This is a genomic window from Streptomyces sp. NPDC044719, assembly GCF_056433405.1.
Genome location: NZ_JBWKHE010000002.1, coordinates 731701 through 789371 on the forward strand (window position 1 = coordinate 731701; position 57671 = coordinate 789371).

50 protein-coding genes and 1 pseudogene (1 of these 51 running past the window's edge) are annotated in these 57671 nt (G+C 71.1%); 24 read left to right on the forward strand and 27 right to left on the reverse strand.

Annotation, left to right across the window (positions count from 1 at the left end; all coding sequences use genetic code 11):
* Both AC07DF_RS10070 and AC07DF_RS10075 read left to right on the forward strand, forming a co-directional pair.
* A partial coding sequence (locus AC07DF_RS10070) for a hybrid sensor histidine kinase/response regulator (RefSeq protein WP_478968915.1) occupies positions 1–3500 on the forward strand: 3500 nt, incomplete at its 5' end.
* A gap of 67 nt (positions 3501–3567) precedes the next feature.
* The gene (locus AC07DF_RS10075) at positions 3568–6036 is read left to right on the forward strand and encodes a SpoIIE family protein phosphatase (protein WP_478968918.1); all 2469 of its coding nucleotides are present in this window, start codon (positions 3568–3570) and stop codon (positions 6034–6036) included.
* A 7-nt stretch (positions 6037–6043) separates the two neighbouring features.
* On the opposite strand, the gene AC07DF_RS10080 is transcribed toward AC07DF_RS10075, so the two are convergent.
* From AC07DF_RS10080 to AC07DF_RS10090, 3 genes are all read right to left on the reverse strand, one after another.
* Positions 6044–6418, reverse strand: a complete 375-nt coding sequence (locus AC07DF_RS10080) for a hypothetical protein (protein ID WP_478968920.1) — start codon at positions 6416–6418, stop codon at positions 6044–6046.
* Between the two features lie 30 nt (positions 6419–6448).
* Complete coding sequence (locus AC07DF_RS10085; RefSeq protein ID WP_478968922.1) at positions 6449–8212, reverse strand: hydroxysqualene dehydroxylase; 1764 nt, start codon at positions 8210–8212, stop codon at positions 6449–6451.
* A gap of 209 nt (positions 8213–8421) precedes the next feature.
* Positions 8422–9318, reverse strand: coding sequence for a phosphotransferase (locus tag AC07DF_RS10090; protein ID WP_478968924.1), 897 nt, complete (start codon positions 9316–9318; stop codon positions 8422–8424).
* A gap of 238 nt (positions 9319–9556) precedes the next feature.
* Here AC07DF_RS10090 and AC07DF_RS10095 point away from each other — a divergent pair, with 238 nt between their 5' ends.
* A complete protein-coding gene (locus tag AC07DF_RS10095) occupies positions 9557–10462 on the forward strand; it encodes an SDR family oxidoreductase (RefSeq protein WP_478969488.1) in 906 nt (301 codons plus the stop codon).
* Between the two features lie 58 nt (positions 10463–10520).
* Here AC07DF_RS10095 and AC07DF_RS10100 read toward each other — a convergent pair whose 3' ends face one another.
* On the reverse strand, positions 10521–10853 hold the full coding sequence (locus AC07DF_RS10100; protein ID WP_478968926.1) for a MarR family transcriptional regulator: 333 nt from the start codon (positions 10851–10853) through the stop codon (positions 10521–10523).
* 105 nt (positions 10854–10958) lie between these two features.
* On the opposite strand from AC07DF_RS10100, the gene AC07DF_RS10105 reads away from it, so the two are divergent.
* Positions 10959–11363 (forward strand): STAS domain-containing protein, encoded by a 405-nt coding sequence (locus tag AC07DF_RS10105; RefSeq protein WP_478968929.1) that lies wholly within the window; start codon positions 10959–10961, stop codon positions 11361–11363.
* Positions 11364–11504: 141 nt separating this feature from the next.
* Here AC07DF_RS10105 and AC07DF_RS10110 read toward each other — a convergent pair whose 3' ends face one another.
* Together AC07DF_RS10110 and AC07DF_RS10115 are read right to left on the reverse strand one after the other, a co-directional pair.
* Complete coding sequence (locus AC07DF_RS10110) at positions 11505–13136, reverse strand: phytoene desaturase family protein (protein ID WP_478968931.1); 1632 nt, start codon at positions 13134–13136, stop codon at positions 11505–11507.
* Positions 13129–13638, reverse strand: a complete 510-nt coding sequence (locus AC07DF_RS10115; RefSeq protein ID WP_478968933.1) for an SRPBCC family protein — start codon at positions 13636–13638, stop codon at positions 13129–13131. The genes AC07DF_RS10110 and AC07DF_RS10115 overlap by 8 nt, the downstream gene beginning before the upstream one ends.
* A gap of 429 nt (positions 13639–14067) precedes the next feature.
* Between AC07DF_RS10115 and AC07DF_RS10120 the strand changes: the two genes are divergently transcribed.
* Positions 14068–15822, forward strand: coding sequence for a lysyl oxidase family protein (locus tag AC07DF_RS10120; RefSeq protein WP_478968935.1), 1755 nt, complete (start codon positions 14068–14070; stop codon positions 15820–15822).
* Positions 15823–15977: 155 nt separating this feature from the next.
* Here the strand turns inward: AC07DF_RS10120 and AC07DF_RS10125 are convergent, their stop codons facing one another.
* The 6 genes from AC07DF_RS10125 to AC07DF_RS10150 all read right to left on the reverse strand — a co-directional run bounded on the left by AC07DF_RS10125 (position 15978) and on the right by AC07DF_RS10150 (position 24586).
* Complete coding sequence (locus tag AC07DF_RS10125) at positions 15978–16838, reverse strand: 3-hydroxybutyryl-CoA dehydrogenase (protein ID WP_478968937.1); 861 nt, start codon at positions 16836–16838, stop codon at positions 15978–15980.
* 21 nt (positions 16839–16859) lie between these two features.
* Entirely contained in the window at positions 16860–20090 is a 3231-nt protein-coding gene (gene icmF, locus AC07DF_RS10130) for a fused isobutyryl-CoA mutase/GTPase IcmF (RefSeq protein WP_478968939.1), read from the reverse strand.
* Between the two features lie 94 nt (positions 20091–20184).
* The gene (locus tag AC07DF_RS10135; protein WP_478968941.1) at positions 20185–21162 is read right to left on the reverse strand and encodes a PDR/VanB family oxidoreductase; all 978 of its coding nucleotides are present in this window, start codon (positions 21160–21162) and stop codon (positions 20185–20187) included.
* A gap of 18 nt (positions 21163–21180) precedes the next feature.
* Entirely contained in the window at positions 21181–22371 is a 1191-nt protein-coding gene (locus AC07DF_RS10140; RefSeq protein ID WP_478968943.1) for an acetyl-CoA C-acyltransferase, read from the reverse strand.
* 30 nt (positions 22372–22401) lie between these two features.
* A complete protein-coding gene (locus AC07DF_RS10145) occupies positions 22402–23007 on the reverse strand; it encodes a histidine phosphatase family protein (RefSeq protein ID WP_478968945.1) in 606 nt (201 codons plus the stop codon).
* A 40-nt stretch (positions 23008–23047) separates the two neighbouring features.
* Entirely contained in the window at positions 23048–24586 is a 1539-nt protein-coding gene (locus tag AC07DF_RS10150; protein ID WP_478968947.1) for an AMP-binding protein, read from the reverse strand.
* 195 nt (positions 24587–24781) lie between these two features.
* Between AC07DF_RS10150 and AC07DF_RS10155 the strand changes: the two genes are divergently transcribed.
* Genes AC07DF_RS10155 through AC07DF_RS10165 form a run of 3 tightly spaced genes read left to right on the forward strand, consistent with a single transcriptional unit; the run spans position 24782 to position 27608 of the window.
* Positions 24782–26011, forward strand: coding sequence for an acyl-CoA dehydrogenase family protein (locus AC07DF_RS10155; protein WP_478968949.1), 1230 nt, complete (start codon positions 24782–24784; stop codon positions 26009–26011).
* Between the two features lie 31 nt (positions 26012–26042).
* Positions 26043–26807, forward strand: coding sequence for an SDR family NAD(P)-dependent oxidoreductase (locus AC07DF_RS10160; RefSeq protein WP_478968951.1), 765 nt, complete (start codon positions 26043–26045; stop codon positions 26805–26807).
* 3 nt (positions 26808–26810) lie between these two features.
* Entirely contained in the window at positions 26811–27608 is a 798-nt protein-coding gene (locus AC07DF_RS10165) for a ThuA domain-containing protein (protein WP_478968953.1), read from the forward strand.
* A 38-nt stretch (positions 27609–27646) separates the two neighbouring features.
* Here the strand turns inward: AC07DF_RS10165 and AC07DF_RS10170 are convergent, their stop codons facing one another.
* From AC07DF_RS10170 to AC07DF_RS10185, 4 genes are read right to left on the reverse strand one after another with little or no spacing between them, the layout of a single operon-like run.
* Positions 27647–28690 (reverse strand): NAD(P)-dependent alcohol dehydrogenase, encoded by a 1044-nt coding sequence (locus AC07DF_RS10170; RefSeq protein ID WP_478969490.1) that lies wholly within the window; start codon positions 28688–28690, stop codon positions 27647–27649.
* Positions 28690–29787, reverse strand: coding sequence for an ABC transporter permease (locus AC07DF_RS10175; protein ID WP_478968956.1), 1098 nt, complete (start codon positions 29785–29787; stop codon positions 28690–28692). Before AC07DF_RS10175 ends, AC07DF_RS10170 begins: the two co-directional genes overlap by 1 nt.
* Positions 29788–29814: 27 nt before the next feature.
* Positions 29815–31335, reverse strand: coding sequence for a sugar ABC transporter ATP-binding protein (locus AC07DF_RS10180; protein ID WP_478968958.1), 1521 nt, complete (start codon positions 31333–31335; stop codon positions 29815–29817).
* Positions 31332–32474, reverse strand: a complete 1143-nt coding sequence (locus tag AC07DF_RS10185) for a sugar ABC transporter substrate-binding protein (protein WP_478968961.1) — start codon at positions 32472–32474, stop codon at positions 31332–31334. The genes AC07DF_RS10180 and AC07DF_RS10185 overlap by 4 nt, the downstream gene beginning before the upstream one ends.
* A 233-nt stretch (positions 32475–32707) precedes the next feature.
* Between AC07DF_RS10185 and AC07DF_RS10190 the strand changes: the two genes are divergently transcribed.
* Genes AC07DF_RS10190 through AC07DF_RS10205 form a run of 4 tightly spaced genes read left to right on the forward strand, consistent with a single transcriptional unit; the run spans position 32708 to position 35686 of the window.
* A complete protein-coding gene (locus AC07DF_RS10190) occupies positions 32708–34117 on the forward strand; it encodes an aromatic ring-hydroxylating oxygenase subunit alpha (RefSeq protein WP_478968963.1) in 1410 nt (469 codons plus the stop codon).
* Positions 34102–34428 carry a 2Fe-2S iron-sulfur cluster-binding protein gene (locus AC07DF_RS10195; RefSeq protein WP_478968965.1) on the forward strand — a complete coding sequence of 109 codons (327 nt, stop codon included), beginning with the start codon at positions 34102–34104 and terminating at the stop codon, positions 34426–34428. The genes AC07DF_RS10190 and AC07DF_RS10195 overlap by 16 nt, the downstream gene beginning before the upstream one ends.
* A gap of 6 nt (positions 34429–34434) precedes the next feature.
* Positions 34435–34650, forward strand: a complete 216-nt coding sequence (locus AC07DF_RS10200; RefSeq protein ID WP_359635008.1) for a transposase — start codon at positions 34435–34437, stop codon at positions 34648–34650.
* Between the two features lie 4 nt (positions 34651–34654).
* Entirely contained in the window at positions 34655–35686 is a 1032-nt protein-coding gene (locus tag AC07DF_RS10205; protein ID WP_478968968.1) for an NADP-dependent oxidoreductase, read from the forward strand.
* Between the two features lie 37 nt (positions 35687–35723).
* Here AC07DF_RS10205 and AC07DF_RS10210 read toward each other — a convergent pair whose 3' ends face one another.
* From AC07DF_RS10210 to AC07DF_RS10225, 4 genes are all read right to left on the reverse strand, one after another.
* Complete coding sequence (locus AC07DF_RS10210) at positions 35724–36038, reverse strand: putative quinol monooxygenase (protein ID WP_478968970.1); 315 nt, start codon at positions 36036–36038, stop codon at positions 35724–35726.
* Between the two features lie 99 nt (positions 36039–36137).
* Complete coding sequence (locus AC07DF_RS10215) at positions 36138–37874, reverse strand: PEP-utilizing enzyme (protein WP_478968972.1); 1737 nt, start codon at positions 37872–37874, stop codon at positions 36138–36140.
* Positions 37875–37926: 52 nt separating this feature from the next.
* The gene (locus AC07DF_RS10220) at positions 37927–38718 is read right to left on the reverse strand and encodes an SDR family NAD(P)-dependent oxidoreductase (RefSeq protein WP_478968975.1); all 792 of its coding nucleotides are present in this window, start codon (positions 38716–38718) and stop codon (positions 37927–37929) included.
* A gap of 29 nt (positions 38719–38747) precedes the next feature.
* Complete coding sequence (locus AC07DF_RS10225; RefSeq protein WP_478968977.1) at positions 38748–40055, reverse strand: aromatic ring-hydroxylating oxygenase subunit alpha; 1308 nt, start codon at positions 40053–40055, stop codon at positions 38748–38750.
* A 155-nt stretch (positions 40056–40210) separates the two neighbouring features.
* On the opposite strand from AC07DF_RS10225, the gene AC07DF_RS10230 reads away from it, so the two are divergent.
* The 4 genes from AC07DF_RS10230 (at position 40211) to AC07DF_RS10245 (ending at position 44149) form a co-directional block, all read left to right on the forward strand.
* Complete coding sequence (locus AC07DF_RS10230; protein WP_478968980.1) at positions 40211–40666, forward strand: VOC family protein; 456 nt, start codon at positions 40211–40213, stop codon at positions 40664–40666.
* 95 nt (positions 40667–40761) lie between these two features.
* Positions 40762–41754, forward strand: a complete 993-nt coding sequence (locus AC07DF_RS10235; protein WP_478968982.1) for a thiamine pyrophosphate-dependent dehydrogenase E1 component subunit alpha — start codon at positions 40762–40764, stop codon at positions 41752–41754.
* 5 nt (positions 41755–41759) lie between these two features.
* Complete coding sequence (locus AC07DF_RS10240; protein ID WP_478968984.1) at positions 41760–42770, forward strand: alpha-ketoacid dehydrogenase subunit beta; 1011 nt, start codon at positions 41760–41762, stop codon at positions 42768–42770.
* A gap of 5 nt (positions 42771–42775) precedes the next feature.
* Positions 42776–44149, forward strand: coding sequence for a 2-oxo acid dehydrogenase subunit E2 (locus AC07DF_RS10245; protein ID WP_478968986.1), 1374 nt, complete (start codon positions 42776–42778; stop codon positions 44147–44149).
* An 8-nt stretch (positions 44150–44157) separates the two neighbouring features.
* Here the strand turns inward: AC07DF_RS10245 and AC07DF_RS10250 are convergent, their stop codons facing one another.
* Positions 44158–44763 carry a TetR/AcrR family transcriptional regulator gene (locus AC07DF_RS10250; RefSeq protein WP_478968988.1) on the reverse strand — a complete coding sequence of 202 codons (606 nt, stop codon included), beginning with the start codon at positions 44761–44763 and terminating at the stop codon, positions 44158–44160.
* A 145-nt stretch (positions 44764–44908) separates the two neighbouring features.
* On the opposite strand from AC07DF_RS10250, the gene AC07DF_RS10255 reads away from it, so the two are divergent.
* The gene (locus tag AC07DF_RS10255; RefSeq protein ID WP_478968990.1) at positions 44909–45571 is read left to right on the forward strand and encodes a TetR/AcrR family transcriptional regulator; all 663 of its coding nucleotides are present in this window, start codon (positions 44909–44911) and stop codon (positions 45569–45571) included.
* A gap of 51 nt (positions 45572–45622) precedes the next feature.
* Here AC07DF_RS10255 and AC07DF_RS10260 read toward each other — a convergent pair whose 3' ends face one another.
* The 6 genes from AC07DF_RS10260 to AC07DF_RS10285 all read right to left on the reverse strand — a co-directional run bounded on the left by AC07DF_RS10260 (position 45623) and on the right by AC07DF_RS10285 (position 52521).
* Positions 45623–46777, reverse strand: coding sequence for a thiolase family protein (locus AC07DF_RS10260; RefSeq protein WP_478968992.1), 1155 nt, complete (start codon positions 46775–46777; stop codon positions 45623–45625).
* Positions 46774–47196, reverse strand: a complete 423-nt coding sequence (locus AC07DF_RS10265; protein WP_478968994.1) for a Zn-ribbon domain-containing OB-fold protein — start codon at positions 47194–47196, stop codon at positions 46774–46776. Before AC07DF_RS10265 ends, AC07DF_RS10260 begins: the two co-directional genes overlap by 4 nt.
* Positions 47197–47212: 16 nt before the next feature.
* Positions 47213–48343 carry an acyl-CoA dehydrogenase family protein gene (locus AC07DF_RS10270; RefSeq protein ID WP_478968996.1) on the reverse strand — a complete coding sequence of 377 codons (1131 nt, stop codon included), beginning with the start codon at positions 48341–48343 and terminating at the stop codon, positions 47213–47215.
* A complete protein-coding gene (locus AC07DF_RS10275) occupies positions 48340–50958 on the reverse strand; it encodes a putative PEP-binding protein (RefSeq protein ID WP_478968998.1) in 2619 nt (872 codons plus the stop codon). The genes AC07DF_RS10270 and AC07DF_RS10275 overlap by 4 nt, the downstream gene beginning before the upstream one ends.
* Entirely contained in the window at positions 50955–51587 is a 633-nt protein-coding gene (locus tag AC07DF_RS10280; RefSeq protein WP_478969000.1) for a hypothetical protein, read from the reverse strand. The genes AC07DF_RS10275 and AC07DF_RS10280 overlap by 4 nt, the downstream gene beginning before the upstream one ends.
* Positions 51588–51681: 94 nt before the next feature.
* The gene (locus AC07DF_RS10285) at positions 51682–52521 is read right to left on the reverse strand and encodes an enoyl-CoA hydratase/isomerase family protein (RefSeq protein WP_478969004.1); all 840 of its coding nucleotides are present in this window, start codon (positions 52519–52521) and stop codon (positions 51682–51684) included.
* 119 nt (positions 52522–52640) lie between these two features.
* On the opposite strand from AC07DF_RS10285, the gene AC07DF_RS10290 reads away from it, so the two are divergent.
* From AC07DF_RS10290 to AC07DF_RS10320, 7 genes and pseudogenes are all read left to right on the forward strand, one after another.
* Complete coding sequence (locus tag AC07DF_RS10290; RefSeq protein ID WP_478969006.1) at positions 52641–53858, forward strand: acyl-CoA dehydrogenase family protein; 1218 nt, start codon at positions 52641–52643, stop codon at positions 53856–53858.
* Positions 53859–54223: 365 nt separating this feature from the next.
* The gene (locus AC07DF_RS10295; protein WP_478969009.1) at positions 54224–54610 is read left to right on the forward strand and encodes a hypothetical protein; all 387 of its coding nucleotides are present in this window, start codon (positions 54224–54226) and stop codon (positions 54608–54610) included.
* An 84-nt stretch (positions 54611–54694) separates the two neighbouring features.
* Entirely contained in the window at positions 54695–55414 is a 720-nt protein-coding gene (locus tag AC07DF_RS10300; protein WP_478969011.1) for a DUF6766 family protein, read from the forward strand.
* Positions 55415–55458: 44 nt separating this feature from the next.
* Positions 55459–55539, forward strand: a pseudogene (locus AC07DF_RS10305) (hypothetical protein); the annotation flags it as partial.
* Positions 55540–55687: 148 nt separating this feature from the next.
* Positions 55688–56062, forward strand: coding sequence for a hypothetical protein (locus AC07DF_RS10310; RefSeq protein ID WP_478969014.1), 375 nt, complete (start codon positions 55688–55690; stop codon positions 56060–56062).
* 438 nt (positions 56063–56500) lie between these two features.
* A complete protein-coding gene (locus AC07DF_RS10315; RefSeq protein ID WP_478969016.1) occupies positions 56501–56905 on the forward strand; it encodes a hypothetical protein in 405 nt (134 codons plus the stop codon).
* On the forward strand, positions 56902–57671 hold the 5' portion of the coding sequence (locus AC07DF_RS10320; RefSeq protein WP_478969020.1) for a hypothetical protein. It continues 52 nt past the right edge of the window; 770 of the gene's 822 nt are visible here — the first part of the coding sequence; it begins with the start codon at positions 56902–56904; its stop codon lies off the right edge, out of view. Before AC07DF_RS10315 ends, AC07DF_RS10320 begins: the two co-directional genes overlap by 4 nt.

Consider the following 57671-nt stretch of genomic DNA (forward strand, 5'->3'; position numbering starts at 1 on the left):
GTACGGAGGGCCGGCTCGGCGGGCAGGCGGACGTCAAGGGTGTGCGGGGCACCTGGCGGGATCTGACCGACTCCGTGAACTTCATGGCGGACAACCTGACCGCCCAGGTCCGCTCCATCGCCGAGGTGACCACCGCCGTGGCGCAGGGCGATCTGTCGCAGAAGATCCGCGTGGACGCGCGGGGCGAGATCCTGAAGCTGAAGGAGACCATCAACACGATGGTCGACCAGCTGTCGTCCTTCGCCGACGAGGTCACCAGGGTCTCCCGTGAGGTGGGTACCGAGGGCAACCTCGGCGGCCAGGCCACCGTGCGCGGGGTCTCGGGCACCTGGAAGGACCTCACCGACAACGTCAACGTGATGGCTTCCAACCTGACCGGGCAGGTCCGCTCCATCGCCCAGGTGGCCACGGCCGTGGCCCGCGGCGACCTGTCCCAGAAGATCACGGTGGAGGCCAAGGGCGAGGTCGCCGCGCTGGCCGGGACGATCAACACCATGGTCGACACCCTGTCCGCCTTCGCCGACGAGGTGACCCGCGTGGCCCGGGAGGTCGGTACCGAGGGACGTCTCGGCGGCCAGGCCCATGTGCCCAACGTCGCCGGCACGTGGAAGGACCTCACCGACAACGTCAACTCGATGGCGAACAACCTGACCGGCCAGGTCCGCAACATCGCGCTGGTGACGACGGCCGTCGCCAACGGCGACCTGTCCAAGAAGATCGACGTCGACGCGCGCGGCGAGATCCTGGAACTCAAGACCACGATCAACACGATGGTCGACCAGCTCTCGTCGTTCGCAGCAGAGGTCACCCGCGTGGCCCGGGAGGTGGGCAGCGAGGGCCGGCTCGGCGGTCAGGCCGAGGTCGAGGGCGTCTCCGGCACCTGGAAGCGGCTCACCGAGAACGTGAACGAGCTGGCCGGCAACCTGACCCGCCAGGTACGGGCGATCGCCGAGGTGGCCAGTGCCGTCGCCGAGGGCGACCTCACCCGGTCGATCACCGTGGACGCCTCCGGCGAGGTGGCCGAACTCAAGGACAACATCAACGCGATGGTGGAGTCCCTGCGGGACACCACACAGGCGAATCAGGAACAGGACTGGCTCAAGTCCAACCTGGCCCGGGTGTCCTCCCTCATGCAGGGCCACCGTGACCTGGACGTCGTCGCCGAACTCATCATGGACGAGCTGACCCCGCTGGTCTCCGCGCAGTACGGGGCGTTCTACCTGGCCGAGGAGACCGGTACCGGCGTCGAGCTGCGGCTCATCGGCTCCTACGGCTACCCCGCCGACGGCGACCGCCTCGAGCGCGTTCCCCTCGGGCACACCCTGATCGGCCAGGCGGCACGCAGCCGGCGCACCATCACCGTGGACGAGCTGCCGGCCGACTACGTGACGATCTCCTCCGGGCTCGGCAGGACGACGCCGACCTCGCTGACGGTGCTGCCCATCACCGTCGAGGAACAGGTGCTCGGCGTCATCGAGCTCGCCTCGGTCACCCGGTTCACCCAGATCCACCAGGACTTCCTGGGGCAGCTGAGGGAGACCATCGGCGTCAACGTCAACACCATCCTCGCCAACGCCCGCACCGACGAACTGCTCGGCGAGTCCCAGCGGCTGGCCGAGGAACTGCGCGTACGGTCCGACGAGTTGCAGGTCCGCCAGGGCGAGCTGCAGCGGTCCAACGCGGAGCTGGAGGAGAAGGCCACCCTGCTGGCCACGCAGAACCGGGACATCGAGGCGAAGAACCTGCAGATCGAACAGGCCCGCCAGGAGCTGGAGGACCGCGCCAAGCAACTGTCGCTGGCCTCCAAGTACAAGTCGGAGTTCCTGGCCAACATGAGCCACGAACTGCGCACCCCGCTCAACAGCCTGCTCATTCTCGCCCAGCTGCTCGCCCAGAACCCCTCCCGGAACCTGACGCCGAAGCAGGTGGAGTACGCGGGCATCATCCACTCCGCCGGCTCCGACCTGCTGCAGCTCATCAACGACATCCTCGACCTGTCGAAGGTCGAGGCGGGGAAGATGGACATCGCCCCCGAACGCGTCCCGCTGCGCCAACTCCTGGACTACGTCGAGGCCACCTTCCGGCCGATGACCACCCAGAAGGGCCTGACCTTCGCCATCACCAGGGCCCCGGGCGCGCCGGCCGACCTGGTCACGGACGACGCGCGGTTGCGCCAGGTGCTGCGCAATCTGCTCTCCAACGCGGTGAAGTTCACCGAGCGCGGCGGCGTCGAGCTGCACATCGAACCGGCGGCCGACGACGACGTACCCGGGAACGTGCACCGTGGCGGGCCCGTGGTGGCCTTCCGTGTCGAGGACACGGGCATCGGCATTCCCGAGCAGCAGCTGGAGACCATCTTCGGCGCCTTCCAGCAGGCGGACGGCACCATGAGCCGTAAGTACGGCGGTACCGGCTTGGGCCTGTCCATCACCCGGGAGATCGCCCACCTGCTGGGCGGCGCGGTGACCGTGGACAGCAACCCGGGACAGGGGAGCACCTTCACGCTCTATCTTCCGGTGGCGCGCGCCGACTTCGAGGAACTCCCCGCCGCAGCGCGGCTGGACGGCACGCAGGACGACGACAGCGCCGACGCACCGGCCGAGACGCAGCGTCCGGGCACGGCCCCCGCACTCCCGGTACCGCACACACGGCGGCTGCTGATCGTCGAGGAGCGCGTGCGCGGGCTGCTCTCCGTGGTCGCCGAGAGCGCCGTCGCCGACCTGGACCACAGCCGCGCCGCACGGGACCAGCATGACGCCGTGGAGATCGTCACGGCCATGGACGCCCAGGAGGCGGCCTCCGCCCTGGCCGCCGGTCCCTGCCACTGCGTCGTGCTCAGCATGGATCTGCCCGACGGCGAGGGCCCGCGGCTGCTCGAGGCCGTGGACGGCGACGCCGCGCTGGCCACCGTTCCGGTCCTCGTCCACAACAACCACCGTCCGAGCGCGGCTCAGGAGGCCGCCCTGCAGGCCCGGGCGGACAACCGCCCCCTGGAGGTGCTGTCGAGCCTGGACGAGCTGAAGGAACGGATCACCCTGCACCTGTCGGCCGAGCAACCCGGCGACGTGGTCCCCCTCGTGCGGATGGAGGAGAGCCTGGGCACGGCGCCGGAGGTCGACGTCACCCTGGCGGGACACACGGTGCTCGTCGTCGACGACGACGCCCGCAACCTGTTCGCCCTCAGCGGCATCCTCGAACTGCACGGGCTGCGTGTGCTGCACGCCGAGAACGGCCGCAAGAGCATCGACATCCTCACCGCCCACCCTGAGATCCGGCTCGTGCTGATGGACGTGATGATGCCGGAGATGGACGGGTACACCGCGACCGCCGAGATCAGGAAGATGCCCGAATACCGGGGCCTGCCGATCGTCGCCGTCACCGCCAAGGCCATGCCGGGCGACCGGGAGAAGAGCCTGGCGGCCGGCGCCAGCGACTACGTGACGAAGCCCGTCGACGCGAACGACCTCATCGCCCGCGTGCGGCACTGGCTGTCCTCGTGACGCCGAAACCCACCGACAGCACGAAGCCTCCCACGCGGTGCGCGGGTCAGAAGGAGCAAGCGTCCACGTGAGCAACACCGATCTGTCCGGCGACCCCTCCCGGGACGATGAGCCGCGACGCCAGGGCACTGCGACGGGCCCGCCGACCGCCGAGCCCGCCGACGATGACGTCATACCGGTCGCCGGGCCGCCCGGCGGACCGCTGACCTCTCCGGTCGGCCGGCTGGCCGTGACGGTGGAACGCCTGCGCCACGAGGTGCAGGCGGCACACGCCGCGGCCGATGGACGCGCCCTCATGGATCTCGCCAAGGGCGTCCTCGTCGAGCGCCTGCACTGCGGCCCCGCCGAAGCCGCCCGGCAACTGGCAGAACTCGCCGAACAGTCGGCGATGACCCCTCTCGAGCTGGCCGTCGACATCATCAACCAGGCGGCACGCGACCGCCTGACCGAGGTCGCGGTCGACTTCGCGACCGCGGTCGGCACCCCGCCCGCCATGCCGTCCGCCCTGTCCGCCGCCGTACGGCTGCGCACGGCGGAGAGCAGTGCCCTGGCCGCCGAGGACACCCAGGCCGTCGCCGACTCCCTGCTGCAGCACGCACTGGAACCGCTCGGGGCGACCGGCGTGGCGATCTGGGCGGCCGGCGCCGACGGCTCCCTGACACTCGCGGGCAGTTCCGGCTTTCCCGAGGGCGAGGCGGAGCGCTGGCGCTATGTGCCGCCGGGCGTGGCGACCGTCGCCCGCACCGCGCTGACCGAGCGCAGGCCCGAATGGATCCGGTCCCTGGCAGCCGGGCCTCCGTCCATCGGCCGTACCCACCACCCCGACGGCGGACGGGTCGCCGTCCCCACCGGCGTGGGCGGGCGGATCCACGGCGTGCTCGAGATCTGCTGGCCCACCCCGCTGGTCGAGCAACCGCCCGCCGTCGTCCGCCAGTTTGAAGCACTCGCGGAACTGTGCGCCCACACCCTGGAGATCCACTCTCCCTCCTCTTCCCCGCCGCCCGACGGCCCGACGCCGAGGACCGGCCTGTCGGAACTGGCGGACCTTGCCGACTCGCTGTACGACCCCGCGCTGGTGCTCATTCCCCAGGTGGACGACACCGGACATCTCACCGACTTCCGCATCCACCACGCCAACCACCGCTTCCGCGACCCCGCGGGGCGCCCCCGCAGCACCGTCGACGGCGCACTGCTGCTGGAGGCGTATCCCCTGGCGGCGGACGAGAGCGGCCTCTTCAGCCACCTGGAACGGGTCTACGCCACGGGCGAGCCGTTCCGGGCCGGGCACATGACACTCACCGCGCTCGTCGACCAGGTGCCGCTGTCCTCCGTCGCCGAGGTCAGCATGACCCGGAACGGCGACAGCGTGCTGCTGATCTGGCGCATCGAGGACGAGGTGGCACGCCTGGCCAACCTGCTCGAGCACGCGCAACGCCTGGGGCGGATCGGCGGTTTCGAGGAGAACTTCGTCACGGGCGAGATCACCTGGAACAGTCAGCTGTTCGCCCTCTACGGCAGAGCGGAGTCCGACGGGCCCGCCCCCGTCGAGGAACTGCGTGCCCACGCCCACCCGGACGACGCCGTAGCCATCGGCCGCTTCCTGCGGACCGTGCTGCACCACCGCAAGCCGGCGTCGGAGGCCTTCCGCCTGCTGCGCCCGGACGGGGTGACCCGCCACATCCGGGTGGTCGCCGAACCCGTCGTGGACATCGACGACAGCCTGCTCGCCGTGCGCGGCGCCTACCAGGACGTCTCGGCCCAGCACTGGACGGAGGTCGCCCTCGCCGCCACCCGCGACCAACTCGCCCACTCCGAACAGCAGTCCGCGGAGCGGAACCGTCTGGCCCTGCAACTGCAACAGGCCATCATGCCCTCCACGGCGGCGCCCCTGGACGCGCCGGGACTGCGCACGGCCGTGCGCTACCGGCCCGCCGAGACCGACCACCTCGTGGGCGGCGACTGGTACGACGCCGTGGTCCTGCCCTCGAAGCACATCCTGCTGAGCGTCGGGGACGTCGCCGGGCACGGCATCGAGGCGGCCACCAGCATGGTCGTGCTCCGCAACGCCCTGCGCGGCCTGGCCGTCACCGGAGCGGGCCCGGCCCAACTGCTGGCCTGGCTGAACAGCGTCGCCCACCACCTCTCCGACTCGGTGACGGCGACCGCGGTCTGCGCGCTGTACGACCCCTCGAGCCGTGTCCTGCGCTGGGCCCGAGCCGGACATCTGCCACCGGTTCTCGTACGGGACGGACAGGCGACGACCCTGCCCCTGCTCAAGGGGCTGCTGCTCGGCGCGGCGTCGGACATCACCTACCAGGAAGCCGAGATGCGGCTGGAGATCGGCGACACGCTGCTGATGTACACCGACGGACTGGTGGAACGCAGGGACCGCTCCATGGAGGAGTCCCTGAAGCACCTCCTGGTGACCGCCAGCGCCAAGAAGACCACCCTCGACCAGCGCCTCGACCACCTGCTCACCTACAGCAGATCCGACACGGACGACGACACCTGCATCATCAGCATCGAAGTCATGTAGACCGAAGTCATGTCCGCTCGTAGGGGTCCGTGATCCGGTCGAGGAACCGGGAGGACAGGCACAGGTCGACGGTCCGGTCGGCGCGGGCCCCGGTGTGCAGGGTGGTGAGGATGCCCCCCTGGAAGGAGAGCGGGTCGAAGGCGAGGGCGGCGTCTCCGGCGGCGATCCATCCGTGTCCCGCCGCCGGGCACAGCCGCAGCCCGTGGGCCGCGGTCCAGCGCGGCGCAGGGGCATGGGCCGGGTCGTAGCCGTCGAGGCGGGTGCGGACGTGGCGGGTGCCCCCGATCGCAGTGAGGAAGCCCTCGGCGGTGTGCAGGGCGGAGTGGGTCAGGTCGGTGTCGGCGCGCCTGGAGGGGAGCCGCCGTCCGAACAACGGGTACACGGCGACAAGAAGCGCTGGCTCTGAGGGCTTTCAGCCGACGTCGAAGAGATTCGGCAGCCGGAGCAGGTGGCGGGTGCGGTCGTGCCGCTTGAGTGCCTCCAACTCCGGGGCCCGGTACAAGGGGGTCACGGTGCACCGCTCGGCGGTCGAGCCGATTTGTTCCAGCAGGGCGTTGACGGCCTGCCGGGCCGAGGAGTTGGCGCCCTCCATCGTGGCGAGATCGATGGGCACGGCCACGTAGTCGCCGGCCAGGAAGAGGTTGGGGATCTTCGTGGCCGACCGCGGGCGGTGGTGGAAGGTCCCCACGGGATGGATGAGCAACTGCTCCTCGTTGACCGGGTTCGGGGTGCCCAGTCCGTCCACGGCCGGATCGAGGAACCAGGAGTGCAGCACGGAGTCCTTCAGGACCGTACGTCCGCTGTCGTTGAGCGCCGCCTTCAACTGTGCCCACACCTCGCGGGCGACTTCGGCACGGGTGCACTGCTTGGCCGTCTTGCCGTACAGGATGCCCGGACGGTCCCACTCCGAGACGTCGACGGACAGACAGTCCGCGACCGTGCCGTCGCCGAAGTCGGCGGGGAAGTCGTGGCCGGGCCAGTGCTGGGCCTGGGCGATCGCGGTCAGCGACCATGGAGAGTCGATGAGGTTGAGGTGGCCGTGCAGGATCGGCGTACGTTCGGTCAGATAGAACTGGATGCCGGTCATCCAGTCCGTCTCCAGCCGGTCGCACTCGGCCAGTTGGGGGTCGGCGGCGCGTACGGCGGAGTTCCAGGTGCGGCGGGCGTGCTCGACCGGCATCGCCGAGATGTAGTGGTCGGCGGTAACGGTCCGGCGGGCGCCTCCGGGGTCCTCCACGACAGCCCCAGTGATCTCACCCCCGCCCAGGGGCAGGTCCCGTACGGTCCAGCCGACGCGGAACTCGACCCCGAGTGACCTCAGGTAAGTCACCCATGGGTCGATCCAGGCCTCGTTGGTGGGCGCGTTGAGGATCCGGTCCAGTGGTCCGTCCGCGCCCCGCCCGAGGAGGTTGAAGACGAAGGCTTCCATCAGGGTGGCGACCGTACGGGTGCTGGCCTCCTCCGCCTTGGTGGCCACGATGTTTCGGGTGATGCCGACGGCGAGGATCCGCTGGTAGTCGTCGGACATCTGTCCGGCCCGTACGAACTCCCACCACGGCGTCCGCTCCCATACGTCGTCGCGGCGCTCGTCGCAGCTGGTGAGGAAGACCAGGAAGCGGTTGGCGAAGTAGAGGGCCTCGTGGAGGGGGAGGTTGAATGCCGTGTCCAGGACCGCGGTGAGGGCGCGGCGGATCTCGTCGGGGGTGAGTTCGGCCGGGGCGTCGCCGTATTTGGGCAGCGGGAGCCGGATGTCCTCGCGGCCGCCCGACCGGGCGAACAGCATCTCCTTGGGGGCGACGAGGTTGTCGTGGACACCGTTGGGGTTGCCGGGGAACGGGATGCGGCGCATGGTGTCGGGCAGGTTGTGGTAAATGCCGGGGATGAAGCGGAAGCCGTGCTCGCCGGGCAGGGGACGGCGGCCGCCCGTGCCGCTGCCCGGTACGTCCATGCTGCGGGCCTTGCCGCCCAGCGCCTTGCGCTCGTAGACCGTGACCCGGAAGCCGCGCTCGGCGAGTTCGTGAGCGGCCGTGAGCCCGGCGACACCCCCGCCCAACACGGCCACGGTCCGCACTGCCGCACCGCTCTCGGCCGAAGCCCGCTGCGGGGTTCCGACGGCGACCCCGCCGCCGGCGGCCGCAGCGGTGCCGAGAAAGGTTCTGCGCGTGGTGCCGCTCATCGCCACCCCTTACCGTCGGTAACATCGGCGCCCGAGGATATGAGCGGCATGCCAATCCCGGAAGACACCGGAAGACACCGGAAGACAGCCGACGCAACTTTGGCTTGATGCCGCATCACAACGGTGCGGCTACGGCCAACGAGGGTGAGCTTCGCGTTCGAAATGAGAATCCCAGCCGATCCGAGCACTCCGACCTGCGCGTCGGCACATCAAAGGCGCTTCAGAACACGATCCAGTGCCGCCCGGCCTACAGGCCCCCAGTTCGGCTTACCGCCGGGAAGGCCCCGGTCTCCGTTCTGCCCCATGAGCATCAGGAAGAGACTCTTCATGGCGGCCAGCCCGCGGGCGCGCCGGATCGCCGCCTGGTCTGCGTGCGCGTACATGTCGAAGAACCGTGAGGCCAACCCCGCGGGCAGCAGCACCCATGCGGCGGCCAGGTCCCAGGCCGGGTCGCCGGCGAACATGGCACCGAAGTCGACGATGCCCGAGAGCGTTCCGTCCGAGACGACGACGTTCGCTGGATGGAGGTCGCCGTGCACCCACACCGGCGGGCCCTGCCACGCCTGGGCCGCAACCGCGTCGTCCCAGACGGCCCGGACGTCGGCAGCGATGTCGTCGGGGGCAACGGCCTGGAAGAAGTTCTCGAAGCCGTCCGTGCAGTCCTTGGGGTGCGCACCGCGGTCCGTAGCGATCGGCGCCTCGGCGGGCGCCTCCACATGGAGCGCCCGGAGGAAGCCCGCCAGCGTGTCGGCCGCGTGGGCGCCACGGCTGATCGAGCCGTGGTCCAGCGGCTCGCCGGGAACCCACGTCATCACGGTCCAGTGCTTGGGGAACCGCCCGGACGGTTCGCCGAACCGCACCGGAGTCGGCACCGGGAGCGGAAGGAGCGGAGCCAGCACGGGCAGCCACCGCCGCTCCTTGAGCTGGAGCTCCGGGGTCGGGTCCATACGCTGCATGCGCACGGCCAACTCGTCCCCGAGACGCCACATTTGATTGCCCCAGCCACCCGCCACCTCGCTGATGGCCAGCCCCGCAAGGTCTGGATGTTGCTCCTGCAGCAGCTCGCGAACCAGGTCTGCGGTGATCTCGATCTCGGTGCCGGTCATGCGAAGTCACAGTACTGAGGCGGCAGGCGGAACGGCTCTCGCTCACCGAACATCACGCTGTGACGCCTCTGGCATCACCGCTCCGGTGACCGGACCAAAGCTGATCCCGGCGGGCGCGTTGAGTCGTTCCCGGTAACGGGAACATGGCTGCCGCTGATATGGGCACGCGGTGCGGGAAAGAACGGCGTGGCCCAGGAAGCACGGCTTCGTCGTGGACGACACCGGCGAAAGGGAAGCCTTGCAGCCCGAGCAGGAGCAGTCCGCACCACAGATCGTGTCCGAGCCCGCCCCGCCCTACGACTCGGACAAACAGCAGCATCCGGGGCTGGAGGCCGACATGCGTCTCTCGCCGCGCTATCGGGCGAGCCGCTATCGGGCCAGCGGGAAGCTGGAGGGCAAGGCCGCGCTGATCACCGGCGGCGACTCCGGAATCGGCCGGGCCGTGGCACTGCTGTACGCGCGCGAGGGCGCCGACGTGGCCATCGTCCATCTGCCCGAGGAACAGGTCGACGCGGAACAGGTCCAACGCGAGGTGGAAGAGCACGGCCGGCGCTGTCTGCTGCTCCCCGGCGACCTCACCGATCCGGCGTTCTGCCGCGAGGCCGTCGAGCGGACCGCGGCGGAGCTCGGCGGGCTCAACATCCTGGTGAGCAACGCCGCGTACCTCAACAGCAAGTTGGAACTGGAGCAGTTGACGGCGGAGGATTTCGACCGGACGTTCAAGACGAACGTCTACGCGTACTTCCATCTGCTCATGGCGGCTCTGCCCCACCTGGAGCCCGGCGACGCGGTCATCGCCACCGCGACCGAGGAGGCCCTCAAGGGCAGTACGACGATGATCGACTACGCGGCGTCGAAGGCCGCCCTGATCACCCTGACGAAGTCCGTCGCCGTACACCTCGCCAAGCGAGGCGTCCGCGCCAACGTGGTCGCGCCGGGCCCGACCTGGACACCGCTCAACGAGGCGGACCCGCACATGCCGCCGGACGGGCTTGCCCACATCGGCAGCGAGGCTCCACTGGAACGCGCAGCCCAGCCGGAGGAGATCGCCCCGACGTACGTCTACCTCGCCTCCGACGCCGACTCCAGCTACACGGTCGGTGAGGTCATCGCGGTGACGGGCGGCATCGTCGACACGCGGTGATCCCGGCACAGGGAGCCGTCCCCGTGGGCAGCGGCAGAGCTGCCGGGCGCACGATCGACTACTGCTGAGCGACCGGCTTGCCGACGCGTTCGCTCTCGTCCTGCACGAGCAGGGAAAGCAGGGAAGCCACGGGAAGACCGGCTTCGGCCGGGTGGCGCAGTACCTTGCCGGGCTCGATGCGGTAGGTGTTCGTGCGCCCGTCGCGGGTGTGGGAGAGATAGCCGTCCTGCTCGAGGTCGGCGATGATCCGCGCGACGGCCCGTTCCGTGAGCCGGCAGTGGGCGGCGATGTCACGGACTCGGACGCTGGGGTTGTCGGCGATGGCCGCCAGCACGCGTGCGTGGCTGGTGATGAACGTCCATCCGGTGTGTGATTCGGGCACTCCAACCATGCTCGGCATCTTAGGGGAGCGTTGCGGGAACGCGAATGCATGACATACTTTTCAGGTAATGAGTGACATGCTCCCGCACGGGAGAGCCACGGAAGGAGCCCCGAGGTGCCCACGGACGAGGCCGTCATGCCGCCGCTCATGAGCAACACCGGCGGGAAGCCGTTGCCGGAACAGGCCGCCGAGCCTGCCTCGCGAGAGGCTGCGGTGCACCAATACGAACGGCACGGGGCCTGGGTCGTCACCGCCCGCGGCGCCTACGACATGCACTCGATCACGCCTTTGGCAGACGCGTTGAAGACCGCGGCCAGGAGGCATCCGAAGGTGATCCTGGACGCCTCCGGCCTCACCTTCGCGGACTCGACGCTCCTGAACCTTCTGATCCTCACCCACCGGACGGGCACCCTGCGCGTGGTCGCGCCGTCACCACAGCTCCAGCGGCTCTGTGAGGTCACCGGAGTCGACGGCATCCTGGAGGTTCGTGCATCGATCGACGACGCTGCCGCCTCCTGACCCGCCGCGCACCGGCCGGCCGGAGGCACGCCTGCGGAGCGCACCTTTGCGGGCGAATGCGTGCGTCAGTGCTGGGCGATTGCGTGCGTCAGTGCTGGTCCGTGGTGATGAGTGGCCATGGTCTCTTCCTTTCACAGGCCGTCAGCGCGGCGACGGTGCTTTTCGCCCGGTGCGATCCCGGTGGGTGAGGAGGCGTTGGGCGCGGGTGAGGCCGGCAAGCCGGTGCCGGTGCAAGGCCGCCTGGGCGGCATTGGCTCCCGGGGCTCCATGGACCCCGCCACCCGGATGGGCGGAGGCGGAGGCGAGATAGAGATGGCCCACGGGTGTCTCCGGACGGCCCGTGCCGGGGACGGGGCGGAACACGAGCTGCTGGTGTACGGCCGCGGTGCCGCCGTTGATGGCGCCTCCGTGCAGATTGCTGTCGAGCGACTGGAGGGTGGGCGGCGCCAGGACGCGCCGCGCGCGGATACGGGAGCGGAAACCGGGAGCGAACCGCTCGACCTGACGCTCGATCCGGTCGGCCATCACTTCCTGCTCCGCGCTGGTCCAAGCCCCGGTCAGCCCCTCATCGCCGGCGTCGGACTTGATGGATTGCGGCACATGGGTATAAGCCCAGGCGGCTTCGGTGCCGCGGGGTGAACGCGAGGCGTCGGCCGTCGTCATCTGTCCGAAGAGGGCGAACGGTCGGTCCGGTACTTGCCCCATGGCGATTTGGGCCGCGAAGCGAGTGAGTTCGTCCATCCCGTCGGCCAGATGGACCGTTCCGGCCTGCGCCGCCGCTTCGGCCTGCCAGGGCGCGGGACCGTCGCACGCCCAGTCGACCTTGAACGTGGCGAAGTCCCACTGGAACCGCTTCAGGTCGGCCGCCAGCTGGGATGGGAGGTGCTCCGCTTCGACGAGCTCGCCGTACAGGGCCGACGCCGACACATCGGCCAGGACGGCGCGACGTGCGGACACCGTTTCACCGCCGTCGGTGATGACACCTACGGCTCGCCTGTCGCGCACGATGACCCGGCGGACGCGCTGTCCGCAGCGCAGGGTGCCGCCACGCGCCCGCAGCCGGCGTACGAGAGCCCCGGTCAGGGCGCCGGATCCGCCGGCCGGCACGGGAAAGCCGTAGGTCTGGCCGAGCATGGACATCAGCCAGCCGAAACCTCCGCTGCCTGCGGCTTCCGGTGCGAGGTCGGCGTGCAGCGCGTTCCCGGCGAGCAGCAGCTTGCCGCCTTCGCCGCGGAACTCCTCGTCGCCCATACGGCGCACCGGCAGGACCAGGGTGCGGGCCATCCGCAGGCCTCCGGCCGCCTTGAGCCGCAGGGCGAGTCGGGCGGAGGCACGCAGGGGCGGGAAGGGGGTGAACAAGGCGTCCAGGATGTCGGGGCCAAGACGCTCCCACATGCCGTGCAGGCGCCTCCAGGCGTCCCCGTCAGCCGGGTGGAACGCGTCGAGGGAGTCGGCGGTGGCATCGACTTCGCGGGCCAGCACGGCGCACTTCCCGTCGCTGAGGGGGTGGGCCAGCACGCGGGGTGCATGGCTCCAGCGCAGCCCGTACTCCTCCAGGCGCAGACGGTCCAGTACGGGCGAGGCGGCGGCCAGGGGATAGAAGGAGCTGAAGAGATCGCTGACGAATTCGGGGTCGACACCGCGGTCGTGGCGCACCGCGCCACCTGCGTCGGGCTGCTCCTCGAGCACCTCCACGCTCCATCCGGCATCAGCCAGCAGATTGGCTGCCACCAGCCCGTTGGGCCCGGCCCCGATCACCACGGCATCAGGCATGACGGCCGCCGGAACCCTGGGCTGCCGCGCCGCGCGGCCGCTGGAGGCCCCGGGGCGGGCCGCCCCCGGCTTCCTGCGTCTGGCACACCCGGGCGAGCCGGGCCAGCATCGCGCGGTGCCGCAGCTGGATCAGCGCTTCCACTCCCACATTGTGGAGCCGCCCGCTGGCTCCCTGCAGGGGATGCTCGTCCACGATCACCAGGCAGTGCTCGCCCCAGGGGAGGAGCTCGATGGCGATCCGTGCCGTCCCCAGGGCTCCTGCCCGGGCCTCCAGGCCCAGCTTGGAGCCTTCCTCGCAGTGCCGGACCACCGTCTCGTTGGTCAGCCGCATCGGTCCGAGCCGAACCTCGTAGCCGATCGCCGAGCCCGTCTGCGGCCACTGCCCGCGCACCGGCTCGGAGGCCGAGGTCCCCACCACCCACTCCGCATATCGTCCGCCGTCGGCGAGGACCTCCCAAACGGTCTGCGGACTCACCTTGATCAGTCGATGCCGTACCGCCACACCACACCTCCAGGACCCCGTCTCGGTCCACAGCCAAGTGCCCAGCCCACACCAGACAAACCAGACACCACAGCCTCGACCACCCCGACCGCCCACCCGCAGCCGGATCCGGGACCACCGGGCTGCGGAAACCGCCGGCCGCCGGTCCCACCCTCTCGGACAGCAACAAGCGGAGTCAGGAGCGCGCGCTCCGAAGGGAGATGCGCCAGCGGGTGAGGTGTGCCCGCACCGACGGCCGGATTTCGTCATTACGAGGGCATTCGGCCAACACTCCACCCACTTTCCGTCTTCCGGACAACCGAGCAACCGGTTCGCTCCTCTCGCAGCGCGGGGAAACAAAACGCCTCTCACATGACGGCCCCGGCCCGGACCTCGTGGACGCGCCGTGCCGCCTGCTTCCTTCTCACAGCACCGGAGGACGAGGGAACCATGACCAGAAGACGCACCGCTCGGCTGCGGCGTACGCTGCTCGCCGGCACCACGGCCATCGCCGTGACGGCCGTCACGGCCGGCATCGTGGCCGCAGCGCAGGAGCCTGCGAAGGCGGGGACGGGCCCCGAGCTGAGCCTCGTCGCCGCGACCCCTTCGGTGACGCTCACCACCTGGAAGGAGGAGCCGGGTGTGTACTTGGACCTCGGCACCTACCTCATCGCGGAGGGCAGGCCGCTGGAGCTCAAGGTGACCCGGAAGTCCTACAAGGACCCGGTGGCCGTCACCCAGACCGTGTACGAGGGCGGCAAGGCCAAGGCGAAGAAGCTGCCCACGGGCACCGTGAAGGACTTCTCCGGGCTGCCCGGCTTCTCAGAGATCACCCTCACCGACAAGGCCGGCAAGAAGGTCCTCACCCGCAGCGAGAGCTTCTGCCCGAACAACGCCAGCGGTCGAGTGCGGCCCGACGCACCCTCCACCTCCAAGTATCCGGAGAGCTGCCCCACCAACCCCTTCACCCTCGGCTCCGTGTGGGGCGTCCAGAAGGGCTGGGCGGCCAACACCTACGCGGGCTCCTACACCGAGCCGGTCCAGCTGCCGGCCGGTACGTACACGGCCAAGGTCGGTGTCGCCAAGAAGTACCGCGACCTGTTCGGCATTGCCGACAAGGCCGCCACGGTCAAGGTGACCGTGGTGGAGCGAAGCGACGAGGACGAAGAGGGCTCCACCGGGGTGGCGCCCCGCTCCGCGAAGGCCGGCGAGCACGCCGGGCACGGTGCGGGTCATCAGGCGCCGACCGCGCACGCCGGTCACGGGCCGGGGCATGCCCCGACGCCCGCCGAGGCCGCCGCGCCGGTGACGAGCGGTGCGCGTCCCTCCTACAACGTGGGCCACGGTCCGCTGAAGGCCGCGCCGCCGGCCCTGCCGTGGGCGCTGAAGAAGAAGCAGTCCGCGATGTCTCCGCAAGCCGGGGACACCGGCGGCCAGACCGACGGCTCGCGTCAGGCACCCGCTGTCGAACCGCTGTCGAAGCGGCCCACCGGCAAGCCCTCCGTCCCTGACGTCCCCAAGCCGGACCTGCGCTCGCTGCCGGCCTACGGCATCACCATCGGCGACGGCGACAAGGACATCCCGGGCAAGGACTACCTGGCGTTCAGCGCCAACGTCTGGAACGCCGGCCCGGCGCAGCTCGTGGTGGACGGATTCCGCTCGCCCGGCAAGGCCAAGATGGACGCCTTCCAGTACTTCTACGACGCCAAGGGCAAGCAGGTCGGCTACACCCCGACCGGCACGATGGAGTGGGACCCGCGCCCGGGACACGTGCACTGGCACTTCACCGACTTCGCCAGTTACCGGCTGCTGAAGGCCGACAAGAAGGAGGCCGTGCGCAGCGGCAAGGAAGCGTTCTGCCTCGCCAACACCGACGCCATCGACTACACGGTGAAGAACGCCAACTGGCACCCCTACAACACCGACCTGGCCACCGCCTGCGGTGAGGAGAACTCGATTTCCGTCCGCGAGGTGCTGGACGTCGGCTCCGGTGACACCTACACCCAGGACCTGCCGGGCCAGTCCTTCGACATCACCGGCGTGCCCAACGGCACCTACTACATCCAGGTGCTGGCCAACCCCGAGAAGCGGCTGAAGGAAACCAACCTGAACAACAACAGTGCCCTGCGGAAGATCGTGCTCGGCGGCAAGCCGGGCAAGCGGACGGTCACCGTGCCGGCGCACGACCTGGTGAACGCCAACTGACCCCGTCGCGCGACTGGAGAGTGTCCCCGCCCGGGATCAGGGCGGGGACACGGCCATCAGCGGCATTCTCGGCGCGGTCGGCGAGGACCTGCTCGGGCGCGACACACCCGTCTACGCCGGCGCCTACGCCCGTGCAGGAGCGCCCCAACCTCTGTTCAGGCGTCGTAGGTGTGGAAACCCCGGCCGCTCTTGCGGCCGAGATGGCCGGCGGCGACCATGCGGCGCAGCAGTGCGGGGGGCGCGTACAGCGGCTCCTTGAATTCCTCGTACATCGACTCCGCCACGGCCTGTGCGGTGTCGAGGCCGATGAGGTCGAGCAGGCGCAACGGCCCCATGGGATGGGCACAGCCGAGCTCCATGCCCCGATCGATGTCTTCGGGCTGCGCGGAGCCCGACTCCACCATCCGTACTGCGCTGAGCAGGTACGGCACCAGGAGGGCGTTGACGACGAAACCGGAGCGGTCGGGTGCCTGGATGGCCTGTTTGCCCAGCTGCTCGGCCAGGTCGCGGGTGCGCTGCACGGTGTCCGCGCTGGTGAGGAGAGCGGGAATGAGCTCGACCAACTGCTGCACCGGCACCGGGTTGAAGAAGTGCATGCCGATGACCTGCGCGGGGCGTTCCGTGACCACGGCGAGATCGACGACCGGGATCGAGGAGGTGTTGGTCGCCAGGACTGCCGCCGGGTCCTCGACTGCCTTGTCCAGAGTGCGCAGGACCTCGGCTTTGATGTCGCGGTTCTCGGCGACGGCCTCGATGACGAACTGACGGTCGGCCAGGTCGCTGAGGTCATGGGTGAAGGAGAGCCCGGCCAGGGCCCGGTCCCGCTGCTCCTCGCTGAGCTTGCCGCGTCGTACGCCTCGGTCCAGGGAGCTGACGAGCCGGCGGCGGCCCGCCTCGAGTGCGTCCGGCGTGGCCTCGGCGACACGGACGTCGAGACCTCTGCGGGCGGCGACTTCGGCGATGCCGGAGCCCATGAGGCCGCATCCGACGACGCCGAGACGGGTGACGGGATCCATCTGAGGTCCTCTTTCGTTGAGTCAGACGTTGCGGCGGTACTGGCCGCCGACCTCGAAGAAGGCCTCGGTGATCTGCTGAAGTGAGCAGACGCGGGCGGCGTCCATGAGGACGGCGAAGACGTTGTGGCCGTTCATCGCCGCGTCCTTGAGCGCGGCCAGGGCGGTGTGGGCGTCGTCGCGGTAGCGGGACTGACAGGTGCGCACACGCTCCAGCTGGGACTGCTTCTCCTCCTCGGTGGCGCGAGCCAGCTCGATGGCGCCCGGCTCGGCGCTGTCCGCGTGGGGGTTGCGGAAGGTGTTGACGCCGATGACGGGCAGGGTGCCGTCGTGCTTGCGCTGCTCGTAGAGCATCGACTCGTCCTGGATACGGCCGCGCTGGTAGCCGGTCTCCATCGCCCCGAGCACGCCACCGCGTTCGCTGATCCGCTCGAACTCCTGGAGCACCGCCTCCTCCACCAGGTCGGTGAGCTCGTCGATGATGAACGATCCCTGCAGTGGGTTCTCGTTCATGGCCAGGCCCCACTCCCGGTTGATGATCAACTGGATGGCCAGCGCCCGGCGGACCGAGTCCTCGGTGGGGGTGGTGACGGCCTCGTCATAGGCGTTGGTGTGCAGGCTGTTGCAGTTGTCGTAGATCGCTATGAGCGCCTGGAGGGTGGTGCGGATGTCGTTGAAGTCCATCTCCTGGGCGTGCAGGGAGCGGCCGGAGGTCTGGACGTGGTACTTCAGCTTCTGGGAGCGCTCGTTGGCCCCGTACTTCTCCTTCATCGCGACGGCCCAGATCCGGCGTGCGACCCGGCCGAGGACGGAGTACTCGGGGTCCATGCCGTTGGAGAAGAAGAACGACAGGTTCGGGGCGAAGTCGTCGATGTGCATGCCCCGGGCCAGGTAGGCCTCGACGTAGGTGAAGCCGTTGGCGAGGGTGAAGGCGAGCTGGCTGATGGGGTTCGCGCCGGCTTCGGCGATGTGATAGCCGGAGATGGACACGGAGTAGAAGTTGCGGACCTTGTGGGCGATGAACCACTCCTGGATGTCGGCCATCATCCGCAGGGAGAACTCGGTGGAGAACAGGCAGGTGTTCTGGCCCTGGTCCTCCTTGAGGATGTCGGCCTGCACCGTGCCGCGCACGTTCGCCAGCGCGTGCGCACGCAGCTCGGCAGCCTCGTCCGGCGACGGATCGCGGCCCTCGGCGGCGCGGAACCTGTCGGTCTGCTGGTCGATGACGGTGTTGAGGAAGAACGCCAGGATGGTCGGGGCGGGGCCGTTGATGGTCATGGAGACCGAAGTGGTCGGCGCGACGAGGTCGAAGCCGTCGTAGAGCGCCTTCATGTCGTCCAGCGTCGCCACCGACACACCGGAGGTGCCGACCTTGCCGTAGATGTCGGGGCGTTCGTCCGGGTCGCGGCCGTAGAGCGTCACCGAGTCGAAGGCGGTGGACAGGCGGGTGGCCGGCTGTCCCTCGGAGAGCAGCTTGAAGCGCCGGTTGGTGCGGAACGGGTCACCCTCGCCCGCGAACATCCGGGCGGGGTCCTCGCCGTCGCGTTTGAAGGGGAACACCCCGGCCGTGAACGGGAAGTGGCCCGGCAGGTTCTCCCGGCGCCAGAACCGCACCAGCTCGCCGTGGTCGGTGAACCTGGGCAGAGAGACGCGCGGGATGCTGCTTCCCGACAGGGACTCGCGGGTCAGCCTGGTGCGGATCTCCCTGTCCCGGACCTTCACCACCTGCTCGTCGCCGGAGTACGAGGCGACGACAGCGGGCCAGTTGGCGATCTGCTCCCCGACCTCGTGCGGCAGCCGCTTACGGGCGTCGTCGAGCAGCGCCCGGACGTTCCCGGCGTCGGAGCCCGCCTCGGTGAGCTCGCCCTCGACCGCCTCCAGACGCTGCACCCGCCTGGCCGCCTCGGCCAGCCGCCCGGTCTCCGCGTGGTACGTACGGACGGTGTCGGTGACGTCGGCGAGGTAGCGCACCCGGTCGGCGGGGACGACCTGGCGGATGCCCGAGGAGTGGCGCACGTCGACCGGTGCCAGCGCGCCCTCGGACAGCGGCAGCCCCTTCCCGGCCAGGTCGGTCCGCAGGTGCTGGTAGAGCGCGGTGACACCGTCGTCGTTGAAGGTCGCCGCCGAGGTGCCGTACACCGGCATGTCCTCGGGCCGCATGCCGAACGCCTCGCGGTTGCGCACCAGTTGGCGGCCCACGTCGCGCAGCGCGTCCTTGGCGCCGCGCCGCTCGAACTTGTTGATCGCCACGACGTCGGCGAAGTCGAGCATGTCGATCTTCTCCAGCTGCGAGGCGGCACCGAACTCCGGCGTCATCACGTACAGCGAGGTGCCGACGAACGGCACGATCGCCGCGTCGCCCTGGCCGATGCCAGGCGTCTCGACGATCACCAGGTCGAACCCGGCGGCCTTCACTACGTCGATCACATCGGACAGGTGCTCGGGCAGCTCCCGGCTGCCGCGGGTGGCCAGACTCCGGAAGAACACCCGGTCCCCGTCCAGGGAGTTCATCCGGATCCGGTCGCCGAGCAGCGCGCCTCCGCCGCGCCGGCGGGTCGGGTCGACCGCGATCACCGCGATCCGCAGCTTGTCGTCCTGGTCGACACGGAACCGGCGCACCAGTTCGTCGGTCAGCGAGGACTTGCCCGAGCCGCCCGTGCCGGTGATGCCGAGCACCGGTACGACCCGGGCCGCGGCGGCGGCACGCAACTGCTCCAGGAAGCCCCCGGGGAGCCTGCCGAGTTCGGCGCCCGTGACGGCGCGGGCGATCGCGAACCGGTCACCGGCGAGCACGGCGGCCGCGTCGGCCGGCCGGTCGTCCCAGAGGTCGAAGTCGCAGTCCCGCACGACCGAGTTGACCATCCCGGCGAGGCCCATCCGCTGCCCGTCCTCCGGGGAGAAGATGGTCACCCCGCTCCCGCGCAGCCGGGCGATCTCGCCGGGCACGATGACGCCGCCTCCGCCGCCCACCACCCGGACGTGCTCGGCCCCCTGGGAGCGCAAAGACTCGACGAGGTACTCGAAGTATTCGACGTGCCCGCCCTGGTAGGAGGAGACCGCCACGCCGTGTGCGTCCTCCTCCAGCACGGCGTCCACGACCTCCCGCACCGACCGGTTGTGTCCGAGGTGGATCACCTCGGCGCCTTGAGACTGGAGGATGCGCCGCATGATGTTGATCGACGCGTCGTGCCCGTCGAACAGAGCCGAAGCGGTGACCAGGCGGACGGGGTGCACGGGGCGATGCAGATCGCTCATGAGGCCTTCCCGGGCAGGGCGGGATGCTGCTGGACGAAACGAATACTAGGACGTCCTAGTAAATTGCAGGGAGTGATCACCGGAGTGATCGCCGTCACAGATCGAGAACCAGGCGGGGCCCGCACGAGCGGGAGACACAGATGAGCATGGTGTCGCCGGCGGCCCGCTCGTCCTCGGTCAGCAGCGCATCGCGGTGGTCGGGCGTGCCGTCGAGTACGTCGGTCTCGCAGGTACCGCACGTGCCTTCCCGGCAGGAGAAGTCGACCGCGACGCCGGCCTCCTCGACGGCTTCGAGGACCGAACGGCCCGGGGGCACGGTGAGGGTGAGCCCGGAACGGGCGAGCTCCAGCTCGAAGGCCTCGGTCGGGCCGGTGTCGGCCGTCCGCGCCGGGGCGAACCGTTCGACGCCCAGGGTGCCCGGCGGCCAGCTCGCGCACTGCTCCTGTACCGCTCGCAGCAGGGGCTCGGGTCCGCAGGCGTGCACCAGGGTGTTCTGTTCGGGCTCGCCGAGGTGGGCGGCGAGGTCCAGCAGGCCGTACTCGTCCTGCGGGCGCACGAGCACCCGGTCCCCGTACGGGGCGAGGCGGTCCAGGAATGCCATGGAGGCGCGGGTGCGGCCGCCGTACAGCAGACGCCAGTCCGCGCCCGCGGCCTCGGCGGCCTCGGCCATGGGAAGGATGGGCGTGATACCGACACCGCCGGCGATGAACAGATGGCGCGCGGCGGGCCGCAGCGGGAAGGTGTTCCGCGGTCCGCGGACGCGCACGGTGGAGCCTTCGCGCAGGTGGTCGTGGATGTAGGCGGAGCCGCCGCGGCCCCCCGGCTCGCGCAGCACGGCGATCTGCCAGGCCCGGCGTTCGGCCGGGTGCCCGCACAGGGAGTACTGACGGATCAGGTCGCCCCGTTCACCGCCTTCGCCGTCCAGGAGTACGTCGATGTGGGCGCCCGGCGTCCAGGAGGGGAGCGGCCCGCCGTCAGGGCGGCGAAGGGTGAGGGAGACCACGCCGTCGGCGGCGAGGGTGCGGGCGGCCACCGTGAGGGCTGTCAGGGCCGGGGGCAGTCGATCGTTCATGATGGTTCGGCTCCGGGTTCAGGCCTGTGCAGGTACATGCAGCAACAACGCGTCGCCCTGGCCGCCGCCCCCGCACAGGGCCGCCGCTCCACTGCCGCCGCCGCGCCGCCGCAGCTCCGCGGCGAGGGTCAGCACCAGCCGGGCGCCGGTCATGCCGACCGGGTGCCCGAGTGCGATCGCTCCGCCGTTGACGTTCACCTTGTCCGGGGAGACGCCCAGCTCACGTACGGAGGCCAGGGCCACTCCGGCGAACGCCTCGTTGATCTCGAACAGGTCCAGGTCGGCGGCCTTCATCCGGCCGTCCCGGGACAGGGCGTCGCGGACCGCGCCGGCCGGCTGGACGAGCAGCGAGGGGTCGGGACCCGCGACCGTGCCGTAGGCGCCGATCTCCGCGATCGGCGTCAGCCCCTCCCACCTGGCGCGCTCCGCGCTCATCACGACGACGGCCGCGGCGCCGTCGGAGAGCTGTGACGCGTTGCCCGCGGTGATGGTGCCCATGTCGGAGAAGGCCGGCTTCAGGCGCCCCAGGCTCTGGGCGGTGGCCCCCGGCCGTACGCCCTCGTCGGTGTCGACCACCGTCTCGCCCCGGCGCCCGGCCACGGTGACGGGGGCGATCTCCTGGGACAACACACCCGACTCCTGCGCGCGGGCGGCCCTTTGGTGGGAGAGCGCGCTGTACTCGTCCTGTTCCTCGCGGGTCAGGGCGAACGGCCGCTGGTAGCGCTCGGTTGCCGCGCCCATGGAAACGCCGTCGAAGGCGCAGACGAGGGCGTCGCGGTCGAGGGCGTCCTCCGCCGCGGCCGCACCGTACTTCCAGCCGCTGCGAGCTCCGCGCAACAGGTGCGGGGCGCCCGACATGGACTCCATGCCACCGGCGACGACCACCTCGTGACGGCCGGAGGCGACCATGAGGTCGGCCAGGGCGATGGCGTGCAGACCGGACAGACAGAGCTTGTTGACGGTGCTCGCGGGGACGGAGAAGGGAACGCCGGCGCGGACCGCGGCCTGCCGGGCCGGGTTGGGGCCGGCCCCGGCCTGGACGACATGGCCCATGACGACGGCTTCCACGGCCGTCGGCTCCAGAGCGACGCCGGCCAGTGCCGCGTCGATGGCGTGGGCGCCGAGGTCGACCGCGGACACGGTGCTCAGGGCACCCATCAGCTTGCCGATGGGCGTCCTCGCTCCGGCGACGATGACGGATCCGGGCATGACCGGAACCTCCTGGGGTGAGGGACGGGGTCAGGCGACCGCGTCGACGGCGCGTTCGGCGATCAGGTGGGCCGTCTCGTTCACCGAGTGCAGAACGATCCGGCCACCGGGCATGCGCCGCACCCGGCTGACGGACGTGTAGTCGGGGTGGAACCAGAACATCGTGGGCAGGCCGAGCACCGTCGCCAGATAGGTGTTGGTGATCCCGCCGTGGCACACGACCGCGACCCGCCCACCGGGACAGGCCTGGAGAACGGTGTCCATGGCCCGCACGGCTCGCGCGCGGAAGGCGTCCCAGTCAAGATCGGGCACGAAGTCCTCGTAACGCCCCTCGGCGAGCGCCGCCGCCCGGGGATCGTCCGCGCCGATCTGCTCCGGTGGCGTGTAGGGCTGGGACACGTCGGTGTCCCACTCGCGCAGGTCGTCGAGGACGGTGGCGGTCATGCCGGTGAGCCGTTCCAGGGGTGCCGCCGTCTCGCGGGCGCGCCGGAACGGGCTGGCGTACAGGGCGTCGACGTCCTCGTGCACGAGCCAGGCGGCGAGGCGCTCGGCCTGTGCGGTGCCCTCCGGCGACAGTCCCGGGTCGAACACGCCCGCCAGGGGGAGGCCGTGCCGGATGAGGAGGAGCTCGGTCATGGGTGATCCTTCGTACGGATGAGGGGTGGGGCGGGGCGGCTCAGCCGGCGATCGTCCGTTCCGAGTCCCAGTAGGGGCGGCGCATCGCGCGTTTGTCGAGCTTGCCCATCGCGTTGCGCGGGAGCTCGGGAACGAACTCGTACGACTTCGGGCACTTGTAGGCGGCGAGGCGGTCGCGGCAGAACCGGTCCAGCTCATCGGCCGGCGGCTCGTCCGCCCCCACCACGACCAGCGCCCGCAGGGACTCGCCGAAGTCCGGGTCGGGCACACCGATGACCGCGGCCTCGGCGACCGCCGGGTGCTGCCGCAGTACGGCCTCACTCTCCGCCGGGTACAGATTGACCCCGCCGGAGACCACGACGTCGGCGGCCCGGTCGGTGATGAAGATGTAGCCGTCCGCGTCGACGTAGCCGATGTCGCCGAGCGTGAAGACGCCGGGGGAGAGATAGGCGGACCGGGTCTTGGCCGGGTCCGCGTGGTAGCGGACGCCCTGGCCGTCGGGCGCACGGAAGGCCAGCAGCCCGCGTTCGCCGGGCGGGAGCCGCCGGCCGTCGTCATCGGTGACCAGGACCTCGAACGGGGGCCGGACGCGCCCGACCGAACCGGGGTGTGCCAGCCACTCCTCGCTGTCGATACGGGCCACGGTCCCCGCTTCGCTGGCGCCGTACGACTCGGTCAGCACCGGACCGAACCACTCGATCATGGCTCGCTTCACGTCCGGCGGACACGCGGAGCCGGTGTGGGACACCTGCCGCAGGCTGGAGACGTCGTACCGGGCGCGGACCTCATCCGGGAGGGCGAGCAGCCGCTGGAAATGGGTGGGCACCATCACCGTCGAGGAGACCCGCCACTTCCGCACCCGGCTGAGGAACGTCTCCGCGCCGAATCTGCCGAGGACGACCACCGGCTGACCGGCCGCCAGGTGCCGCAGCGAGGTCAGCGGGGCGTTGTGCTGCAGGGGGCCACAGACCAGGTGCGGTCCCGGCGGGAACCCGGGCCGGGCGGACATCGCGGCGAGGTAGGAGGAGTTGTCGGCCACCGGGCCGCTCACCCAGCGCACCTCGGTCCCGCGCGCCCGTCCGGTGGTGCCCGAGGTGTAGACGAGCAAAGGCCGGGCGGGACGGTCGGTGGGGACGGTACGCCCGGCGGGCGCGGCCGCCAGCCACAGGTCCCAGTCGAAGGCGTGCCCGATCGCCGGAGTTCCGTGCATCACCAGCGGAAGGCCCAGCTCCCGGGCCGCGTCCAGGGCGGCACCCGCCCCCGCGGGGCCGGTGATGATCGCGGTCACACCCGCGTCGATGATCTGGTCGACGAGTTCGCCCGACGTGAGGTTCCGGGACGTGGCCACGGTCCCGACCCCGGCACGCAGGCCGGCCAGATGGGCCACCAGCGTGGGGATCGCGTTGTCACCGAGGACGGCGACCCGGTTGTCGGGGCCGGGAGCGAACTCCAGCAGCCGTGCCGCCGCCCGCGCCACCCGGTCGGCGAGGCCGGACCAGGACAGCACGCCCAGGTCGTCCGCCAGGGCGGGCTCGTCGGGTGTCTCCTGGGCGCGACGGTCGAGTGGCAGCAGCGACATGGCTCCTCCGGCGGCTCCTCGGGCCTCTCCCGGTTCGCGGGGAGAGGGGATGCGGAGACTGTAGCGTTTATCAAGAAAGTGCGGAACACTCTGATCCCGAGCAAAGGCGTTCCCGCACGGCTCAGCGCTCAGAGGGGCATGCCTTCCGATCCCTCTTACTGAATTTGTTGCCTGGTAAGTGCCCGAGGAGGAGCCATGTCCCAGACCGACCCCGACGCGTGGCGTGCACAGGTCCGGCAGTGGCTGGCCACCGTGCTCGAACCGGCGCGGGTGCCGGAGGCTTCGGACCTCGCGGTGTTCCACAACCTCCCCGAGGACGAGGAACGCCTGCTGCTGGAGCGCTGCCGCGCCTACCAGCGGGCCCGCTTCGACGCCGGCTACCAGGCGCTGACCCTCCCCGCGGACAAGGGCGGACCGGGCCTGACAGCCGCCCACGTCGCGGCCTTCGCCCAGGAGGAGTCCGCCTTCGAGGTGCCGCCGTCCACCGAGCTCATCAGCGTCACCGTGCGCCTGGTCGCGATGGCCGTCTCCCTGTTCGGGACGGCGGAGCAGCGCCACGACCACGCACGCGCGTTCCTGCGCACCGACCTGCTGGCCTGCCAGCTCTTCAGCGAGCCCGGTGCCGGCTCCGACCTCGCCGCCCTGCGTACCCGCGCCCGCCAGGTCGACGGGGGCGAGTGGGTGATCGACGGTCAGAAGGTGTGGACCTCGGGCGCCCAGTTCGCCGACTACGGTCTGCTGCTCGCCCGCACCGACCCGGACGTCGTCAAACAGGCCGGCATCACCGCCTTCCTGGTCCCCATGGACGCCCCCGGGGTGGAGGTGCGCCCCATCCGGCAGATGAGCGGCGGCGCGTCCTTCAACGAGGTGTTCCTCAGCGGCGTACGCGTCCCCGACCGGCTCCGGATCGGGCGGCCCGGCCAGGGCTGGGAGGTCGCTACCACCACCCTCGCGTTCGAACGGACCGCTTCCGGCAGCGGCAACCGCCGCAAGGGCGGCACCTTCACGGACGTTCTCGCACTCGCCCGCTCCCTCGGCCGCACCTCGGATCCGCTGGTCCGTCAGCGACTCGCCGACCTGTACGTACGTGCCGCCCTGCGCACGGCAACCGTCGATCGCGTCGCCAGGACGAGCGCCGCCGGCGGCCGGCCGGGTCCCGAGGCGTCGTTGACCAAGCTCATGGCCTCCGACCTGCTCACCCGCACGGGACAGGTCGCCGCAGAGCTGATGGGGGCGCGGATCAGCGCCGACACGGGGGAACCGGGCACCTTTGCCTGGACACAGCATCTGCTCGGCGCCCCCGGCTACCGGCTGGCCGGAGGCACCGACCAGATCCAGCGCAACCTGATCGGCGAACGGGTGCTGAAGCTGCCGCCGGAGCCGCGTGCGGACCGGGCGCCGTTCTCCGAACTTCCCGGTGAATGAGGACTTCCCGCATCACAAAGGAGTGACATCGATGGATCTGGGACTGACAGGCGCGAAGGCGCTGGTGACCGGGGCGAGCCGGGGCATCGGCCGGGCGATCGCCGGAACCCTTGCGGCAGAGGGCTGCGCGCTGGCGCTGTGCGCCCGGGGCGAGGAGGGGCTGGCCAAGGCAGCCGCCGAACTGCGGGCCGAGGGAGCCACCGTGTTCGCGGAACCGGTCGACGTCACCGACCCGGCCGCCCTCGCGGGCTTCGTGGAGCGGGCGGCCGGTGAACTCGGCGGCCTGGACCTGCTGGTGTCCAACGTGTCGGCGGGCAACGTGAAGGGCCCCGAGTCCTGGGAGGCCAGCCTGCGCGGCGACCTGATCCCGTTCGCGGGACTCGTCGAGGCGGCCCTGCCGCACCTGGAGGCCTCCGAACGGGCCGCCGTCGTGGCCATCGGCACCACCAACGCCTCCGACACCGCGCGTCCGGCCGGGGCGAACTCCTACTCCGCGCTCAAGGCGGCCGTCGTCCAGCACGCCTCGGCCCTCGCGCACGCCCTCGCGCCGAAGGGCATCCGCGTCAACACCGTCTCGCCCGGCCCGGTCGACTTCCCCGGCGGCGCCTGGGAGACCATCCGCACCAGCCGCCCGGAGGTGTACGAGGAGGTGCTCGCCAAGCTGCCGATCGGCCGCTACGGCACCGCGGAGGACGTGGCCGCGGCGGTGGTGTTCCTGCTCGGGCGGACCGGCTCCTTCTGCGTCGGGGTCAACCTCGTGGTGGACGGCGGGCTGCTCACCCGCGTCCAGTACTGAGCCGTGGCGGGCCCGGCCGGCCGCCTGGACGCCGTACTGGTCTGCGGCGGCCGCTGGCACGACTTCGACCACGCGCGGCTGCGGCTGCTGGAACTGCTCGGGGAGCACGAGCGCGTGCGCACCACGGTCCACCAGGACTACGACTGTGTGGCCCAACTCGACCAGGCCGACCTGCTGGTCACCTACACCTGCGACGTCCGGCCCCGCCCGGCGCAGCGGGCCGCGCTGGCGCGGTTCGTCGAGCGGGGCGGGCGCTGGCTCGCCCTGCACGGCACCAACTCCGTGATCGAGCCGTCGACGGGCGACGGGCCGCGCGTGTTCACGACCCCACGGCACCTCGGGGACCTCGCGAAGGTGCTCGGCAGCCAGTTCCTCGCCCACCCGCCGATCGAACCGTACGAGGTGCGGGTGACCCGGCCCGACCACCCGCTGGTCGCCGGGATCGGCCCGTTCACCGTCACCGACGAGCTGTACGTGTGCGAGCTGCACGGGCAGCTGGAGGTGCTGCTGCACGCCGAGTACACGGGTCCGTGCCGCGGTTTCGCCGAGGGCGACACCGCGGCCCTGGACACCGCGCCCCGACCGGTGCTGTACCTCAAGCGGCACGGCCTCGGCGAGGTCTGCTACTTCACCCTCGGCCACTGCCGGGGCCGCTACGACATCCAGGACCTCGGCGTGACCGACACCGGGCGCGTGGACGTCGGGCCGTGGAGGACACCGGAGTTCCTGACGGTGCTCCGGCGCTGTGTGGAGCGGGCGGTGCGTGGGCGCAATCCGGCAGAGGAGCGGGCCGGCGCCTGAGCCAGGAGCCCGGGCGCCGGCCCCGTACGGATCGCGGCTCAGGCCTGCGGCAGTACCACCGCGCGGCCGTTGATCTCCCCGGCGTGCAGGCGCTCGTACGCCTCGGGCGCCTGTTCCAGGGTGAACGTCTCGACGTGGGAGGACACAAGGCCCTGCCGCGCGAGTCCGAGGACCTCCACGAGCTCCGTCCGGGTGCCCCAATAGGGGAAGGAGGCCGACACCTCGAACGGCAGCCCGCCCCCGAAGCCGACGGCCAGCGTGCCCCCGCCGAGGCCGACGACGGTGACATCGCCCTCCACCGCCACCGACGCGGCCGCGACGGCCAGGGTCGCCTCGGCTCCGACGAAGTCCAGGACGACCTCCGCTCCCGTGCCGTCGGTGAGTTCCCGGATCCGCGCGGCCGCCTCACCGTCGGACAGGAGCGTCTCGTGGGCGCCGACCTCGCGTGCCAGCTCCAGCTTCTCCTTGCCCACGTCGAGGGCGACCACCCTGGCGGGGGTCAGCGCGCGCAGCAGCTGCACGGCGAGGTGTCCCAGGCCGCCGACGCCGATCACCACCGCCGTGCTGCCGGGCAGCAGCTTCGGCAGTGACCTGCGGATCGCGTGATACGGGGTCAGCCCGGCGTCGGTCAGGGGCGCGGCCTGCACAGGGTCGAGTCCGTTCAGGGGGACCAGATGGCGGGGCGAGTCCACCACCACGTACTCCGCGAGGACGCCGGGCCGGCCGAGCCCCGGCGGCATGATGCCGAGCCCGGCGGCGTGCGGACAGCAGTTCTCCTTGCCCTCGGCGCACTTGTGGCAGCGCCCGCAGCCCCACGGGCCGTACACCGCCACCGCCTCGCCCTCCGCCACCGCGGTGACACCGGCGCCCACCTCCGCGACCGTCCCGACACCCTCGTGACCGAGTGTCATCGGCAGTGCGTAGGGGAACTGCTCCTCTGGCCAGCCCATCACCGCCAGGTCGGAGTGGCAGAGCCCCGCCGCGGTCACCTTCAACAGCACCTGCCCCGGGCCGGGTTCAGGCACCGGAACCTCCACGACCTCGGGGGCGTGCCCCACCCGCAGGTACTGAACAGCCTTCATCATCGGACCTCCTCGCTGGTAGAGATATCCGGCCGGGTTCCGGTCCGGCGGCGCAGAACGGCGGGCAGGGCGATACGGCCACCCGTGAGGACCAGCGCCACGATGAGGACCGAGCCGGTGAACAGACTCGCGGCCCACTGCGCGCTGGTGGCGAGCCCGAGGCCCGTGATGCCCGTGCCGAGCAGAAGCACCGCGAGCACCGTCCCCCAGGCGTTGAAACGGCCCGCCCGCAACTGGGTCGCCCCGACGAAGGCGGCGGCGTAGGCCGACAGCAGATACGGAGTGCCCGCGGTCGGCGATCCGGATCCGACCGAGGACGCGAAGACGACGCCGGCGAAACCGGAGAGCAGCGCGGAGGCCACCAGGGTCAGGAAGCGCAGCCGGTCGGTGCGCACGCCCTGCAGCCGGGCCGCGTCCGCGTTGAAGCCGGTCGCGTACAACCGGCGCCCGGTCGCGGTGTGTTCCAGCAGGAACCAGATGGCGAGGGCGGCGAGCAGCAGATACAGCACCGGCAGGGTGATGCCGCCCGCGTCGAGCTGGGCGATGCTCGCGAACGGCTCGGCGAGCAGCCGCACACCGGTGATGGAGCTGTCATTGGTGACCATGGTGATCAGGGACTGGATCAGCGCGCCGGTGGCCAGAGTCGCGATGAAGGAGTCGACGCGCAGGACCACCACCACTACGCCGTTGACGATCCCGACCAGCAGTGCGGCGGTCATCGCCAGGGCGATGGCCGAGCCGGGCCCCAGCCCGGCGGAGACCAGGAAGTGGGCGGTCAGCACGCTGGTGAGCGACATGGTGTAGGCGATCGAGAGGTCGAAGACCCGTGCGGCCAGCGGCGGGACGACGCTGAGGGCCACCAGACCCGCCACGGCGTTGCCGTTCAGTACCTGCTTGACCGTCGTGGTGGTCGGGAACGTGTCCGGCGCCCACACCGAGAAGAGCACGACGATGACCAGCCACACGTACACGGCGCCGATGTTGCGGAACGACAGGGCGGCCGCCGCCCGTCGGCCCCATGCCCCCGGTACGGACACCGCGGGTCTCTCCGGTGCGGACGGCGGGAGCTCCGCCGCCCTGGTCGGGGTGGACGTCATGTCACTCGGTTCCTTCCAGGGCTCATGTCACTCGGTTCCTTCCATGGCGTGCACGAGCGCGGGCTCGGTGATGTGCCGTCCGCTGATCTCCCGTGCGATCCGGCCGTCCCGCACCACCAGGACGCGGGTGCACAGCGCGAGCAGGTCCTGGGTGTCGGAAGAGGACACGATGACGCCCATGCCCTCATCGGCTTGACGCCCTATCAGGTCGTACAGCTGGAGACGGGTGGCGATGTCCACGCCCGCCGTGGGTTCGCACAGCGTCAGCACCGGCGGGCGCTGGGCCAGACACCGGGCCATCACGACCTTCTGCTGGTTGCCACCGCTCAGCGTGGTGATCAGGGCGCCGGCCGGACGGCGGCCGGCCGTCCGCACGCCGACCCGCCCGATCCAGTCCTCGGCCAGGGCCGACTCGCGGCGTCTGCGCAGCCGCCCGGAACGGGCGCGCAGCCGGTCCAGGAGCGGCAGGGTGAGGTTCTCGCCGACCGAGAAGGCGCCGATCACTCCCTCGCCCGCCCGGTCCGCCGGGACCAGGGGAAGCCCCAGGCGGCCGGCGTCACGCGCCTCGGTCCACCGCTCGGAGCGTCGCGGCAGCCGCACCCTCCCGCTCACCTGCCCGGCATGGGCCCCGCACACGGCGTACGGCACGATCTCGTGGCCCGAACCGACCAGACCGGTGACGCCCAGACGCTCGCCCCGGGCCAGGTCGAAGCCGACTCCCCGCAGGGGCCCGGCCCACAGGTCGCGGACCTCCAGCACGGGGTCGGCCGGACCGGGGGAGGGCGCCGGACGGTGGTCCGTCTCCATCTCCTCGCCCGCCATCAGCTCCGCGAGCGAACGCGGAGAGAGCTCGGCGACCGGGCGGGTGGCGATCCGGCGTCCGCCGCGGATCACGGTGACCCGGTCGGCGAGCGCGAAGATCTCGTCCATCCGGTGCGAGACGTACAGCACGGCGGCGCCGGCGTCGCGGACCTCCCGCACGATGTCGAACAGGCGGGCCACCTCGCCGGGCGGCAGCACGGCGGTGGGTTCGTCGAGCACCAGGACACCGCGCCGGCCCTCCCAGCCCTGCAGTGCGGCGGCGATGGCCACCACCGTGCGCTGCACGGGAGTTGCGCTCGCCAGGGGCCGGCGTACGTCGATGCCGAGGCCGAACCGTTCGACGAGGGCGGTCGTTCGCCGCTCCATTTCCGGCCAGCGGATGTTGCCGAAGGCCGTACGGGCGAAACCGTGACTGAGCGCGAGGTTGTCGATGGCGCTCAGCTCGTCCACAAGACCCAGCTCCTGGTGGACGAAGCGGAGCCGGTCGTGCCGGGAAGCGGTGACCTGGCCGAGGTCGAAGGGCTCGCCGTCGAGTTCGGCCACCGCGCCCGGCTCCGCGTGGTGGTAGCCGGCGAGGATCTTGATGAGAGTGGACTTGCCGGAGCCGTTCGGCCCGATCAGTGCGTGGATCTCACCGGGCGCGACCTCCAGGCCGACGTCCCTCAGCGCCTGGGTGCCGCCGAACCTCTTGGACAGCCCGGCCACCCGTAGCACCGGCCCGGTCAACTCAGCCCCCACAGCGCCCTGAACTGCGCCTGGTAGTCCTGGACGATCGGGAAGTCGCCGTCGGCCGAGGGCAGGTTGTCCTTCGTGACGAGCATGTTGGGCAGCACGGCCTTCTGGTCCACGGCCATGGACTGGCCGGTGAAGTGCCGGGCCAGCGCGTCCACCTGGAGCCAGGCCGTCTCGTGGGAGTTCAGCGCCATCGCGCCGTCGGTGAGACCGCTCTGGATGTACTGGTAGTTCTGCGCGTCACCGACGTTGACGACGACGCGCTTGCCGGTGATGCCGGCGGTCTTCAGCGCGGCCGGCACGCCCACGTTGAGCAGACCCAGGGAGAAGACCACATGGGTCACCTTCGGGTGCGACCGGAGGTACGACACCACACGGTCCGGCATGTCCTTGCCCACCGCGGTGATCGGCACGTCGACGTTGTCCAGCGCGCACCCCTCGCACCACTCCTTGTAGGTGGCCGCGAAGGAGTCCTTGACGGGCTTGAGGATCGTGTAGGCCGGCAGATCGAAGTAGACGGTGTTCGCCTTGGCGTCGCTGTTCGACACCACCCATGAGGCGAGCATCCGGCCCTGGACGCCGACGTCCTTCGGCCCGTTCTTCAGCAGGGAGACGCCGTCGCCCACCACCTCGTCGGCGTTCGACTGGATGACGGGGATGCCGGCCGCCTTCAGCCGGGCCAGCTGCTTGGCGTAGACGGCACGCGGGAAACCGGAGGCGACGACGGCGTCCGGCTTGTCGCGCAGGGCCTGCTCGTAGGCGGTCTGGACGGATTCCGGGGTGCCCTGGGTGGCGATCTGCTTCACCTGCCAGCCGAGTTCCCCGGCGGCCTCGGTGAAGAAGCCGGCGAGGTCCTTGCAGGACTGGACGCCGCAGAGGATGAAGTCGATCTTCTTGCCCTTGGGGATCTTCTTGCCGACGGGCCGGGTCACGGAGATCGTGGCCGGGCGCTGCGCGTACTTCTCCAGGGCCGCGCGGGCCGCCGTCAGGCCGGGCGATCCGGGCGCCGCCGCCTGCGTCGAGTCGGCGGCCTCGGTGGTGTCGCTGCTGCACGCCGCCAGGGTGAGCAGGGACGTGACGGCGACGATCGAGGTGAGGGCGCGGCGGACCGCGCGACGGGGTCTGGAACTCATCGTTGAGCACTCCCGTGGTGTGACGGAGAAACTTATGAGGCACTACAGCCTCAAGTGGGTCGGAGTGTGACATGGCCCAGCGGGCTTGGGGAGAGGGCTGCCGCGAGAAATTCCGGAATAACGGTGCGAAAGTGCGGTGACCTCGAAGGTGTGGAGATCGCTCACCGGCGCGAGTATTGCTCCCGGCTGTCACCGGTAACTACACTCACTCTAAAGTTTCTGCCAGAGGAGAGATGATGGACGAAACGTCGGAGCCGGTCACTGCGCGGTGCCCCGGGCCCAGCGTCCAGGACTACCTCGACCAGGACAGCCGCCCCGTTCCCCCCGCCCTGAGGTACGAGCGCAACGACCACCTCGGCAGCGAGGACATCGACACCGCCCGCTTCACCTCCCGTGCGTGGGCCGAACGCGAGATGCGGCAGGTCTGGCGGCGCGTCTGGCAGTTCGCCTGCCTGGAAAGCGAGATCCCCGAAGTCGGCGACCACGAGGTCTACGAGATCGGCGACGACTCCCTCATCGTCGTCCGCACGGCCCCCGGCGAGATCCGCGCCTTCGTCAACGTCTGCCTGCACCGCGGACGCAAACTGCGCACCGCCGGCGGCAACGTCAGCGAGTTCCGCTGCTCGTTCCACGGCTTCGCCTGGAACCTCGACGGCACGATGCAGACCCCGCCCTGCGCCTGGGACTTCCCGCACGTCACCCCGGAGAAGTTCGCACTCCCCGAGGCGCAGGTGGCCACCTGGCGCGGTTTCGTCTTCATCAACATGGACCCGTACGCCGAGTCCTTCGACCGCTACCGCGGCACCTTCGACGACTACTACATCTGGCCCTTGGAGAACCGCTACAAGTCGCTGCACATCGGCAAGGTGCTGCCCTGCAACTGGAAAGTCGCACAGGACGCGTTCATCGAGTCCTTCCATGTGATCGCCACGCACCCGCAGATGCTGCCGTGGCTCGCCGACGCCAACTCCCAGTACGACGTCATGGCGGACCAGCCGCACTGGAACCGGATGATCAACATCCAGGGCGCGCCCAGCCCGCACGTGGCGGACTCCGTCACGGAGGAGGACGTCCTGGAGACCTTCTACGACTCGCGCGCCTTCTACGCCGCCGCCCAGGGCCGTGACCTGGTGATGCAGGAGGGCGACGCACTGCCGGCGATCCCGCCCGGCGGCACCGCCCGCCAGGTCCTCGCCGAGCGGATGCGTGCCCAGCTGGCGGCCACCTCGCAGCAGGACTTCTCGAAGACCCCCGACACCGAACTGCTGGATGCCATCAACTACTTGCTGTTCCCCAACTTCAACCCCTGGGGCGGCGCCAAGTCGAACATCATCTACCGGTTCCGGCCCAACGGCCTCGACCCCGACTCCTGCACCGCCGAGATCATCTTCATGTCGTCCCCGAAGCAGCCCGGCGAGACGCCGCCCCCGGCGAAGATCCGCTGGGTGCCGGAGGACATGCTCTTCGCCGACATTCCCGAACTGGGTGTGCTCGGCCCCGTCTTCGACCAGGACTGCGAGAACCTGCCCTACGTCCAGCAGGGCCTCAAAGCGATGCGCAAGCCGGGCATCACCCTGGCCAACTACCAGGAGAGCCGCATCCGCCACTTCAACCGGACGCTCGACCGGTGGATGAGCGAGTGACCCACCGGGTGGCGGTCAGCCCCTCCGGCATCGAGCTCGACGTCCGCGACGGCGAGGACCTGTTCACCGCCGCCCAGCGGCTCGGCTACCGCTGGCCCACCGTCTGCGGCGGCAAGGGCACCTGCCGCACCTGCTTCGTCCAGGTCGAGGAGGGCGCCGAGAACTGTTCCCCCGTGGGCCCGCTGGAGCGCGAGGGCATCGAGTCCCTGCGCAGGCCGGTGGACGGCCTGACCCGGCTCGCCTGCCGCCTCCGGGTCGAGGGCCCGGTGACCGTGACCAAGCGCGGCGTGCGCCGCCGGATGCAGGAGTGAGACCCCATGTCCAAGCAAGTGATCCACCCACTGACCGGGCATGTGTACCGGCTCACCGAGGACGGACTGGTCGAGGTGACCGACCCCGGAACAGGGGCGCAGGGCGTCTTCGACTTCCAGGCCCGGTGGCAGTCGGGCGAACTGCGCCACGCAGACCTCCAGATGGCCGGCTGGGTCGGCCGCCTCGCCCGGCGGCGCACCAGCCCGCAGCCGGAGGAGTGACCCCGTGACGCCCCGTACCACCCGGGTGGTCTGTCTGGTGCGCCGGCCCGACGGGGAGCCGCTCCCCGGTGACTTCGCCGTAGAGGAACGGCCGCTGCCGCCGCTGGGGGAGGGGCAACTGCTGGTGCGCAACCTCTACATGAGCGTCGACCCGTCCATGCGCGGGCGCCTGGAGAGCACCGAGAAGCACTACACGCACAACTTCACCCCCGGAACACCGCTCGACGGCCGGGCGCTCGGTGTCGTGGAGGAGAGCCGCTGCGCCTCCGTACCGCCCGGGGCCTTCGTCCGTCACCAGCTGGGCTGGCGGGAGCGGGCCGTACTGGACGCCGCCGACACCGACGGGGCGGATCGCATCGACCCCCGGCTCGCCCCGCTGCCCACCTGGCTCGGCCTGCTCGGCCAGACCGGGTTCACCGCGTACGTGGGCCTGACCCGGATCGCGCAACTGCGCCCGGGCGACACCGTCTTCGTGTCGGCGGCGGCCGGCGCCGTCGGCACCGCCGCCGGCCAGTTCGCGCGCCTGCTGGGCGCGGACCGCGTCATCGGGACAGCCGGAGGGCCGGACAAATGCGCCCTGCTGGTGAAGGAGTTCGGCTACGACGCCGCCGCGGACTACCGTGCCGAGCCGGTGCGCGACGCGCTGGCCCGGCTGGCGCCCGACGGCATCGACGTGTACTTCGACAACGTCGGCGGTGAGCAGCTCGCCGCCGCGCTGCACGCGCTGCGCACCGGTGGCCGGGTCGCCCTGTGCGGCATGATGTCGCAGTTCGGCGGCGACCGGCGGCCCGCGGACATCAACCAGTTGATCCAGGCGGTCCTCAAGCGGCTGACCCTGTGCGGATTCATCGTGCGTGACCACGCCGACCTGCGGCCGGAGTTCGAGCGGCGGGTCGCGGGCTGGCTCGCCGAGGGCCGGATCACCGCGCGCGAGACCGTCGTGGAGGGCCTGGAGCACGCCGCGGGGGCACTGCTGTCCCTGCTCGGCGGCGGCAATGTCGGCAAGATGCTGGTCCGGCTGGACGAGTGCCGCTGAGACCGCCCGGGAACGGCGCCCCGGCAGGGGCGCCGTCTCAGCGCATGGGGCGTGACGTGGCGACGGTGTGGGCCGTCAGCGAGACGCCGACCCGGGTCAGCCCTGCCACGGCCGCCCGGAAGTCCTTGATGTGCGGGGTGGTGAAGTGCTCGTCGAGGGCCTGCCGCGAGGTCCAGTGCTCGTACACCCGGATACGCCGCTCGTCGGTGGGATCGGCGGTCATGGCGTAGTCCAGGCAGCCGGTTTCCTCCTCGCGGGTCCGCCGGCCCAGCTCGACGAGGGCCTCCAGCATCGTGCCGCGGTCGCCGGGTTCGTAGTCCATCCAGCCGGCGACGATGATGTCCTCAGCCATGGGTCTCCTTTCATGGTCATGAGCCACGGTTCTCCTCTCATGTTCATGCCCGCGGGCCCGTCGCCCCGGTGCAGGGGAGGCGACGGGCCCGCGGCGTTCTCAGCTGCCGAGCAGCGCCGGGACACTGTCCACGGTGACCGTGCCCGCGTTGCCGTCGACCGTGATCACCATCCCGTCCCGCAGCCGCCGCGTCCCGCCCTCGACGGAGATCACGGCCGGGATGCCCAGCTCACGGCAGACCACCACGGCGTGGCTGTTGAGCGCGCCCACGTCCACGACGGCAGCTCCGGCGACCAGGAACAGCGGGGTCCAGGCCGCGTCCGTGATCGGCGCGACCAGCACCTCACCGGGCTCCAGCGCCTCGCACGAGGCCGGGTCGGTGACCACCCGCACCTTGCCCGTGTACGTGCCGTGGCTGCCGCCCACACCACCGAGCACATCACCCTCGACGGCCGCCGGGGTCCGCTCCTCGGCGCGACGCGGCCAGCCGTCGATCTCGGTCTGCGCGTCCTCGGCGACGAAGAACGGCGGTTCCAGCTCGTGCAGGCCCGCGTACTCCTCCAGCCGTCGCGCGATGACGGGGCCGAAGGACTCCGGGGCGGCGACATAGTCGTCGAGTTCGGTGTCCAGCAGCATCATCACGTCCTCGGGCCGGGCGAAGAGCCCCGCCTCGACGCCGCGGCGGCCGAGTTCCCGTACGGCCATGCGGATCTCGTTGACGGCGGTGACGCAGTTCGCCTTGGTGCGCTCGCGGGCCGGGATCCACACCTGTGAGGCGTGCATGCCGGCGTCGAACACGGGCTGCGTCTCCTCGGGCAGCAGGGCCCGGATCTCCCGCGCCGTCCGCTCACGGCCCTCGGCCAGCCGGGTTCGTCGGGCGGCCGGGGAGTCGGCGTCGGGGCTGTGCCGGATCCGGTCGACCAGGGCCAGCGCCTGGACGGGTGCCGCCTCCCAGGACAGCGCGTGGATGTCCCACTCGTTGGGGCCGCGGTCGCCGTGCTCCGCCAGGAACTCCTCGAAGGCGTCACGGAACACCTTCAGGTCACCGCTCGCCCCGCCGAGCGCCTGCTCCACCACGGCCGGGCCCTGGTCGAACAGCGCGCTCAGCTCGGCGGAGGCGGCCACCTGCCGCGACAGTGTCCACAGTCCCGTCGACGGGGAGGCGGAGTCGACATCGCCGAGACCGCCGATCAGGTCGAGCATGGCGCCGGGGCGGCCCACGCTCGCGCACAACGGCCCGAGGATCGCCGGTCCCACGGACGCGGGCAGCGACGACTCGACGTGCCGCTGGAACGTCGTCTCCACCTCGTCCAGCAACGACCGTGCGTGCGCCACCAGTTCGGCGTCGGACAGCTGCGTCAGGTCGGGGCGCGAGCGGCGCAGGGCCCGCAGCCGTTCCCGGTCGGCGTCGGCCTCGGAGAAGCCGGCCTGGCCGAGCATCCGCTGGAGTGTGCCGCCCGCCTTGGCGGTGAGCTCGGCGTCCTGGTCGTCCGGGTGCGCCACGTACACCGGCGTGTCGGAGCGCTGACCGACGAAGGCCGCGTCGATCTGGTCCGCCGTCTGGCCCATGCGAATGCCGAACAGCCGCATGTGGGACAGGTTGAGGTAGAAGTGGCCGCCGAACATGCCGACGAACGGCGGTCGGGGGCCGGCCACCTCCTCCTCGCGATAGATGCCGAACCCGACGAAGCCGTGACGCCAGCCCTGCAGGCCCCGCCCCCAGACCAAAGTCCAGCCCAGCGGGCTAGCGGGGTCCGGCAACGTCTCGCCCGCGTTGGCCCGGGTGTAGTGCGGCAGTCGCTCACTGCGCTGCCAGTCCGTGATCCAGCTCTTCATGCCCGAGGTCTCCCGCTGTCCGTACCCGCGCCCGCCCATGCCCGTCCCGCGCCTACCACTGCGCCGTGCCGCCGTCGACGCTGATCAGCGTGCCGGTGATACCCGCCCCGGCCTCGCTCGCGAGCAGCGAGGCGACGGCCGCGATCTGCTCCACCGTGGTGATCTTCTTCGTGGCCGCGTGCTCGGCGAAGCGGCTCAGCCATGCCTCGTAGCTGATGCCCTCGGCTTCGGCGGCGGCCGGACCCGCGGCACGCATCAGGTCGGTGTCGACGGCGCCGGGGCAGATGGCGTTGCAGGTGATGCCCTGGGTGCCGTACTCGAAGGCGGTCGCCTTGGTCAGCCCGTGGATGGCGTGCTTGCTGGTGATGTAGTGGCTGATCGCGGGCTTGTTGGCCTGCTTGCCCTCCACGGAGGAGATGTTGATGATCCGGCCCCAGCCGCCTTCCAGCATCTTCGGCAACGCCCGGCGGGTGCCGTAGAAGTAGCCGTTGACGTTCAGCTTGAGGGCGTCGTGCCACGCCTCGTCGCTGAGCTGGTGGATCGGGGCGAAGCCGGAGCTGCCGCCGGCGTTGTTGACCCAGATGTCGAGCCTGCCGAAGCGCTCGGCGGCGAAGTCGGCGAGGTTCTCGATGTCCTCCTGGCTGCCCGCGTCACAGGGGTGGAAGACGGCCCGGTCCCCGGCGTCCATCTCCTCCAGGGCCTGCTTGCCCTTGACCTCGCTGCGGCCGCTGACGACGACCGTGGCGCCGTCGGCCAGGAAGGCCTCGGCGATGGCGCGGCCGATGCTGCGCGTGCTGCCCGTGATCACCGCGACACGTCCGTCGAGGCTGCCCGTAGCCACCATGGTGTTCTCCCACAAGTGTTGTTGGTTGCTCACCTGGCGGCTCTGGGGGCTGCTGCTGTGTCCCTGTCCAGGTGCCGGTGAATGGTGCGGTGGAAGTGCTGGAGCCCGGGCTCGTTGCGTCCGAAGACGAAGTCGGTCCCTTCGAGGGCCTTCAGGCCCTGCTGGACTCCGTAGGTGGTCGCGTAGTCCTCGTCGCGGACCACCTCGTGGAACCATGCGCCGAACCGGTCGGCGGCCTGGCGTTCCTCCTCGGTGACCGCCGGGTCCCGCAGCAGGATGATCTGCTGGGTCACCGACTCGGTCGCCGTCCGGGGGAGGACCAGGGAGACGGCGATCTTCTGACGCCAGCCGCCGGCGATCGCGAGGCCCGGGAAGAGCCAGTAGATGGGCCCGACGCAGTCCCCGGGGTCGCGCTGGTCCGCAGGCAGTTCGACCGCCCGTGCGATGGGACGCAGGGCGGGTGCGATGCGCTGATGGGGGCCCCAGGTGTCGTGGGCCATCATGTTCGAGAGGTTCGTCTCGAACACCGTCTTCGGGTGCAGGGAGGCGAAGTGGTACGTCTCCAGGTACCCGTCGAGGGTGACCTTCCAGTTGGGGCTGGTCAGCTCGCTGGTGGAGTAGTGGTGGCACTCCGCGAGACGGAGGCCCTCCAGCAGGGGCTGGAGATCGCCCAGCCAGCCGTCCAGGTCGGGCTCGGCCGCCGGGTCCAGCGAGACGAAGACGATCCCCGCGCGCTCCCCGGCCGGAAGCCGGACGAGACCGCGGCCCTCGCGGGGCACCTCCCCGAAGGTCTTCTCGGCGTACACGCCCCGCAACTCACCGGCCAGGTCGTACGACCAGGAGTGGTACGGGCAGGTGAGCCGCCTGGACACTCCGCAGCCGGGTTCGAGGAGCCTGGCCCCCCGGTGCCGGCAGGCGTTGATCATCGCGTGCACCGTGCCCTGCCGGTCGCGGGTGATCAGCACCGGGATGCCTAGCACGTCGATCGCCTTGTAGGTGTTCGGCCCCGGAAGCTCGCTGGACATGGCGAGCGGCAACGGAACGCTGCGATGGACGGCGTCCATCTCGCGCTGCCAGCGGCCGGCGTCGAGGTAGTGGGCCACGGGTTCCGTCCACTGGCCGTCCGCCTCGTGCGTCGTGTTCTCGCGGTAGTGCGCCACCACACGCTCGACGAGTTCGGCGGCCTCCCGGCGCATCGTCACGGAAGCGGCGTCGGTGGACCGGTCCTGGCTGATCCACGACGAGTATTCGGGGGTCGAGGGGACCGAGGGGGCCGGGGCAGGCGGCCTGCTCTCGGCGGCCGTTTCCCGAATCTCCGGCGAACTGGTCTGGACCACGATGTCCTCACAATCCTCCCAGCCGCGAGCCGGTGACCGGCTTCGGAGTGCGACAGCTGGGCTGTGACCGAAACGACAACAGGACTTAGTGTGCTCTGTCAATAGAAAGTGGCGAAGTTGCGGCTCGATGCCCCGTGGGGGTGGACGTGATGGTCATGACCCTGCCGTTCGAGGTGGGCCTGGTGGTGCGGGACCTGGAGTCGATGGAGCGCTTCTACTGCGACGTGCTCGGCTGTCGTGCCGAGCACCGCTCGCGCGTACCGGCGTCCGTAGCAGGCCCGGCGGGGCTCGGCGGCGAGCTGACGGTCGTCTGGCTGCGGGTGCCCTCCGGCGGGTGTGTCAAGTTGATCCTTCCCCGGTCGGCGCCGGTGTCGGCGCAGGCGACGGCCTTGCCGGCGCGGCGTCCGGGCTTGTCGTATCTCACCTTCCACGTCGACGACATGGACCCCGTGGTGGCGGCGCTGCCGGCCGCGGGCGCCCGGCCCTTGTCGCACCCTGTCGTGGTGCAGGCGCACGGTCGGCGCATCAGCTTCTGGGCGGATCCGGAAGGCAACGTCGTGGAGTTGGTGGACGCCCGGGGGCGCGACCCGGTCCCGGGGCGTAGTAATTAGAGACGCTGTTCAGTAAGGTGCCCTCTGCTGGTTACTGTAGACCGGCACAAGTAAGTCCGACCGGTGGCAACCTCCCTCGGACGAAGGGGCGGACGATGGCTCAACGAGCGTCAACGGCGTCGAAGAAATCCACGCAGGTCATCAGGGACCTGCACGAGCGCATGGTGCGCATCCGGCTGTTCGAGACCGAGGCGGGAAAGCTCATGGAGGCCGGCAAACTGCCCGGCTTCCTGCACCTCTATGTCGGCCAGGAGGCCGTGGCCGCCGGCGTGATGGCGGCCCTGCGCGACGACGACCAGATCACCTCCACCCACCGCGGTCACGGGCACGCCGTGGCCAAGGGCGTGGGCTTCCGCGCGATGTACGCCGAGCTGTACGGCCGGGTCACCGGCGCCTGCCTCGGCCGCGGCGGAAGCATGCACATCAACGACCTCACCCGCGGCATGCTCGGCGCCAACGGCATCGTGGGGGCGGGCGTCCCGATCGCCGTCGGCGCCGCCTTCGCCGCCCGGTACAAGGGTGAGGACAGCGTCGCCGTGACCTTCTTCGGCGACGGCGCGACCAACATCGGCGTCTGGCACGAGGGCGCCAACATGGCCGCGATCCTCGGCCTGCCCGTGGTCTTCGTCTGCGAGAACAACGGCTATGCGGAGTTCACCCCGCAGTCCGGGCACATGCTGCTCACCGACGTCGCCGACCGGGCCGCCGCCTACGGCATGCCCAGTGTGATCGTCGACGGCATGGACGCGGTCGCCGTCCATCGCGCCGCCACCGAAGCCGTCGCACGGGCCCGGGCCGGCGCGGGCCCGATGATGATCGAGGCCAAGACCTACCGCTACTTCGACCATCAGGGCGTCAAGGGCCTGCGCCACCCCTACCGCTCGGACGAGGAGGTCGCCGAGTGGAAGACCCGCGACCCCATCGACCTGATCGAGGCCCGGGCGGTCGCCGACGGCACCGCGACCCGCGCTGAACTGGACGACGTATGGCAGCGCACACGCGACGAGATCGCCGAGGCCATCGCGTACGCCGAGGCGAGCCCGCCGCCCGACCCCGCCGACCTGCTGCTCAACGTCTACTCGGGATGACCGCCATGACCACCACCGAAGCACCTGCCGTCGCCACGCGGAAACTCAGCTACGTCAAGGCCTTCAACGAGGGGCTCGCGCAGGCCATGCGCGAGGACGAGAACGTCTTCGTCGCCGGCGAGGACGTGGCCGGATACGGCGGCGTGTTCCGCATGTTCGACCACCTGCTCGACGAGTTCGGCCCCCGCCGCATGATCGACACCCCGATCTCCGAAGCCGCACTGGTCGGACTCGGCGTGGGGGCCGCAGCCCGGGGCCTGCGCCCCGTCGTCGACCTGATGTTCATGGACTTCATCGGCGTCTGCCTCGACCAGATCGTCAACCAGGCGGCCAAGATGAAGTACATGTTCGGCGGCGCGCTGTCCGTGCCGCTCACCATCACCACCGCCTCCGGAGCCGGCCTCGGCGCCGCCGCCCAGCACAGCCAGAGCCTGGAGGCCTGGCTGGCCCACGTGCCCGGCCTCAAGGTGGTCATGCCCAGCGACGCGTACACCGCCAAGGGCCTGACCGTCTCGGCCATCCGGGACGACAACCCGGTCGTCGTCATGCTCAACAAGGTCCTGCTCGGCAGCACCGGTGAGGTGCCCGAGGAGATTTACGGCATTCCGCTGGGCCGGGCGCACACCGCGCGGCACGGCTCCGACGTCACGGTGATCGCCCTGGGCCGCATGGTGGGGGAGGCCCTCGCGGCCGCCGACGAACTCGCCGCCGGGGGCGTGGAGATCGAGGTGATCGACCCCCGCACCGTGCAGCCGCTGGACACCGAGACGATGTTCGCCTCCGTCCGCCGCACCAACCGGGTGCTCGTGGTGCACGAGGCCGTCACCTTCGGCGGACTCGGAGCGGAGATCGCCGCCCAGATCCAGGACGCCGCCTTCGACTACCTGGACGCGCCGGTTCTGCGCCTCGGCGCCCCCTTCTCCCCGGTGCCCTTCTCCCCGGTCCTGGAGAAGGCGTACGTGCCCGATCGCGCGCGCATCGTCCAGGGCTGCCGGCGCCTCCTCGAAAGGTCGTGACCGTCGTGGCGGTCGAGGTTCTGCTGCCGAAGATCGGCCTGACCATGCAGGAAGGCACCATCGACGAATGGCTGGTGCCCACCGGCGCGGCCGTCGCGGAAGGCGACGCACTGTTGCGGCTGGCCACCGACAAGGTCGACGTGGACGTCGAAGCCGAGGCCGGGGGACTGTTCCACCCGGTGGTCCCTGCGGGCGCCACCGTCCCGGCCGGTGCCCTCATCGGCTGGCTCCTGGCCGAGGGCGAACAGCTCCCGGGCCCGGCGGGTGCGCCGATGCCGGCCGGGTCCGGGACCGGTCCGCAGCAGACCGTCCTGGCCGCTCCCCACGCCGACGGCGCTGCCGTGGCGCCCTCCGTCAACGGCACCGGTGACCGGCCGGCGTCCTCGCCGAACGCCCGGCGGGTCGCCAGGGCATCCGGCGTCGACCTCACCTCCGTACGCGGCACGGGGCCGGGCGGACGGATCGTTTCGGAGGATGTGGAAGAGTTCCTCGCGGCGCTCCCCGGCGACGACTCGGTGACACCCGTCCCGGCCGGCGGCGTCCCCTCCTCGCCGCTGGTCCGCAAGCTGGCGAAAGAGCGGGGCATCGACCTCTCCGGCGTCAACGGCACCGGGCCGGGCGGCCGGATCCGCCGGACCGACCTCGACGCCGTCCCCCCGCCGTCTCCCCGCAGGGACACGGCCCCCCGGCCCGGCGACGTCCTCCCGCTCACCGGGATGCGCGGCACCATCGCCCGCAGGATGCACGCCAGCCTCCAGGAGATGGCACAGCTGACGCACGGCTACGAGGTGCGGATGGACGCCGTGGAGTCCCTGCGGGACCGGCTCAAGGAGGAGTGGGCCGACAGCGAACTGCCGGTGCCCAGCATCAACGACTTCCTGCTGAAGGCCGCGGCCCTCGCCCTGCGTGAGCACCCACTGCTCAACGCGACGGTCCGGGACGACGGCATCCATCTCCTCGACGGCATCCACCTGGGCTTCGCGGTGGCCGTCCCGGGCGGCCTCATGGTCCCCGTGATCGAGGACGCGGTGGCGCTGCCTCTGCCCGAGATCGCCCGCCGGTCGAGGGCCCTGGCCCGGGCCGCACGCGAGGCGCGGATCTCCCCCGCCCAGCTGGAAGGGGCCACCTTCACCGTCACCTCGCTCGTCGGATACGGCGTCGACTTCTTCACACCCGTGATCAACCCCGGCAACGTCGCGATCCTCGGGGTGGGCAGGCTCAGGGACGGCGTCGAGTGGACGGACGGCCGGCCGCTGCGCACGCGGGTGCTCACCCTGAGCCTCACCTTCGACCACCGTGCCGTCGACGGGGCACCCGCCGCCGAATTTCTGCGCACGGTCGGCGAGTTGCTGCGCAAGCCTCTTCGCCTGCTGGTGTGAGCCGAGATCTATGGGGCCGGGTCGGCGATCCGCTCCGCGAGATCGCCGACCTCGCGGACGAAGAAGCGGTGTCCCAGTGACCGGTAGACGTCGTCGCCCCGGACCTGTGAGATCGCCGCGGTCTCCAGCAGTGCCAGCAACCCCAGACCGATCACCGCCGCCTCGGCGTCGGAGACGGACTCGCGGGCCTGGTGGATCAGGCGCACCAGTTCCTTCAGCAACTCCGTACGGCTCTCCTGGCGCAGCGCTTCCGCTTCCTGGCTCATGCCGGCCGACGACACGAAGAACACGGTGGCGGCGGAACGGTGTTCGCCCAGCCAGGCCAGCAGCGTGGTGACCGCCGCCCCCACGTCCGAGCCGGGCTCGAAGGCCTCCGTGAGCGCCTCCAACTGCTCGCGCAGCGCGGACGCGAACACCCGCATGGCTTCCGCCAGGACCTGGTCCTTGGAGGAGAAGTGGTAGTACACCGCGGCCGAGGTCATCTCCGCACGAGCGGCGATGTCGGCCACCGTCACCTCGTCCGGCGGCTGGGTGGCGAACAACTCCGTGGCCGCCTCGACCACCCACTGCTTGCGTGACGGCCGGTGTGCGGCGCGGGTTCCGGATGTCGTCATGGTGTCAAGTATGCCGTGACCTCGGTGTTCCGGAAGCACGTATGGTGCAGGAATTATGCGGACGGGTCGATGGGAGTTACTGGATAGAATCGCCAGTACCCCAGAGCCCAGGACGCGGGGTTCACGGCAGCCGGCAGGGAGCATCATGGCCACCACGAAGAACGGCAAGCAGCCCGCCCACCGACCCTCGCGGCGGCAGCACATCATCACCGCCGCCGTGCGGGTGTTCGGCCGCAACGGATTCGCCGAGACCAGCATTCAGGACATCGCGGACGAGGCCCAGGTGGTCCCCACCGCCGTCTACTACCACTTCGACGGCAAGGAGGAACTGCTCGAACTCGCCATGCGCCGGGTCTTCGACCAGCTGAGCGCGATCGTGGAGACGGCCCGGCCGACGTCCGAGCCAGGTGATGCGGAGGGTCTGGTCCGGGTCATCGACGCCGTGTGGGACTGGGTGGAGCGGAACCCGGATGAGGCCCGTCTGTACCAGCTTCAGGTCGCCTCCGCCAACGGCAAGGTCAAGGTGCTGCGGGACGAGTTCGAACAGCGCCACATCCAGCGCGGCTACGACTATCTGCCCGAGGGCACCACGCGCAGCCCCAAGGCGGCGAAGGCCCGGCACGCCGCGCAGGCGCTCGCGGTCCGGACGCTGATCAGTACGACCATGCTCGTCACCGCACTGCGGGCGGAGGGAGGCCCCCTGTCGCAGTTGCCTTCCCGGTCCGTGCTGGAGGCGGTCAGGGCCCTGGCACTGCGCATCGTCGCCGCCGAAGAGGAGCCGGCGAAGCCGGCCAGGTCACGGCCCTGAGGCGGTTCTCACCGGGGCGTCCCCGTCCTCCTCCGGACCGCTACCCGGGTTTCACACCGTCAGGACCGAGCACGCGCTGATCCCGGGCGCCCCGTACACATGGGTGAAGCCCACCCGGGGAGCGCCCGGCACCTGCGCACCGGGCGCCCGGCCCTGCAACTGCCGTACGACCTCGTGGAACTGACGCAGCCCCGAGGCGCCGACGGGCTCCCCGCCGGCCAGACAGCCGCCGTCGGTGTTGACCGGTATCCGGCCCGTGGGATCGGTGGCCCCGGCGGCCAGCAGTTCCTCCTGCTCGCCGTGGCCGCACAGCCCGGTCTCCGCCAGGTGGATCAGTTCCGAGCCGCTGTCGGTGTCCTGCAACTGGGCGACCTGTACGTCCGCGGGCCGCAGCCCCGCCGTGCGGAAGGCCGCCTCGGCGGCATCGACGCTGGGGCTGTGGTGCGGTCCCGGAGGTAGCCAGGGAGAGAACACCTCGAACGAACCGAACCGCCGGGTCCGGAAGGCCAGCGAAGCCAGCCGGACAGGCTGCTCGCACAGATCGAACGCGCGGTCGCCGCGTGCGAGCACCAGCGCCGCCGCGCCCTGTCCGGGAGAGCAGAACATGTACTGGGTGAGTGGGGGACTGACCTCCGCGGAGTCCAGGATCTCCTGCTCCGTCAGCGGCTTGCGCCGCCAGGCGAGGGGGTGCCGGGAGCCGTTGCGGAAGGCTCGCGCGGCGACCCGCGCCAGTGCCCGCTCCGGGATTCCGTGCTCGTACAGGTACCGCTGGGTCTTCAGCGCGAAGAACTGGGTCGTGAGCATCATGCCGGTCTCGGCGTACCAGTCGCCCAGGCCGTAGCGGGCAGCGGATACGTGGAACGCGCCCCGCTCGTGCTTGTCGAATCCCACGGCCAGTCCCAGGGAGGCCTCGCCCGCCCGCAGCGCGTTGGCCACCGCGAGCACGATGGAGGCACCGGTCGCGCAGCCGTTCTGCACGTTGACGAAGGGCACTCCGGTCAGGCCCAGACGGCCCACCAGGGTGTCGGGCTTGCCGGACACGTCGGAGCCGCCGGCCGCGTAGCCGATGTCCTCCCAGGTGACACCGGCGTCGGCCAGCGCCTCGCGTACCGCATGCACCGCCATGTCCATTCCGGTGACGCTCTCGTCGCGGCCGAAGGGACGCATGCCGCACCCGACCACGTAGACCTCGTCCGCGCGGCTCACCGCCCGGCCTGCCCGTCGGGCCCGAAGGCGAAGGTCAGTACCTCGGTCCCGTCCTCGTCCCGGTACGCGGGCACCGTGGTGAGCCGGACCGGCAGCCCGATCCGGATCTCCTCGCGGGGCACAGCCAGCCGCGCTTCGACGAGCACCTCACCGAGATCCACGTAGCCGACGTGGTACGGCCGGTGGCCCCCGGCCGGCGGCCGGTACGGCGGCTTCGGCGCGAACGCCTGGAGCGTCCACGACCAGATCCGCCCCCGCACCGGCAGCACGTGGGCGGACATGATCCCGTCCGGACACCGGGGACACGAGACCTGTCGGGGGAAGACGACCGTGCCGCAGTGGGCGCAGCGCGCTCCCACGAGCCGCACCGGCTCGCCGCTGTCGAACAGGTTCTCGTCGATGAGTCTGGTGGTGCTCATGCGCCCGCCTCCCACGTCACCAGCCCAGCAGCCCGGCCAGCCGTTCCCGATGGTGTGCGGTACCGCCCAGCAGGACCGCGTCGGACTGGGCACGCCGGAAGTACAGGTGCGCGTCGTGCTCCCAGGTGAAGCCCATCCCGCCGTGGAGCTGCACGCACTCGGCGGCCACGGAGACGAACGCCTCGCCGCACCACGCCTGCGCCACCGCCGCCGCTTCGGCCAGCTCCTCGGCCGGCTCCTTGGGCGATCCGTCCGTGCGGACCGCGCGGACCACGGCCGACCGTGCGGCCTCGACTTGGAGCAGCATGTCGGCACAGGCGTGCTTGACCGCCTGGAAGCCGCCGATCGCCCTGCCGAACTGGGTACGGTCGCGCACATGGGCCACCGTCATGTCCAAGGCGGCCTGCGCTCCGCCCAGTTGCTCGGCGGCCAGCGCCACCAGGGCCACGTCCAGGGCGCGGGAGATGATGTCCGCCCCCTCGCCCCCGACGGTCAGCGGCCGGGCCCGGGCGGCGGAGAAGGTGACCACCGCCTGGCCCCGGCTGAGGTCCAGGGTGGGTACCCGGCGCACCGTGACTCCCGGCTCGCGCGGGTCGGCCAGGAAGAGGTCCACGCCGTCGGGCCCGGCCGCGGCCACCACCAGCGCCGCCGCGTCGGCGCCGTCCAGGACGAACGGCGCGGTGCCGGTCAGCAGCGGAACGCCGCCCTGCCAGGAGGCGGCCACCGGCACGGCGTCCGCCCGCCACGTCCCGTCGGGCGCGGCCACCGCCAGCGCGTGCACAGTGCCCTCGGCCAGCGCGGCCAGCGCCTCGCCGGCCGTGGCGCAGCCGGTCAGCACCTGCCCGGCCAGCACGGTGGAGGACAGCAGCGGTACCGGTGCCAGTGTCCTGCCCAACTCCTCGCAGACGGCGGCGATCTCGGCGAGACCGCCGATGCCGCCCGCCGACTCGGGCAGGCCGAGGGCCGCCAGGCCGACCTGCCGGCCGAGGGTGTCCCACAATCCGCCGTCGATGCCGGGGGCCTCCTCGGACAGCCGGCGTACCGCGGCGGTGCCGCCGGCGTCGTCGCACACCGACCGCACGGTCGCGCGCAGGTCCTCCAGCTCGGCGTCCGACAGGGCCGCGCCGTCGGTCATGGTGCTCGTCATCGTGCGCTCCCGCTCTCCTCGCGCCGCTCTTCGTCCTGCTGTCGGCGCAGGGCACTGTGCGCGGCCGCCATCCGGGCCACCGGCACGCGGTGCGCGGAACAGGAGACGTAGTCGAGGCCGAGGTCGTCGCAGAACGCGATCGACTCCGGATCCCCACCGTGCTCACCGCAGACGCCCAGCTTGATACCGGGCCGCACCGCCCGTGCCCGCTCGGCGGCCAGACCGACCAGGGCACCCACTCCGTGCGGGTCCAGCCGGGCGAACGGGCTGGCCGTCAGGAAGCCGCGCTCCTGGTACGAGGCGAGCACCTGCCGCTCGACGTCGTCCCGGGAGAACCCGTAGGTGAGCTGGGTGAGGTCGTTGGTGCCGAAGGAGAAGAACTCGGCGTGCTCGGCGAGTTCACCGGCCAGCAGCGCGGCCCGCGGAGTCTCGATCATCGTGCCCAGCCGGTACGGGACCTCCACACCGGTGCGGGCGGCGACCGCCTCGGCGGCGCCGCGCACGTACGCGGCCGCGGCGGCCAGTTCCTCCGGCAGGCTGACGAGCGGGATCATCACCTCCAGCTCCGGCCGGACTCCGGTGGCGGCGACCTCGGCCCAGGCGGTGAAGAGCGCCTCGGCCTGCGCCGGATAGAGCCTCTCGTGCAGCAGTGCCAGCCGCACGCCGCGCAGCCCGAGCATCGGATTCGCCTCACGCAGTGCCGCGGCCCGCTGCTCCTCGGCCGCGTCCAGGGCCTGTCCGGGGGCGGGCAGGAACTCGTGCAGCGGGGCGTCCAGCAGGCGCACGGTCACCGGGCGGTTCCCGACCGCGGCCAGCAGCGCGTGGAAATCCTCGTGCTGGGCACGCTCCAGCGCTCGCAGGGCCTCGTCGCGGGCGCTCGGGTCGGCGGCCAGGAGCACCCGGCGGATCAGCGGCAGCCGCTCCCCGAGGAACTGGTGTTCCGTACGGCACAGCCCGACGCCCTCCGCGCCCAGGGCGAGAGCCGTTTCCACCTCGGCGGCCGTGTCGGCGTTCACCCGCACGCCCAGCCGGCGCATGCCGTCCGCCCACTCCAGCAGGGTGGACAGTTCGGGCGGCGGCCCGGCGACGCTGACGCTCAGTGTCCCCGCGTACACGGCGCCGGTGCGGCCGTCCAGCGAGACCGGGTCACCTTCGCGGACCACCCGCTCGCCGAAGCGAACCGTCCCGGCGGCCAGGTCGACATGCAGCCCCTCGGCGCCGCACACCGCGGGCTTGCCGGCGCCCCGTGCCACCACGGCGGCGTGCGAGGCGATGCCACCGCTGCCGGTCAGCACGGCGACGGAGGCCAGCATTCCGGGGACGTCCGCCGGGGTCGTCTCGGTGGCCACGAGCACGACCCGGGTACCGTCCGCGGCCAGTTCCAGGGCACGTTCACTGGACAGCACGACCGCTCCGGTGGCCGCGCCCGGGGACGCGGGCAGCCCCTTCACCAGGAGCTCCTCCCCACCGGTCAGCCGTAGCTGGGGGTGCAGCAGTTCCTGCACCTGCGCGGGGGCGATCCGTCGGACGGCCTCCTCGCGGCCGAGCGCCCCGTCCCGGGCCAGGTCCGCGGCCAGACACACCGCCGCTCTGAGCGGTGGGCGGAGCTGCGCCGAGGCGGCGAGCAGGGAGATCTCGTCGTCGCGCACCTCGAAGTCCACCGACACCGGCGCGCGCAGATGACGCTCCAGGGTGAGCAGGGAGTGCTCCAGCAGTGCGGTGCCGCCCGCGAGCCGGTCCAGCGGCTCACTGGTGTGCGGTGGCGGGGCGCTGCGGCGCACCCCCCGGAAGAAGGAGCCCCGGGCGGAGAGACGCCCGGTCTCGGGATCGCGGCTGACGGCCGTGCCGTAGCCCGAGTGGTCCGCCGGGCCGATGCGCAGGGCCTGCACATGCAGGGCGACGGCCAGCTCGGCGGGGAGCCGCTGAGCCCGGCGGGATCGTCTCGCGCGCGGCGAGTCCCACCGGCCGAGGAGGGCACTGGCGGCCAGCGCGAGCTGCTGCGCCGGGTCGTCGGGGAAGGGCCCGGAGCCGTGCTCGGCCACCAGGGCCAGCAGCATCTCCACCCGCGCCCGCGGCCCGGGCGTGTCCAGCAGGGCGTCGTCGAGCACCGCACCGGGCACGTCGAGGGCGTGCTCGGCGATCACCCGCACGGTGGCGGCCCACACCTCGTACAGCGCCTCCTCACGCCCGATGACGGCGCACAGGTCGCCGGCACCGGCGGGGGCGACGCCGAGACAGGCCAGGTCGGGCGGCAGGCCGGCGATCTCGGTCGGCGCGCTCGCCGACAGGCGCAGCAGCAGCGGCCGGGACGTGTCGCCGATCCGACGCCCCGAGAGCTGTTCGACCAGGGCCACGGCGGCTTCGGCGGTGTCGGGTTCGCACAGCGACGCGGCGGCGCCGGCGGGCACGGTTAGCCCCGGCACGACCGGCAGTCCGAGGGCCACCAGCCGGTCCATCGCCGCGCCGTGCGCGCCCAGCTCGTCGGCGTCGAGGCCGCGGATCCGTCCCTGCCCGTAGGGCACGAGGATCTGGCCGGAGGCCCCGGGAGACCCGGACGGTGTCAGTGGCGTCCCGGACTGGGCGAGGGGGCCCGCCTCGCGGTCGGTGACGCTCAACCCCGGCTCCTCGTGACCAGTTCCTCTTCGCGGGCCTCGTCCTCGGCGCGGCTGATTCCCAGCACCAGCAGCAGCTCCTGGTGCAGCCGCATCCACACGGTGTGGTAGGAGTCGCACAGCGGCGAGGCCAGCCACTGAGGCGCACCGTCGTCGAAGCGGTCGAGGGCCTCCTCCAGGGCCGTGAGGTACCGGCCGCTGCCCACGAGCACCTGGTCCAGCCTGCGCAGCACGGGCTGGATGGCCTCGTGCACGTCTTCCAGCGACTCGCGCACCTGGGCGTCGTAGACGTCGTCGGAATGGTCGTTGGCCGTGCCGTCGGGGCGGCACTGCCATGCCGTGCAGACATCGCGGATCTTACGGTTGACCGGCAGGAACGCCTCGTACGCCGCGGTGATCCGCTCCTCCTGCTCGGAGCCGGCGGGAACCCGCAGGATCCGCGCGACGGCGGCCTTGGCGCGCTCGGTCGGCAGCACCACCGGGCCCTTCACCATCGCCAGCCCGGCGTCGACCAGCGGACGGTGCTCGGACTCCGGCCGGCCACGCCACATGCCCCGTAGTACGAGGTCGACGACGGCTGCGGTGAGGGGCTCGTCGGATGCGTCCGGAAGATCCACGGCAGCAGATTGCATCGCCACACCTTTTCCCCGGTTCTGTGGTGACCGGTTCCTCGGCTCTGTGTTGCCCGGAGGCTACGCCCCGGCGGGCCTGTTAGTGAAGAGGGACTCAAGAAACACTTTCCGGCTCCCCGGCCTCGGACCGGCTGTCGCCGGCCTTCGGGCGGCGCCCCGCGGCGAGGAACGACGCCATGCGGTCCTGTGCCTCCCGGCCGTCCGCCAGGGCGGCGATCAGCCGCGCCTCTTCGGCGAGGTGGCGCCGCAGCTCCTCGCCGGCGCCGGTGCCGCGCAGCAGACCCTTCGCGGCTCGCAGCGCGGCACCCGCGCCGGCGGCCATATCGGACGCGGCCCGATACGCCGCGCCGTCCAGTTCCCGGTCCTCCACCGACCGGGAGACCAGGCCCCACCGTTCGGCGTCATCGCCGGTCAGCACCCGGTTGGTCAGGATCAGATCCGCCGCCCTCCGGGGGCCCGCCAGGCGTGGCAGGAACCACGAGGCCCCGCAGTCCGGTGTGAGGCCGATCGCCGTGTACGCCAGCCGGAACCGCGCGGACCGGGCCGCCAGGACGATGTCCCCCACGAGGGCGAGGCCGATCCCGCCGCCGGCGGCCGCGCCGCGCACGGCGGTCACCAACGGCACCGGCAGGTCGTGCAGAGCCTGTATCGCGGCGTGCGCGGCGCTCGCCACGGCGTGCACGTAGGCGCTGGTCTCCGCACCGCGGCCGGCGAACGTACGCAGGTCACCACCCACGCAGAAGCTGCCGCCCGCAGCGCGCAGCAGGACCGCGCCGCCCGGGTCCGCGGCCACTTCCAAGGCGCTGTCCCGCAGTGCCTCGGCCGTCCTGAGGTCCAGGGCGTTGCCCCGCTCCGGATCCTCCAGTCTCAGCTCGACGACCCGTCCGGGGTGGCGGACGATCCGGACCGGCTCGGTGCTCACGGGGAGGCTCATGGGCGTGTCTCCTGTCGTCTTCCCGTCGCCGGGTGCTTCCCGGCAAGATACTGAAGACGCTATACAGTTTCTAGGAAGCGACGGGCACCGAGGTCCGTACGCCGCCGGCGGGAGGTCCCGTGCCCATCCAGTTCGATGTCGATCCCACTGTCGCTCAACTAGCCGCCTCGACTGCGGAGTTCGTGCGCGAGGTTGTCATTCCGGCCGAGCGTGAGTGCGGTGGGTCCGTGCACGACGCGCCCGAGGCGCTGCGGGAAACCCTGCAGAAGGCCGCCCGGGAAGCGGGTGTGTTCGCTCCGCACGTCCCGGCGCGGTGGGGCGGACACGGGCTCGACCTGCGCGGGCAGGCGGTGGTGTTCGAAGCGGCCGGCTACTCGCTGCTCGGACCGCTGGCGCTGAACTGCGCGGCCCCGGACGAGGGCAACATGCACCTGCTGGAGAAGGTGGCCACCGGCGAGCAGCAGCAGAGGTATCTGCGTCCGCTCGCCGCGGGCGAGAGCCGCTCCTGCTTCGCCATGACCGAACCGGCTCCGGGAGCGGGTGCCGACCCCCGCTCCCTGCGCACCACCGCGACCCGCGTTCCCGGGGGCTGGCGTATCGACGGGCGGAAGTGGTTCATCACCGGTGCCCAGGGGGCCGACCTCGCCATCGTCATGGCCCGGACCTCCGGTGGCCCGGGCGACCCGGGCGGCGCCACCATGTTCCTGGTCGGCGCCGGCACCCCCGGCATGCGCCTCGTCCGGACGATCGAGACCCTGGACGAGTCGCTCTTCGCCGGGCACAGCGAGATCGTCTTCGAGGAGTGCGTGGTGGGGGAGGAGCAGGTGCTCGGTGCGGTCGACCGCGGCTTCGAAGGCGCCCAGGTCCGGCTCGGTCCCGCCCGGATGACCCACTGCATGCGCTGGCTGGGGGCCGCCCGCCGCGCCCAGGACGTCGCACTGGAGCGGGCGGGCAGCCGGATGGCGTTCGGCTCGGCGCTGGGAGACCTCGGCATGGTCCAGCAGATGCTGGCCGACTCCGAGATCGACATCGAAGCGAGCCGCGCACTGATCCTGCGCACCGCCTGGGAGCTGGACACCGCCTCCTCCGCCGCCTCTCAGCTCACCTCGGTGTCCAAGACCTTCGTGGCGGAGGCGGTGAACCGGGTGGTCGACCGGGCGGTGCAGATCTGCGGAGCGCTCGGCGTCTCGGCCGCGGACGCACCACTTGCCCGTCTCTTCAGGGAGGTGCGGCCGTTCCGGATCTACGACGGCCCGTCGGAGACACACCGTTTCGCCATAGCGCGCCGCGCGGTCCGGCCGTATCGGCAGCCGTGCCCGGGCGCCGCCGACGGCTGATCGATGACGGGCCGTCGGCGCCCGGGACGCCGCCGTGGACGTACTGGCACCTCGGTCCCGGCCTCGGGCCGGACTACTTGGAGGAGCAGCGAAGACGCGACTGGGCGCACAGCACCGGCCAGCGACAGCCGGTGGGCACGTCCTCCGCGCGTCACACGTCCCGAGGAGTACCTCGGCCACAAGGAACGGCCTGCTGGACACCGGCCCCAAGGGGTGCCCGGCGGCACGGGCGAATCAGCACCACGGTGCCCGCACGAGGGCGGCTCGGCCAGGTGAGGGAAGGCCGGGGCGCGGTAACCACTCGTGTCGGGCTCACTGCGATGTACTGCGGTGGGAGGTGCACCATGGCCGGGCGACTATGTGGTGTGACGCTGTCTGTCCTGCTCGCCGCTGGTGTCGTCGGCTGCGGCACCACGGCGGAACGGCAGGATGACGTACGCGATACCGCGGCCGCGTTCGAGCGGTCCCTCCGTGAACGGGCATACGACCGTGTGTGCGCGGTTCTCGCTCCCGCAACCGTCGAGGAACTTGAACGGTCGGCAGGCAGCCCCTGCGCGAAGGCGGTGAGCGAGGAGTCCTTGAGGCCAGGCGGTGCCGTACGGGGGACGGACGTGTACGGCAACCAAGCACGGGCGGTGCTCTCCTCGGACACCCTGTTCCTGTCCCACTTCACCGCCGGATGGAAGATCGTGGCCGCCGGCTGTACACCACAGCCGCAGGAGCCCTACGAGTGCCGGATCAAGGGCGGGTGAGGGGGTGAGGATCATGTTCACCGTGATCGTCGGGATCATCGCGGTCGGTCTCGCCTACATGGCGGCCCTGGGACTGATGCACCGATGACCGGCCACTCGCCCCGGACCACGCCGCCCGAGCGCCGGGGCCCGCTGAGCTTCGCGCGGGACAACGGCCTCGGGCTCGCCTTCACCGTGGCGTTCCTGGTGACGCTGGTCGGGCAGGCGATCGCCGGACATGCCGACTTCAACAACCAGATGGCCGCCGACCAGCTCCAGCAGATTTCTCTCGGCGAGTACGTCACCACATCCGATTTCGCCGTCGATGTCTCCGAGAACTGGCAGTCGGAGTACCTGCAGTTCTTCCTCTACGTCGGCGTGACCGTCTGGCTGCTGCAGCGCGGCTCCCCGGAGTCCAAGGAACTGCACAAGGCCGGCACCGAGTCCGACGAGGAGCAACTGGTCGGCGAGTACGCCGAGGAGGGCTCGCCCAGCTGGGTCAGGGCCGGCGGATGGCGTCGCGCGGTGTACTCGCACTCGCTGCTGCTGGCCATGGGGACCATTTTCCTGCTGTCCTGGATGGTCCAGTCGATCACCGGCGTGGCCGCCTACAACGAACAGCGGCTACGGCAGTTGCAGGCGCCGCTGAACTGGGCCGACTACCTCGGCGCGGCGGACTTCTGGAACCGCACCCTGCAGAACTGGCAGTCCGAACTGCTCGCGGTCGCCTCGATGGCCGTGTTGTCGATCTACCTGCGGCAACGCGGCTCCCCGGAGTCGAAGCCGGTGGGGGCGGCCCACGGGGCGACCGGCGTTGAAGGCTGAGTCCGGCAGCACTACGATCACCGGACATGGACTGACTCGAGCGCATCGCGAAGTCGAGGCAGTGGACCAGGAACGGGGCGCGGGCGCCACACGAGCCCCTCCTGCTTCTGTACGCCCTAGGCCGCCAGGCAGCCGTCGGCCTATCCATCACGGCGCCGTGCGCATAGCGTGCCCCAAGGCGACCAACAGCGGTCAACTGCGGTGCGAACCCGCTCTCACAGCGCCACGCCTGAGGCGCCGCCTCGTCGAGGGCGTGCAAGGGACCGGGGGATCGTGGACGAGACATTCGACGCGGCAGGAGTGTCACTGTGTTGCGCCGCAGCCATCCGGCTGGGCGGAGCCGTGGGGGTGCTGATCGAGCGATCCGGCCTGATTGATCACTACATTCCGATCATGGCGGGGTTGGAGAGCATCACGGCATTTCTCGACGGCCGAGAAGGCGACGACGACTTGCTCGGCTCAGAACATCGTGGCAGCGCAAGCGCTGAGCTTCGCGTCGAAGGCAGTGGCAGCCTGGCCCGCTTCGAGCTGGCTTGCCAGCAGGAGGCGGAGGACCAGCTACGGAAAGACGGTCTGCCTGCTCTGTGGGAACTGACGGAAGTCCGGTCGAAGCAGTATCGCCAGGCGGCGGACCAGCTCATCGGGTAGTCAACGCCTCAACCAAGCCCAGATCCGGTTCCGGCTCCACTGGGCGAACCGGCGGTAGACCGTGGCCAGGCCAGGCCGGGCCGAACACCTGCGGCAGCTGCCGCCATGCCGTCGCGCCAATCTGATGACTCGTCAGTGAAGTCAGCAGGTGGTCAGCATCAGTCCTGCGAAACCCTGCGAGAGCTTGCCGAACATGGGAATCGCAACAGGGGTGCCGTGATGTGCCTGACTCGTGAAGGTGCAGGTTAGGGCGAACAGCCAACTGCCCTGTGACCCCCCGCGATGCATCCTGCGCGCTTCCGATCAACCCCGTTCACCCCCCGCCCGCTTCCCTGCACATTCCTTTGGAAAATGCCAAAGCGTTCACCAGCGCCAAGCACACACCGTAGTGTCGTGCTCACGTTCGCGGGAACGGCCGTGCAGGGGAGGGGATTCGGCGTGCCCGGAATTGACGAGAGTCTGCTGGAGGCCATGCGGTTGCCCGGCGCGCGAGGGGCATCGGTGGTCGACTGGATCAGCGGTCTCGCCCTGGGCGCGGTGGGTGACGCACCGGGCGGTGACCTGGAGGCGACGGCGGCCGAGACCGCCGAACTCGCCCGGCTCGCCACGGAGAGCGGTCTCCTCGCACCGGCCGGCGGCGACGAGGGAGAGGTGTCCGGCAAAGAACCACCCGTACAGGACTTGATCATCACGAATTCTGACTCGTACCACCTGCTCAGGTTCGTCAGCACGACGTTCGACAGCACCGTGTTCGTGCACTTATGGCTCGACCGCAGTGACGGCAACCTGGCCCTGGCCCGCATCCGGCTGGCCGAGATGGCGGACAGACTGGTGCTCGGATGACCACGCCGACCCGCGCCTCCCGCACGGACCAACCGGCCTCGGCCCTGCTCGGCACCCTTGCCGCGCAGGGCGCGAGCGGCGCCCTGTCCACCGAGTCGGGCGTCGTCTACCTGGCCTCGGGACACGTCGTCCACGTCGAATCCGCCGTCACACCCGACCTCGGCGACCTGCTCACCCACAGCGGTGCGCTCGCCCCGGACGGCTGGTGGGCCGCGATCGACCAGGCCGGCCGCCGCTGCATGGTCGGCCGGCAACTGGTCGACAGCGGCCACCTCGCCGCCGGCGCGCTGGAACTGTGTCACCTGGGCGCCCTGTTCGACGCGGCGTACTTCGTCCTCGCCCATGACGGACCGGCACTCCGCTTCCGCCCCGGAGTCGCGCACTGGCTCGGCGCGGTCCGCTCCGTGCCGGTGGACGCCGTCCTGCGCGAGTCGAGACGCCGCCGCGAACTGCTGCAGCGCATATGGCCCGAACCCTGTGTCGACCTCGCCCCGCTCGCCCGGGTGCCCGACACCGACCCCTCGGACCTGCCGGCCCGCCGCAGCCGTACCCTCGCCCAGGTCGACGGCGTCCGCACCGCGGCCCAGATAGCCACGGCCCTCGCCTGCCGCACCTTCCACACCCTCGTCGAACTCCGCCGCCTGGCCGCCGCCGGCATGGTCGTCCCCGTGGCCACGGCCTCCGCCTCCGCTCCAGCCCCAGCCTCAGCCCCAACCCCCGTGTCCGCCGAGCCGGGCCCCGCCCCTCGTCCCGTCGTACCGGACGA

Excerpts from the sequence above, each read along its gene's own strand:
- AC07DF_RS10220 (WP_478968975.1), bottom strand. The coding sequence starts at position 38,718 with ATGGTGGCTACGGGCAGCCTCGACGGACGTGTCGCGGTGATCACGGGC.
- AC07DF_RS10085 (WP_478968922.1), bottom strand. The coding sequence starts at position 8,212 with ATGAGCGGCACCACGCGCAGAACCTTTCTCGGCACCGCTGCGGCCGCC.
- AC07DF_RS10100 (WP_478968926.1), bottom strand. The coding sequence starts at position 10,853 with ATGGTTGGAGTGCCCGAATCACACACCGGATGGACGTTCATCACCAGC.
- AC07DF_RS10150 (WP_478968947.1), bottom strand. The coding sequence starts at position 24,586 with ATGTCGCTGCTGCCACTCGACCGTCGCGCCCAGGAGACACCCGACGAG.
- AC07DF_RS10125 (WP_478968937.1), bottom strand. The coding sequence starts at position 16,838 with ATGGATCCCGTCACCCGTCTCGGCGTCGTCGGATGCGGCCTCATGGGC.
- AC07DF_RS10265 (WP_478968994.1), bottom strand. The coding sequence starts at position 47,196 with ATGAGCACCACCAGACTCATCGACGAGAACCTGTTCGACAGCGGCGAG.
- AC07DF_RS10110 (WP_478968931.1), bottom strand. The coding sequence starts at position 13,136 with ATGCCTGATGCCGTGGTGATCGGGGCCGGGCCCAACGGGCTGGTGGCA.
- AC07DF_RS10160 (WP_478968951.1), top strand. The coding sequence starts at position 26,043 with ATGGATCTGGGACTGACAGGCGCGAAGGCGCTGGTGACCGGGGCGAGC.
- AC07DF_RS10215 (WP_478968972.1), bottom strand. The coding sequence starts at position 37,874 with ATGAAGAGCTGGATCACGGACTGGCAGCGCAGTGAGCGACTGCCGCAC.
- AC07DF_RS10235 (WP_478968982.1), top strand. The coding sequence starts at position 40,762 with ATGGCTCAACGAGCGTCAACGGCGTCGAAGAAATCCACGCAGGTCATC.
- AC07DF_RS10170 (WP_478969490.1), bottom strand. The coding sequence starts at position 28,690 with ATGAAGGCTGTTCAGTACCTGCGGGTGGGGCACGCCCCCGAGGTCGTG.
- AC07DF_RS10200 (WP_359635008.1), top strand. The coding sequence starts at position 34,435 with ATGTCCAAGCAAGTGATCCACCCACTGACCGGGCATGTGTACCGGCTC.
- AC07DF_RS10190 (WP_478968963.1), top strand. The coding sequence starts at position 32,708 with ATGATGGACGAAACGTCGGAGCCGGTCACTGCGCGGTGCCCCGGGCCC.
- AC07DF_RS10240 (WP_478968984.1), top strand. The coding sequence starts at position 41,760 with ATGACCACCACCGAAGCACCTGCCGTCGCCACGCGGAAACTCAGCTAC.
- AC07DF_RS10250 (WP_478968988.1), bottom strand. The coding sequence starts at position 44,763 with ATGACGACATCCGGAACCCGCGCCGCACACCGGCCGTCACGCAAGCAG.
- AC07DF_RS10155 (WP_478968949.1), top strand. The coding sequence starts at position 24,782 with ATGTCCCAGACCGACCCCGACGCGTGGCGTGCACAGGTCCGGCAGTGG.
- AC07DF_RS10090 (WP_478968924.1), bottom strand. The coding sequence starts at position 9,318 with ATGACCGGCACCGAGATCGAGATCACCGCAGACCTGGTTCGCGAGCTG.
- icmF (WP_478968939.1), bottom strand. The coding sequence starts at position 20,090 with ATGAGCGATCTGCATCGCCCCGTGCACCCCGTCCGCCTGGTCACCGCT.
- AC07DF_RS10270 (WP_478968996.1), bottom strand. The coding sequence starts at position 48,343 with ATGACGAGCACCATGACCGACGGCGCGGCCCTGTCGGACGCCGAGCTG.
- AC07DF_RS10175 (WP_478968956.1), bottom strand. The coding sequence starts at position 29,787 with ATGACGTCCACCCCGACCAGGGCGGCGGAGCTCCCGCCGTCCGCACCG.
- AC07DF_RS10285 (WP_478969004.1), bottom strand. The coding sequence starts at position 52,521 with ATGAGCCTCCCCGTGAGCACCGAGCCGGTCCGGATCGTCCGCCACCCC.
- AC07DF_RS10140 (WP_478968943.1), bottom strand. The coding sequence starts at position 22,371 with ATGCCCGGATCCGTCATCGTCGCCGGAGCGAGGACGCCCATCGGCAAG.
- AC07DF_RS10145 (WP_478968945.1), bottom strand. The coding sequence starts at position 23,007 with ATGACCGAGCTCCTCCTCATCCGGCACGGCCTCCCCCTGGCGGGCGTG.
- AC07DF_RS10135 (WP_478968941.1), bottom strand. The coding sequence starts at position 21,162 with ATGAACGATCGACTGCCCCCGGCCCTGACAGCCCTCACGGTGGCCGCC.
- AC07DF_RS10185 (WP_478968961.1), bottom strand. The coding sequence starts at position 32,474 with ATGAGTTCCAGACCCCGTCGCGCGGTCCGCCGCGCCCTCACCTCGATC.
- AC07DF_RS10230 (WP_478968980.1), top strand. The coding sequence starts at position 40,211 with ATGACCCTGCCGTTCGAGGTGGGCCTGGTGGTGCGGGACCTGGAGTCG.
- AC07DF_RS10280 (WP_478969000.1), bottom strand. The coding sequence starts at position 51,587 with ATGCAATCTGCTGCCGTGGATCTTCCGGACGCATCCGACGAGCCCCTC.
- AC07DF_RS10120 (WP_478968935.1), top strand. The coding sequence starts at position 14,068 with ATGACCAGAAGACGCACCGCTCGGCTGCGGCGTACGCTGCTCGCCGGC.
- AC07DF_RS10255 (WP_478968990.1), top strand. The coding sequence starts at position 44,909 with ATGGCCACCACGAAGAACGGCAAGCAGCCCGCCCACCGACCCTCGCGG.
- AC07DF_RS10210 (WP_478968970.1), bottom strand. The coding sequence starts at position 36,038 with ATGGCTGAGGACATCATCGTCGCCGGCTGGATGGACTACGAACCCGGC.
- AC07DF_RS10300 (WP_478969011.1), top strand. The coding sequence starts at position 54,695 with ATGACCGGCCACTCGCCCCGGACCACGCCGCCCGAGCGCCGGGGCCCG.